This window comes from Nitrosovibrio sp. Nv6 (genome assembly GCF_900110495.1).
Taxonomy (GTDB): domain Bacteria; phylum Pseudomonadota; class Gammaproteobacteria; order Burkholderiales; family Nitrosomonadaceae; genus Nitrosospira.
The window spans coordinates 115,344-173,014 of record NZ_FODX01000005.1; the positions used below are offsets into that span (position 1 = coordinate 115,344).

At 53.3% G+C, this 57,671-nt stretch carries 47 protein-coding genes (2 of these 47 cut by a window edge); 18 read left to right on the top strand and 29 right to left on the bottom strand.

Features of this window, described 5'->3' with window-relative positions; all coding sequences use genetic code 11:
* From BMX66_RS11485 to BMX66_RS11500, 4 genes are all read left to right on the top strand, one after another.
* A protein-coding gene (locus BMX66_RS11485; protein ID WP_090882294.1) for an efflux RND transporter permease subunit crosses the window boundary here: on the top strand, positions 1-1,792 show its 3' portion. Its footprint begins 1,325 nt before the window's first position; only the last 1,792 of its 3,117 coding nucleotides appear in the window; its start codon lies off the left edge, out of view; its stop codon occupies positions 1,790-1,792.
* Positions 1,789-3,207, top strand: coding sequence for an efflux transporter outer membrane subunit (locus BMX66_RS11490; protein WP_255398927.1), 1,419 nt, complete (start codon positions 1,789-1,791; stop codon positions 3,205-3,207). Before BMX66_RS11485 ends, BMX66_RS11490 begins: the two co-directional genes overlap by 4 nt.
* 116 nt (positions 3,208-3,323) lie before the next feature.
* Positions 3,324-4,565 carry an efflux RND transporter periplasmic adaptor subunit gene (locus tag BMX66_RS11495; RefSeq protein WP_090882296.1) on the top strand — a complete coding sequence of 414 codons (1,242 nt, stop codon included), beginning with the start codon at positions 3,324-3,326 and terminating at the stop codon, positions 4,563-4,565.
* Positions 4,562-7,744: a multidrug efflux RND transporter permease subunit gene (locus tag BMX66_RS11500; protein ID WP_090882298.1), complete on the top strand. Its 3,183-nt coding sequence runs from the start codon at positions 4,562-4,564 to the stop codon at positions 7,742-7,744. Before BMX66_RS11495 ends, BMX66_RS11500 begins: the two co-directional genes overlap by 4 nt.
* A gap of 203 nt (positions 7,745-7,947) precedes the next feature.
* Here BMX66_RS11500 and BMX66_RS11505 read toward each other — a convergent pair whose 3' ends face one another.
* Positions 7,948-8,880, bottom strand: coding sequence for a LysR family transcriptional regulator (locus tag BMX66_RS11505; RefSeq protein ID WP_090882300.1), 933 nt, complete (start codon positions 8,878-8,880; stop codon positions 7,948-7,950).
* Between the two features lie 158 nt (positions 8,881-9,038).
* Between BMX66_RS11505 and BMX66_RS11510 the strand changes: the two genes are divergently transcribed.
* The 5 genes from BMX66_RS11510 (at position 9,039) to asd (ending at position 15,261) form a co-directional block, all read left to right on the top strand.
* On the top strand, positions 9,039-10,508 hold the full coding sequence (locus BMX66_RS11510; RefSeq protein WP_177168781.1) for a ribulose-bisphosphate carboxylase large subunit: 1,470 nt from the start codon (positions 9,039-9,041) through the stop codon (positions 10,506-10,508).
* A 23-nt stretch (positions 10,509-10,531) separates the two neighbouring features.
* Positions 10,532-10,966 (top strand): ribulose bisphosphate carboxylase small subunit, encoded by a 435-nt coding sequence (locus tag BMX66_RS11515; protein WP_090882304.1) that lies wholly within the window; start codon positions 10,532-10,534, stop codon positions 10,964-10,966.
* Between the two features lie 182 nt (positions 10,967-11,148).
* Positions 11,149-12,105, top strand: coding sequence for a CbbX protein (cbbX, locus tag BMX66_RS11520; protein ID WP_177168782.1), 957 nt, complete (start codon positions 11,149-11,151; stop codon positions 12,103-12,105).
* Positions 12,106-12,361: 256 nt separating this feature from the next.
* Positions 12,362-14,200 (top strand): ABCB family ABC transporter ATP-binding protein/permease, encoded by a 1,839-nt coding sequence (locus BMX66_RS11525; protein ID WP_090882308.1) that lies wholly within the window; start codon positions 12,362-12,364, stop codon positions 14,198-14,200.
* A gap of 242 nt (positions 14,201-14,442) precedes the next feature.
* Positions 14,443-15,261 carry an archaetidylserine decarboxylase gene (gene asd, locus BMX66_RS11530; protein WP_090882310.1) on the top strand — a complete coding sequence of 273 codons (819 nt, stop codon included), beginning with the start codon at positions 14,443-14,445 and terminating at the stop codon, positions 15,259-15,261.
* A gap of 171 nt (positions 15,262-15,432) precedes the next feature.
* Here the strand turns inward: asd and galU (BMX66_RS11535) are convergent, their stop codons facing one another.
* The 8 genes from galU (BMX66_RS11535) to BMX66_RS11575 all read right to left on the bottom strand — a co-directional run bounded on the left by galU (BMX66_RS11535) (position 15,433) and on the right by BMX66_RS11575 (position 24,086).
* A complete protein-coding gene (gene galU, locus BMX66_RS11535; protein ID WP_090882312.1) occupies positions 15,433-16,479 on the bottom strand; it encodes a UTP--glucose-1-phosphate uridylyltransferase GalU in 1,047 nt (348 codons plus the stop codon).
* A gap of 119 nt (positions 16,480-16,598) precedes the next feature.
* Entirely contained in the window at positions 16,599-18,158 is a 1,560-nt protein-coding gene (locus tag BMX66_RS11540; RefSeq protein ID WP_090882314.1) for a cytochrome B6, read from the bottom strand.
* Between the two features lie 316 nt (positions 18,159-18,474).
* Positions 18,475-19,254: a Crp/Fnr family transcriptional regulator gene (locus BMX66_RS11550; protein ID WP_090882318.1), complete on the bottom strand. Its 780-nt coding sequence runs from the start codon at positions 19,252-19,254 to the stop codon at positions 18,475-18,477.
* A gap of 366 nt (positions 19,255-19,620) precedes the next feature.
* A complete protein-coding gene (locus BMX66_RS11555) occupies positions 19,621-20,028 on the bottom strand; it encodes a DUF4870 family protein (protein WP_090882320.1) in 408 nt (135 codons plus the stop codon).
* A gap of 111 nt (positions 20,029-20,139) precedes the next feature.
* Positions 20,140-20,841, bottom strand: a complete 702-nt coding sequence (locus BMX66_RS11560) for an MlaA family lipoprotein (protein ID WP_090882323.1) — start codon at positions 20,839-20,841, stop codon at positions 20,140-20,142.
* A 550-nt stretch (positions 20,842-21,391) separates the two neighbouring features.
* Positions 21,392-22,549, bottom strand: a complete 1,158-nt coding sequence (locus BMX66_RS11565) for a cysteine desulfurase family protein (RefSeq protein WP_090882324.1) — start codon at positions 22,547-22,549, stop codon at positions 21,392-21,394.
* Positions 22,550-22,626: 77 nt separating this feature from the next.
* A complete protein-coding gene (gene iscR, locus BMX66_RS11570; RefSeq protein WP_090882326.1) occupies positions 22,627-23,100 on the bottom strand; it encodes a Fe-S cluster assembly transcriptional regulator IscR in 474 nt (157 codons plus the stop codon).
* Positions 23,101-23,282: 182 nt separating this feature from the next.
* Positions 23,283-24,086: an RNA methyltransferase gene (locus BMX66_RS11575; protein WP_090882327.1), complete on the bottom strand. Its 804-nt coding sequence runs from the start codon at positions 24,084-24,086 to the stop codon at positions 23,283-23,285.
* A gap of 38 nt (positions 24,087-24,124) precedes the next feature.
* On the opposite strand from BMX66_RS11575, the gene BMX66_RS11580 reads away from it, so the two are divergent.
* From BMX66_RS11580 to mutS, 4 genes are all read left to right on the top strand, one after another.
* On the top strand, positions 24,125-24,934 hold the full coding sequence (locus BMX66_RS11580) for an inositol monophosphatase family protein (RefSeq protein ID WP_090882329.1): 810 nt from the start codon (positions 24,125-24,127) through the stop codon (positions 24,932-24,934).
* A gap of 46 nt (positions 24,935-24,980) precedes the next feature.
* Entirely contained in the window at positions 24,981-27,095 is a 2,115-nt protein-coding gene (locus BMX66_RS11585) for an amylo-alpha-1,6-glucosidase (protein ID WP_090882331.1), read from the top strand.
* Positions 27,092-29,794 (top strand): MGH1-like glycoside hydrolase domain-containing protein, encoded by a 2,703-nt coding sequence (locus tag BMX66_RS11590; protein WP_090882333.1) that lies wholly within the window; start codon positions 27,092-27,094, stop codon positions 29,792-29,794. The genes BMX66_RS11585 and BMX66_RS11590 overlap by 4 nt, the downstream gene beginning before the upstream one ends.
* Positions 29,795-30,379: 585 nt before the next feature.
* Positions 30,380-32,977, top strand: coding sequence for a DNA mismatch repair protein MutS (mutS, locus tag BMX66_RS11595; RefSeq protein ID WP_090882335.1), 2,598 nt, complete (start codon positions 30,380-30,382; stop codon positions 32,975-32,977).
* 92 nt (positions 32,978-33,069) lie between these two features.
* On the opposite strand, the gene BMX66_RS11600 is transcribed toward mutS, so the two are convergent.
* The 13 genes from BMX66_RS11600 to rpsB all read right to left on the bottom strand — a co-directional run bounded on the left by BMX66_RS11600 (position 33,070) and on the right by rpsB (position 45,782).
* Complete coding sequence (locus tag BMX66_RS11600) at positions 33,070-33,549, bottom strand: FKBP-type peptidyl-prolyl cis-trans isomerase (RefSeq protein ID WP_090882337.1); 480 nt, start codon at positions 33,547-33,549, stop codon at positions 33,070-33,072.
* A 217-nt stretch (positions 33,550-33,766) separates the two neighbouring features.
* Positions 33,767-34,384, bottom strand: coding sequence for a ribonuclease HII (rnhB, locus tag BMX66_RS11605; RefSeq protein WP_090882339.1), 618 nt, complete (start codon positions 34,382-34,384; stop codon positions 33,767-33,769).
* A 36-nt stretch (positions 34,385-34,420) separates the two neighbouring features.
* Positions 34,421-34,858, bottom strand: a complete 438-nt coding sequence (gene fabZ / locus BMX66_RS11610; protein ID WP_090882341.1) for a 3-hydroxyacyl-ACP dehydratase FabZ — start codon at positions 34,856-34,858, stop codon at positions 34,421-34,423.
* Positions 34,859-34,943: 85 nt separating this feature from the next.
* Positions 34,944-35,480, bottom strand: coding sequence for an OmpH/Skp family outer membrane protein (locus BMX66_RS11615; protein ID WP_177168783.1), 537 nt, complete (start codon positions 35,478-35,480; stop codon positions 34,944-34,946).
* A 5-nt stretch (positions 35,481-35,485) separates the two neighbouring features.
* Positions 35,486-37,768: an outer membrane protein assembly factor BamA gene (gene bamA / locus BMX66_RS11620; RefSeq protein ID WP_090882343.1), complete on the bottom strand. Its 2,283-nt coding sequence runs from the start codon at positions 37,766-37,768 to the stop codon at positions 35,486-35,488.
* 3 nt (positions 37,769-37,771) lie between these two features.
* Entirely contained in the window at positions 37,772-39,139 is a 1,368-nt protein-coding gene (gene rseP / locus BMX66_RS11625) for an RIP metalloprotease RseP (RefSeq protein ID WP_090882345.1), read from the bottom strand.
* Positions 39,140-39,615: 476 nt separating this feature from the next.
* Positions 39,616-40,803, bottom strand: coding sequence for a 1-deoxy-D-xylulose-5-phosphate reductoisomerase (gene ispC, locus BMX66_RS11630; protein ID WP_090882346.1), 1,188 nt, complete (start codon positions 40,801-40,803; stop codon positions 39,616-39,618).
* On the bottom strand, positions 40,800-41,621 hold the full coding sequence (locus tag BMX66_RS11635) for a phosphatidate cytidylyltransferase (protein ID WP_090882348.1): 822 nt from the start codon (positions 41,619-41,621) through the stop codon (positions 40,800-40,802). Before BMX66_RS11635 ends, ispC begins: the two co-directional genes overlap by 4 nt.
* Positions 41,622-41,669: 48 nt before the next feature.
* The gene (gene uppS, locus BMX66_RS11640) at positions 41,670-42,467 is read right to left on the bottom strand and encodes a polyprenyl diphosphate synthase (RefSeq protein ID WP_090882350.1); all 798 of its coding nucleotides are present in this window, start codon (positions 42,465-42,467) and stop codon (positions 41,670-41,672) included.
* Between the two features lie 126 nt (positions 42,468-42,593).
* Positions 42,594-43,151 (bottom strand): ribosome recycling factor, encoded by a 558-nt coding sequence (gene frr / locus BMX66_RS11645; RefSeq protein ID WP_090882352.1) that lies wholly within the window; start codon positions 43,149-43,151, stop codon positions 42,594-42,596.
* Between the two features lie 150 nt (positions 43,152-43,301).
* Positions 43,302-44,018: a UMP kinase gene (gene pyrH / locus BMX66_RS11650; protein ID WP_090882354.1), complete on the bottom strand. Its 717-nt coding sequence runs from the start codon at positions 44,016-44,018 to the stop codon at positions 43,302-43,304.
* Between the two features lie 9 nt (positions 44,019-44,027).
* Positions 44,028-44,936 (bottom strand): translation elongation factor Ts, encoded by a 909-nt coding sequence (tsf, locus tag BMX66_RS11655; RefSeq protein ID WP_090882356.1) that lies wholly within the window; start codon positions 44,934-44,936, stop codon positions 44,028-44,030.
* Positions 44,937-45,041: 105 nt separating this feature from the next.
* The gene (gene rpsB, locus BMX66_RS11660; RefSeq protein ID WP_090882358.1) at positions 45,042-45,782 is read right to left on the bottom strand and encodes a 30S ribosomal protein S2; all 741 of its coding nucleotides are present in this window, start codon (positions 45,780-45,782) and stop codon (positions 45,042-45,044) included.
* A 474-nt stretch (positions 45,783-46,256) separates the two neighbouring features.
* On the opposite strand from rpsB, the gene BMX66_RS11665 reads away from it, so the two are divergent.
* From BMX66_RS11665 to BMX66_RS11685, 5 genes are all read left to right on the top strand, one after another.
* Positions 46,257-46,670, top strand: coding sequence for an ElaB/YgaM/YqjD family protein (locus BMX66_RS11665; RefSeq protein WP_090882360.1), 414 nt, complete (start codon positions 46,257-46,259; stop codon positions 46,668-46,670).
* Positions 46,671-46,709: 39 nt separating this feature from the next.
* Positions 46,710-47,078 (top strand): phage holin family protein, encoded by a 369-nt coding sequence (locus BMX66_RS11670; RefSeq protein WP_090882362.1) that lies wholly within the window; start codon positions 46,710-46,712, stop codon positions 47,076-47,078.
* Positions 47,075-47,425, top strand: a complete 351-nt coding sequence (locus tag BMX66_RS11675) for a hypothetical protein (protein ID WP_090882364.1) — start codon at positions 47,075-47,077, stop codon at positions 47,423-47,425. The genes BMX66_RS11670 and BMX66_RS11675 overlap by 4 nt, the downstream gene beginning before the upstream one ends.
* 274 nt (positions 47,426-47,699) lie before the next feature.
* The gene (locus BMX66_RS11680; RefSeq protein WP_090882366.1) at positions 47,700-47,987 is read left to right on the top strand and encodes an EF-hand domain-containing protein; all 288 of its coding nucleotides are present in this window, start codon (positions 47,700-47,702) and stop codon (positions 47,985-47,987) included.
* A gap of 322 nt (positions 47,988-48,309) precedes the next feature.
* Positions 48,310-48,816 (top strand): shikimate kinase, encoded by a 507-nt coding sequence (locus BMX66_RS11685; RefSeq protein ID WP_255398937.1) that lies wholly within the window; start codon positions 48,310-48,312, stop codon positions 48,814-48,816.
* Between the two features lie 180 nt (positions 48,817-48,996).
* Here the strand turns inward: BMX66_RS11685 and def are convergent, their stop codons facing one another.
* The 7 genes from def to smc form a co-directional block, all read right to left on the bottom strand.
* On the bottom strand, positions 48,997-49,530 hold the full coding sequence (gene def / locus BMX66_RS11690) for a peptide deformylase (protein ID WP_090882370.1): 534 nt from the start codon (positions 49,528-49,530) through the stop codon (positions 48,997-48,999).
* Entirely contained in the window at positions 49,520-50,266 is a 747-nt protein-coding gene (locus BMX66_RS11695; RefSeq protein WP_090882372.1) for an S-methyl-5'-thioinosine phosphorylase, read from the bottom strand. The genes def and BMX66_RS11695 overlap by 11 nt, the downstream gene beginning before the upstream one ends.
* A 139-nt stretch (positions 50,267-50,405) precedes the next feature.
* Complete coding sequence (locus BMX66_RS11700; RefSeq protein ID WP_090882376.1) at positions 50,406-50,951, bottom strand: hypoxanthine-guanine phosphoribosyltransferase; 546 nt, start codon at positions 50,949-50,951, stop codon at positions 50,406-50,408.
* A 48-nt stretch (positions 50,952-50,999) separates the two neighbouring features.
* Positions 51,000-51,884, bottom strand: a complete 885-nt coding sequence (gene galU, locus BMX66_RS11705; RefSeq protein ID WP_090882379.1) for a UTP--glucose-1-phosphate uridylyltransferase GalU — start codon at positions 51,882-51,884, stop codon at positions 51,000-51,002.
* A gap of 20 nt (positions 51,885-51,904) precedes the next feature.
* A complete protein-coding gene (gene ligA, locus BMX66_RS11710) occupies positions 51,905-53,980 on the bottom strand; it encodes an NAD-dependent DNA ligase LigA (protein WP_090882381.1) in 2,076 nt (691 codons plus the stop codon).
* Positions 53,977-55,167, bottom strand: coding sequence for a cell division protein ZipA C-terminal FtsZ-binding domain-containing protein (locus BMX66_RS11715; RefSeq protein WP_090882383.1), 1,191 nt, complete (start codon positions 55,165-55,167; stop codon positions 53,977-53,979). The genes ligA and BMX66_RS11715 overlap by 4 nt, the downstream gene beginning before the upstream one ends.
* A gap of 2 nt (positions 55,168-55,169) precedes the next feature.
* Positions 55,170-57,671 carry the 3' portion of a chromosome segregation protein SMC gene (gene smc / locus BMX66_RS11720; protein ID WP_090882385.1) on the bottom strand. Its footprint extends 1,077 nt past the window's final position, so the window shows 2,502 of its 3,579 coding nt (coding positions 1,078-3,579); its start codon lies off the right edge, out of view; the stop codon is at positions 55,170-55,172.

The window sequence follows — 57,671 nt, forward strand, 5'->3', positions numbered from 1 at the left end:
CGCCGTCGTTGCCATTGTATTGGTGCTATGTGCAGTGTTCGTGCCCGTAGCCTTCATGGGAGGGATTGCCGGAGAACTGTACCGGCAATTTGCGGTAACGGTAGCCGTAGCCGTCACGATCTCGGGCATCGTGGCGCTAACCCTGACGCCGGCGTTATGCGCCATCCTGCTGAAACACACGCATGGCGAATCTGCCTTCTTCCGCGCATTCAACGGTGGATTCAGGCGCCTGACCAACTTCTATATCTCAATGGTCGACGCTACCCTGCGCCACAAAATAATCGGTATCTTCGTATTCGCAGGTATCATCGCCGTGGCAATCTATCTGATCAAGACTGTTCCAGACAGCTTTGTGCCGCCGGAAGATCAGGGGTATGTAGTGACTGCTACGATTCTGCCCGATGGCGCCACATTGGCTCGAACAACGAAAACCACTGAAGCAGTACGGGCGGCCATTGCGGAAGATCCGGCAGTAGCCCATCAGTTTGTAGTTAATGGTTATGATCTGATTGGAGGTGGTAACAAGACCAGCGCGGCAACGATGTTTGTTGCTTTCAAGGACTGGTCGGAACGTACCGCCACCGCGGAAGATATTGTCAACAAATTAATGGGTATCGGCATGCAACAGTCCGACGGCATAGCCATAGCGTTCAATCCCCCTGCCATTCGCGGTCTCGGCACTGCCGGAGGATTCGAGGTTTACGTGCAAACCCGTGCGGGCGCAGACCCTTTGCAGCTATCAGGGGTAGTGAATAATTTTATTGACGCCCTCAATCAGGAACCACGTCTCGCCGGTATCAACACGTTCTTCCGCCCGACAGTGCCGCAGTTCCTCATTGAAGTGGATGAGGCAAAGGCAATTTCGCAGGAGGTACGGATTGCCGATATATATGCGACCTTGCAAAGCACTATGGGATCACTCTATATCAATGACTTTAACAAATCCGGCCGCACCTATCGGGTGCAATTGCAAGCGGAACCCCAATATCGCATGCAACCGGAAGATCTCGGCAGAGTGTACGTGCGTTCACAATCCGGTGCGATGGTGCCGCTATCGGCACTCAGCAAGATCAGCACTATTGTGGGGGCTGAGCAGCTGGAGCGCTACAATGGCCTCCTTTCCGCAAAAATTCTGGGAGGGGGCGCACCGGGCGTGAGCTCAGGCGACGCCATCAAGCTTGTAGAAGAGATTGCGGCAAAGAATTTGCCCCATAATTACCAGATTGCCTGGACGGGACAGGCCTTTCAGGAAAAAAGCACGGGTTCAGCGGCGATTTTTGCGTTCAGCTTCGCCATCATTATGGTGTTTCTCATTCTGGCGGCCCAATTTGAAACCTGGGCGCTGCCGCTCGCTGTCATCATGGCTGTGCCCTTTGCGCTGGTCGGTGCGCTGCTTGCCATTTTAATACGTGGAATGCCCAACGATATTTATTTCCAGGTGGGCTTGATCACGCTGATAGGTCTGGCGGCCAAGAATGCGATTCTGATCGTGGAATTCGCCAGCCAGAAAATGAGGGAAGGGATGCCGGTCAGGCAAGCTGCAATCGAGGCAGCGCGCCTACGTTTTCGTCCTATTGTCATGACATCGATGGCTTTTGTGCTTGGTATCGTGCCGCTAGTAATTGCGACCGGGGCAGGAGCAGCCGCACGGCAATCGATGGGTACCGGCGTTTTTGGCGGCATGCTGCTTGCCACTTTTGTCGCCACTATTTTTATTCCCCTGTTTTTTACATGGCTTAGCCGCAAGCGCGCACATAAACCGTCCGAGAATATGCAAGAGGAAGCGACATGATGGCCTCGCCTTTATGGAAGAGAGATTGTAGCTCGTGGGTATCGGCTTTACTGCTTTTTTCGACCCTGTTGCTGGCGTCCTGCGCCATGGGACCCGATTATTCGCGGCCCCATATCGACACCTCCGATAGCTTCCGGATGGCGGAAACGGAAGGGCAGTCCATTGCCAATCTTCCATGGTGGGAACTCCTGCACGACGACGAACTTCAGCGGCTTATCCGGCAGGCTTTGGCGGAAAACAAGGATCTCAAGCAGGCTGTGGCAAGTGTCGAGGAACTGCAGGCTCGCCTGGGCATTGCGGGTATGGACTTCTTTCCCAAATTGGACGCAAATATCAATGCGCCGGCATTCGGGACCATTGGCGGGTTCCTTATCCGCGGATTTCCGACGCCTTACAGCTATTTTGGTCAGGGCACGCTGAATTGGGAACTGGATATCTGGGGCAGGATTCGCCGCTCCAATGAGGCTGCTCGTGCCGATCTGATGGCGCGTGAGGAGAATCGCCGGGCTATAGTGCTGACATTGGTGAGCTCGGTGGCGCAGTCCTATTTCGATCTGCTGCAATTTGACATGCAACTGGATATTGCCCGGCATGCCCTTTCCTCCTGGGAAGAATCGGTCGCCATTGCCCGGGCGCAACTGCGAGGCGGATTGATTTCCAGACTCGATCTGGATCAGTTTGATGCAGAAAGAGCTAACGCGGCGACCAGAGTAGCGGAACTCGAACGGCAGATGGTGCAAAAGGAAAATGAGCTGAGCGTACTGCTGGGGAAAAACCCGGTGCCGATCGTACGAGGCAATTCATTGACGGAACAGCTGATGCCACCCGCAGTGCCTGCTGGCCTTCCTTCCGAACTTTTGCAGCGCCGCCCCGACATTTTGCAGGCGGAACAAACGCTGGCGGCGGCAACCGCCAGAATCGGAATGGCCAAAGCAGCGCGGTTTCCCAGGCTCACAATCACGGGTTTCCTGGGGGTCGCGAGCCCCGCGCTGTCCAAGCTGCTGCTCTCGGGCAGTGAGTTTGGCGTCGGGGGACTCGGATTGGCGGGTCCGTTGCTGAATGCGCAAAGCCTCGGGTTTGACCAGCGGGCCGCGGAAGCTCAGGCAAGGCAGGTACTGGCACAGTACGAGCAAACTGTCCTGGTAGCGTTCAAGGAGGTTGAAGATGCGCTTGTAGCTGTCCGCACCGTCGATGAGCAACGCAAGGCCCAACAGGATCAGGTTGCGGCGCTACGCTCGGCTCTGCATGTGGCCGATCTTCGTTACAAAGGGGGCATTACCAGCTATGTGGATGTGCTCCTTGCCAAACGCACTCTGTTCGATGCCGAGTTTGCGCTTACGGCAACACGTCGCCTGCATCTCGTGTCAGTCGTGCAGCTCTACAAGGCCTTGGGCGGCGGGTGGTCGCCGGCATGATCGCTGCTCACATTCATCTAACTGTCTGAACGCGGAATTTACGACGTACCCTGATTGCCGTATTCGCTATGCCGGATACTCCTTCCTTTTTATGGAATAGCCCAAGAGCCAAGCATATGAACCCGACTGCCCAATGGTTAATAACGTTAGCCATTCGAAATGGAACCGCCATTACTCGCATGAGTGCCGGGCTATCCCTGATTCTGCTTGCTGGCTGTTCAGAGAAAGCACCTGCTCCTCCTCCACCTGTCCCTCAGGTGGAAGTCATTACTGTGACTGCTCAAACGGTCCCGGACGAACCGGAGTTTATCGGGCAGACGGAGGCCTTTCGCCCTGTGGAGATTCGCCCGCAGGTTACCGGAATTATCAAGGAAGTCTATTTTACGGAAGGCCGGAACGTCAAAAAAAACGACCGGTTGTACCTCATCGACCCTGTGCCATTCAAAGCCGTCTATCTCAGCGGTAAAGCGAGAGTGGCCCAGGCTCAGGCCCGGCTTGTCCAGGCAGAGCAGGAACTCGCTCGTGTGAAGCCACTTCTTGAGGAACAAGCCGTCAGCCAGAAAAACGTTGATGACGCCGTCGCTGAAATGCTGGGAGCCAAAGCCACGCTTGAAGCTGCCCAAAGCGAACTGATCAAGGCGAAATTTGATCTGGACAACACCCTGATCACCGCTCCAGTGAATGGCCGGATCGGTCGCAGCCATTTCTACGAGGGGCGCCTGGTCTCGGCTCAGACAACCCTCTTGACCACCATCGATCAACTGGATCCCATGTATGTAAACGTGAATGTTCCCGAAAGCTACCTCCTCCGGCGGCGCCGGGAACTCGCCGAGCATAGAGTGCAGAGGCCGGATATTTTTCAACTACATGGGGTGATGACCTTCTCCGATGGGACTGTATATCCAGAGGAAGGGATACTGGATTTTGCCGATGTCACCTTGCGGTCCGAGACAGGCATGTTACAGGCAAGGTTTACCTTTCCCAATCCGGAAGGGGGCTTTTCTCCCGGGAAATCCTATTTTTATCCGGGACAGTTCGTCAAGGTTCGTCTAAAGGGCTACATCCGGACTGACGCTATCCTCATCCCTCAACGGGCCGTTCAACAGGGACCCAAGGGATCATTTGTCTATGTGATCGACAAGGAGGACAAAGCGGAGCTTCGCCCGATTCGGGCCAGCACATGGCATGAGAAGGAGTGGTTGATCGAAGATGGCCTTCGTCCAGGAGAACGGGTAGTCGTGGAAGGCTTTCACCGAATTCAGCCAGGCGTTCAAGTGAATGCTATTCCATATCAGAATGGGGATGCTACTGCCCCGGATAGTCCTGCGGGGGAAAAAATCACGCAGAAGGCGCCATGAATTCCCATTTTTTTATCGATCGTCCAATTTTCGCATCAGTCCTGTCGATCGTTATTGTGGTGGTCGGTCTGGTCTCTTTAAAGAACCTGCCGATCGCGCAATTTCCGCAAATCACGCCACCAATGGTGCAGATTGAAGCGGACTATCCCGGCGCCAGCGCAGAAGTTGTCGCGGAAGCCGTCGCACGTCCGATAGAGGTTCAGCTTCCCGGTATCGATAACCTTCTTTACTACGACTCCACGAGCACAAACGATGGGCACATGACGATGAGGCTCACATTTGAAATCGGCACCGATGTGGATATCGCGCAGGTCCAGGCACAGAACCGGCAACGTCTTGCCGAACCTCAATTGCCTGACGAAGTTATTCGCCAGGGTATAACTGTGAAAAAAATGTCGCCGGATATGCTGTCGGTCATTGCGCTGAGCTCTACCGATCCCCGGCATGATACCGTTTTTCTCTCCAACTACGCCCTGCTCCGAATTCTTGATAGCGTCAAGCGTCTTCCTGGTGTTGGAGACGCCATCATCTTTGGCGCTCAGAACTACTCCATGCGGCTGATCCTCGATCCTGTCCGTATGGCACAGCTCGACCTTACGCCGACGGAAATTGCGGCCGTGGTTCGCGAGCAGAATAGGGATTTTCCAGCCGGCAGGGTAGGCCGCGAACCCACGCCTCACGGTACGGAACTCACTATTCCAGTAATTACACGCGGCCGGATGAGCGAGGTCCACGAATTTGAGGACATGATCGTTCGAGCTTATCCGGATGGGTCCATGGTGCGCATGCGGGATGTCGCGCGGGTGGAATTGGGCGCCCAATCCTACGATCTTGAAGGACGATGGAATGGAAAGCCCAATACGTTTCTATTGACCTTTCTTTCGCCCGGAGCCAACGCGCTCGATACGGTCCAACGGGTCCGCCAGGAAATGGACAAACTGGCCAAAAGTTTTCCAACCGGCGTTTCCTACGATATCCCCTACGACACCACCACTTTTATTGATGTCTCCATCAAGGAGGTCATAAAGACGCTTGTTGAAGCAACACTCCTGGTCATTCTGGTCGTCTTTGTTTTTCTGCAGAGTTGGCGCGCGACGCTTATTCCGGCAGTCGCTGTTCCCATTTCGCTCATTGGAACCCTGGCGGGCATGGAAGCGCTGGGATTTTCAATCAACACACTAACGCTGTTCGGCATGGTCCTGGCCATCGGCATCGTAGTGGATGATGCGATTGTTGTCGTGGAGAATGTTGAGCGGCATATGACCAAGGGAGGGCTTTCGCCGAGGGACGCAGCTAAAAAGGCCATGGACGAAGTAGCCGGGCCGGTGATAGCGATCGTCCTTGTTCTGGCTGCTGTGTTTGTGCCGGTCGCATTCTTGGGTGGAATTACCGGCGAGCTGTATAAACAATTTGCGATTACCATTGCCCTGTCTGTCGCCATTTCAGGGTTCGTGGCACTCACCCTCAGCCCTGCTCTCTGCGCCCTGGTTCTCAAGCCAGGCCACGGCGAACCAATAGGGTTCTGGAAAATGTTCAACCGGTCGTTTGACTGGATGCAGGCCCGTTATGCCGGAGCTGTCGGAACCATTCTGAAACGATCGGCGATTGCTCTGGTCATCTTCGGAATGCTGATATTCGTCATCCTTGGTCTGTTCAAAACCATTCCGGGCAGTTTCCTTCCAGAAGAAGATCAGGGCTATTTTATTACCGTTGTCCAGCTGCCGGACGGCGCTTCCAAAGCGCGCACAATAGAGGTTCTGCGTAAAATAGAAAGTTACTTCAAATCAATTTCCGCAGTCCATTCGACTGATGCCCTGGCTGGGCAAAACTTCGTATTTGGCACCCGGGGCGCGAATCAGGCGACCATGTTCGTGCCGTTGCAACATTGGGATACGCGACAGAACACCGGTGAACAAGTTCAGGGGCTTATTGCGGCGGCCTTTCAGGAATTTGCCAAAATCCCCGAGGCCTTGATCCTGGCCTTCAATGCCCCTTCCATCAGGGGTCTGGGCTCCACGGGTGGTTTTTCCCTGCAATTGCAAGACCCCAGCGGTGGTGATTTCGCGGAGTTCGCCGCTGCGGCTGAGGAATTCGTAACCAAGGCTATGGAACACCCCGCAATCGCGGCTGCCGGTACCAATTTCCGTGTGAGCGCCCCCCGTCTATATGCGACGGTGGACCGCGAGCGCGCCAAAGCGCTGGGTGTGCCAATTTCTGAAGTCTTTGACACCATGCAGGCTTATTTCGGGAATCTGTATGTGAACGATTTTGTAAAATTCGGACGTATCTATCGCGTTCAAACAGAGGCCTTGCCGGAATACCGATCCAGTCCGAGCGATATCAGCAAGATATATGTGCGGGCTCGGAGCGGCACAGAACATACCATGATTCCACTGGATTCGGTCGTCACCACGGAATTTACCAGCGGACCCGACCCCGTCACGCATTTCAACGGATTCAATACTGCGCTCGTGCTGGGGGGCGCCGCACCAGGGTATAGCTCAGGACAAGCGCTTGAAGCGCTGGAGCAGATAGCCAATGAGGTCCTGACTCCTCGGGGTTATGAGATCGATTGGAGCGGAATATCGTTTCAGGAAAGCAAGGCTGGAGGCCAGTCCGTTCTAGTATTTGCCTTTGCCATACTCATGGTCTTTCTGGTGCTGGCCGCCCTTTACGAAAGCTGGTCCATTCCGTTCGCTGTCATTCTCGCGATACCCTTCGGGATTTTAGGCGCATTGCTGGCGATCTGGACGCGGGGGCTGAGCAATGATATCTACTTTCAAATCGGGCTGGTGACGCTGATCGGACTGGCCGCCAAAAATGCGATCCTGATCGTCGAGTTTGCCAATCAACGATACGCCGCGGGTGAGCCCTTAACCGACGCTGCGCTCGAAGCGGCGCGTCTTCGATTCCGGCCCATCATCATGACCTCCATGGCCTTTATCCTCGGCGTATTTCCCCTTGTGGTGGCTTCCGGAGCGGGTGCGGCCAGCCGGAATTCCATCGGGACCGGAGTGTTCGGGGGAATGCTCGCGGCCACATTTCTAGCTATCTTCTTTGTACCGCTTTTTTTTGTTGTGATCGGAAAGATCGGACGACGGTTCAAAGAAAAGAAGAGTTCAGTGGCTGAAACTCGGCAGATTATGGAAAGCGAGCCGTCTTCAACCACAGAAGAATAATCGAAAGCAGTATCCGTAAATTACTGTTATTCCCAAGCCCTTCCTTCAATTGCCGGCTGAACCGCGGTTCGACCACCACGGGCATCCGCGCGGATAGCTGTCCTTCATCGCTGAGAGTTCAGGTGGGAAATAATCTTCGATGTATGATAGAGGCGTTATGTGCCATGTGTTCGAAGAACATGGGGAAGGGGAAAATTTAAAAATTATACTTCTTCGATCTTTCGCTCCTTTATTCCTGGCATCAGTCCGGGAGCCTCTTTCAGCAGGAACTCCCTGAACGCCTGTGCCACGCTGGAAAGACGCTTGTTTTTCCGATGCACGATGTGCCAATGGCGTATGATCGGAAAATCCTGCACGTCGAGAATCTTGAGCCGCTTGGTCTCCAGCTCCAGCTCAGCGGTGTGCAGTGACATGATCCCGAGCCCCATTCCCGCCTGCACTGCTTGTTTGATGGCTTCATTGGTATCGGTTTCCATGCCCTTGTTAATGTGGATATGATGCGCGGAAAAAAAACGTTCCATTGCACTGCGAGTGCCCGAACCGGGTTCACGTACCAGAAAGGTTTCCTGTTCCAGTCTTTTCACGGGGATCCGGCGAGCCGAGCATAATGGGTGATCTGGCGGAGCAATCACCACCAGCGGGTTTTCCATGAATGATTCAGTGGCGATATCCAGGCCATCCGGTGGCTGGCCCATGATGGCAAGGTCTGTCACGTTATCGGCCAGATGCTTTAGCACGGTTTCCCGGTTGGATACATTAAGGCTTACGGTAACTCCGCTATAGCGCTGGCAAAACTTGGCTAATAAATGTGGGGCGAAATAGTTGGCGGTACTGACCACCGAGATATTGAGTTTGCCTCGTTCCAGACCTTTCAACTCGTCAAGCGCCAGTTCCATATCTGCCAATTGCTGGGAGATTGCCCGGCTATAATGGTAAAGTTCATGCCCGGCATCGGTCAGATAGATTTTCTTGCCTATTTGTTCGAAGAGGGGCAAATCAATGTTGTCTTCTAATTGCTTGATTTGCATCGACACCGCGGGCTGGGTCAGATAGAGTTCTTCCGCAGCGCGCGAGAAACTCAGGTTGCGAGCAACTGATTCGAAAACTTTTAGCTGTCTCAGGGTGACATGCAGCATGGCCGTTCCTGCCCGGATTCGATTCCGGATTTCCACTTTTGAGTCATCTATAAGCAAAATACTATCATAACAATCAAAACACGTGACTGTTATTTATGGTAATTCTCGCTACAATCTTTTGCGTAGTACCTTTATCTACCCCTATGAGGAGAACTGTCATGAGTCAAGAAATCAAAGGCAAGGAACGCTATAAATCCGGCGTAATTCCGTACAAGAAAATGGGCTACTGGGATTCCGATTATGTGCCCAAGGATACCGATGTCATCGCCTTGTTCCGCATCACACCCCAGCCAGGGGTAGATCATGAGGAGGCCGCCGCCGCTGTCGCAGGCGAATCTTCCACCGCAACCTGGACCGTGGTATGGACAGACCGGCTGACTGCCTGCGAACTTTATCGCGCCAAGGCCTATCGTTCTGAACTGGTGCCCAATACCGGGCCCGGCACCAAGACCGAAGCCCAGTATTTCGCCTACATTGCCTATGATCTGGATCTGTTCGAAGCGGGTTCCATCGCCAACCTGACCGCCTCAATCATTGGCAATGTATTCGGTTTCAAAGCCGTTAAAGCGCTGCGTCTGGAAGACATGCGCATCCCGGTAGCTTACCTAAAAACTTTCCAGGGTCCCGCAACCGGCGTCGTTGTGGAGCGTGAGCGCCTCGACAAATTCGGCAGACCGCTGCTGGGCGCGACGACGAAACCGAAATTGGGTCTCTCCGGCCGCAACTATGGCCGCGTGGTATATGAAGGACTCAAGGGCGGTCTCGACTTCATGAAAGACGACGAGAACATCAATTCGCAACCCTTCATGCACTGGCGCGACCGGTTCCTGTACTGTATGGAGGCAGTTAACAAGGCTTCCGCCGCTACCGGCGAAGTCAAGGGTCACTATCTGAATGTAACCGCGGGCACCATGGAAGACATGTACGAGCGGGCGGAATTCGCCAAGTCGCTTGGCTCCGTCATCATCATGATTGACTTGGTGATCGGCTACACCGCAATTCAGTCGATGGCAAAATGGGCGCGCAAGAACGACATGATTCTGCACTTGCACCGCGCTGGCAACTCGACCTACTCCCGCCAGAAAAACCATGGAATGAACTTCCGCGTGATCTGCAAATGGATGCGGATGGCAGGCGTGGATCACATTCACGCGGGCACGGTCGTAGGCAAACTGGAAGGCGATCCGCTTATGATCAAGGGCTTCTACGATACTCTGCGCGAACCGCACACTCCGGTAAGTCTCGAAACCGGCCTGTTCTTTGATCAGGACTGGGCTTCGCTGAACAAGGTTATGCCGGTTGCTTCGGGCGGCATTCATGCCGGCCAGATGCACCAATTGCTGGATTATCTCGGCGAAGACGTGATATTGCAATTTGGCGGCGGCACCATCGGCCACCCGATGGGCATACAAGCCGGCGCGGTTGCCAATCGTGTCGCGCTGGAAGCGATGGTAATGGCACGTAATGAAGGCCGCGACTACGTGAAAGAAGGCCCCCAGATTCTGGAGGATGCCGCCAAGTGGTGCACACCGCTCAAACAGGCGCTGGAAACATGGAAGGATATAACCTTCAATTACGAATCCACTGACACTGCTGATTTCGTGCCATCGACCACGGCCAGCGTCTAACACACACCAAGGAGAAAATAATTATGATGACCAATATAGGAAACCGCCTCACGCAGGGGCAGTTCTCTTTTCTGCCTCCGCTGACGGATAAGCAAATCTCGGCGCAAATCAAGTATGCGTTGAAGAATGGCTGGGCGATAGGTATCGAATACACTGACGATCCGCATCCACGCAATACTTATTGGGAAATGTTCGGCAATCCGATGTTCGATCTGAAAGATCCTGCCGGCATCCTGGCGGAGATCAATGACTGCCGCAAAACGTACCCGAGCCATTATATCCGGGTAACCGCGTTTAACTCGACGCGCGGCGTGGAAAGTCCGACGATGTCTTATATCGTCAATCGTCCGAAGACAGAACCGGGCTTTGGATTGGTACGCCAGGAAGTGGAAGGCCGTAGCATTCGTTACACCATTCATTCCTACGCAACGGACAAACCCGAAGCCGAAAGGTATTAATCGGGCCTTCCCCATCCCTTCTAGGGACGGGGAGCGATCCGGGGCGCAGGTGAACGATGATTGAATGCTGCTTGCATTCACCTGCGCCCCATCCTGAACTTGCGGGACAACCCTCGTGTCCTGTTAAATCAAAATAAAGTAATGCATGTTTAATACAATGTGCTTAATTGTGTGGATCAAACGTGAAAAAACATCCAAACGAACCTGTCCCATCCGATAGCAGTTCAATTGATCTGGACGCGGAATTTCGCGCTTCCAATATCAAGGAAGTACTGGATAAGCTTGATCTTGAATTGATCGGCTTGAAACCTGTAAAAACTCGCATTCGCGAGACCGCAGCGCTATTGCTGGTCGACCGCGTGCGCAAGAAACTGGATCTGACCGCCGGAGCGCCAAGCCTGCACATGAGTTTTACCGGCAACCCGGGCACCGGAAAGACCACAGTGGCGCTACGCATGTCCGAGATCCTGCACCGCCTGGGTTACGTGCGTGAAGGACATCTTGTTTCCGTTACGCGCGACGATCTGGTGGGTCAATATATCGGCCATACTGCACCAAAGACCAAGGAGGTGCTGAAGAAAGCGATGGGTGGAGTGCTTTTCATCGATGAGGCCTATTACCTCTACAAGCCCGAGAACGAGCGCGATTATGGCGCGGAATCGATAGAAATCTTGTTGCAGACAATGGAAAACAATCGGGAAGATCTGGTTGTAATTCTTGCAGGCTACAAAGACCGTATGGAAAAGTTCTTCCGCAGTAATCCTGGCATGCGTTCACGTATCGCCCATCATATCGACTTTCCCGACTACAGTGCCGATGAATTGGTTGCTATAGCCAAACTCATGCTGGCTGCCCAGAATTACCGCTTCAGCCCTGAGGGTGAAAAAGCTTTTGGCGAATATATCCGGCTAAGAATGAAAATGGAACATTTCGCCAATGCCCGGTCGGTCCGCAATGCCCTTGATCGGGCGCGGTTGCGGCAGGCCAATCGGTTGTTCGAGGGAGCAAAAAAGAACCTCTCGCGAACCGACCTGATGACCATCGAAGCCGAAGACATCCGCGCGAGCCGCGTATTCAAAGAGGGCGCGGTTGATCTGGATGGCGACGAGGGCGCGAACCATGCATCAGCAGCCGGCTGATCGTGCAATTACTCAAAACCCCAGTTCATAAGAGCATCCAAATATCCCTTCCTGACTCATCTGAACAATCCGGCCCCGGTTTTTCTTGTTAACCCGGATTGTTGTGAGGTTTTCGTCTGATGGGCGCCCGGAACCGGGCGCCCATTTTTATTGCAGACGGTTGGCTCATCGGTAGTTAACAACCTGTAAGGCGCGGTTAAGCGATCGCACGTTATACTGCTTTCAGTACCGATGTATATCGATTGGAAATTAACTGATGCGCCCCACCCGCCTGGAAAAACCTTCGGCTAATCGCAATGACTGGCGAACCATTCGTTCCCTGCTGCCCTATCTATGGGAATTTAAAGGCAGGGTGGTACTCGCACTTGCACTGCTGGTGATGGCCAAGCTCGCGAATGTCACCGTACCACTGATTCTGAAAGAGATTATCGATGCCCTCGATCGTCCGCGTGCCATGATGGTTCTGCCAGTTCTGCTGCTTGCCGGTTACGGCATATTGCGCCTGTGCAGCACGCTGTTCGGCGAGTTGCGGGACGCCGTGTTTGCCAAGGTGACGCAGCGCGCAATCCGGCGAGTGGCCATTAAGGTGTTTGGCCACTTGCACGCGTTATCGCTGCGCTTCCACCTGCAGCGCCAGACCGGCGGCGTATCGCGCGATATCGAGCGCGGGACGCGCGGTATTTCCTTCCTGCTTAATTTCATGCTGTTCAATATCCTGCCGACTTTGCTGGAAATCGGTCTGGTCGCCGCTATTCTGATTTCCCGGTACGACATCTGGTTCTCGGTGATCATCTTTGTCACGCTGGCGGCCTATATTGCGCTCACGCTCATCGTCACAGAATGGCGCATGATTTTCCGCCGAACCATGAACGACATGGACTCGAAAGCCAACACCCAGGCTATTGATAGCTTGCTGAACTATGAGACGGTCAAATATTTCGGAAATGAGTCATGGGAAGCGCGGCGCTACGATGAGCACATGGAGAAATGGGAAATCGCTGCCGTGCGCAACCAGACTTCACTCGCCGCACTTAACTCCGGACAGAGCGCCATTATTGCGATAGGTGTAACGTTACTGCTGTGGCTGGCGGCTGATGGTGTGATCAAAGGCACGATGTCGCTTGGCGATCTGGTGCTGGTCAATACTTTCATGCTGCAACTTTATATGCCTTTGCATTTTCTTGGGTTCGTTTATCGCGAAATCAAGCATTCGTTGGCTGACATGGAAAAAATGTTCAATTTACTGGCGGAGCATGAGGAGATAAGAGATAAACCAGGCGCTCGCGATCTCATCCCGGGCAATGCGGCAGTTCGTTTCGAGGAAGTCAATTTTAGCTACGAGCCTAATCGCCAGATTCTGTTTGATGTAGGATTTGATATCCCGCCGGGTGGCAATATCGCTGTGGTCGGGCATAGTGGATCCGGCAAATCAACGTTGGCGCGCCTGTTGTTTCGCTTCTATGATGTCACCAGCGGCTGTATTCTGATAAACGGACAGGACATCAGAGACGTGACACAGAAGAGCCTGCGCGCAACTATCGGTATCGTTCCCCAGGACTCGGTCCTGTTTAACGACAGCATTTATTACAATATAGCCTACGGACGTCCTGACGCAACCCGCGAGGAGGTAATCGAAGCTGCGAGGTCGGCTCACCTTCACGATTTTATCGTCAGTCTGCCAGATGAGTATGAAACTCCCGTGGGAGAACGCGGGTTAAAGCTCTCCGGGGGAGAAAAACAACGTGTTGCCATCGCCCGCGCAATCCTGAAAAACCCCAAGATCCTTATCTTTGACGAGGCCACTTCAGCATTGGACTCCGAGTCGGAAAAAGCCATTCAAACAGAGCTCAAGCGTGTGGCCGCGAATCGCACGACCCTGACCATTGCCCACCGCCTGTCCACCATAGTCGATGCCGACGAGATTCTGGTTATGGACAAAGGCCGCATTATCGAACGAGGCGCCCACCGGGAACTCCTTGCGGCGAAAGGAGCCTACACTTATATGTGGAAGCTACAACAGCAGGAAGAGCAAACCCGGCTGCAACTATTGGACAACAGCGGGTATAACCTGGAAACTGCAACAGCGAAAGACTAGGGAGAATATGAAATCGGGTTGAACAGATTTGTTTTGCGCTGGATAGCAAGGGTTTCAACAGGATAATGAGGTGTTGCGCCATCGCCGAAATCATTCGGGGCATTGTGCGAAAAATATGCGTGGCTTTATCGAGACTTAATCAGGCCGCCGTAATATAATTTATCTCTTTTTTGCTTCAGGTATTTAATGTGCTAGCTGCTTCTTTTTCCGTTTTCCCTCAATACCTGCTGCCTAAACAGGCCATGACGGTATTTGCGGGACAGGTTGCCAATGCGGAGGCAGGCCCCATCACTACCTTTATCATTCGACGGTTCGTCGCGCATTACGGCGTGAATATGGATGAAGCCGTGAATCCTGATATTCGGAGTTACCGGACTTTTAATGATTTTTTTACCAGGGCGCTGCTTTTGGACAGACGCCCTATCGCTCAAGCAGATTATATTTCTCCTGCGGATGGAACGATAAGCCAACTCGGCATCATTTCAGGCGATCAAATTTTTCAGGCTAAAGGGCACAATTACTCCGCTGTTGCGCTGGTAGGAGGCGACATCAAACTGGCTGAGAAATTCCAGGGCGGCAGTTTTGCGACGGTGTATTTAAGCCCTAAAGACTACCATCGCGTTCATATGCCATGTGATGGCCGCCTCACTCGCATGATTCATGTTCCAGGAGCGTTGTTCTCCGTTAATCCACGAACTGTCCGCGGCGTTCCCGCCCTTTTTGCTCGAAACGAACGCGTGATCTGTGTATTTGAATCGGAAAGTGGCCCGTTTGTATTGGCACTGGTCGGCGCCACGATCGTAGGCAGCGTATCTACGGTATGGCATGGTGTGGTTAATCCCCGGGATTCCGAGGATGCTCGCGAGGTCCGCGAGTGGCGATACGATTCACAAGATCTGGTGTTCAGGAAAGGCGATGAAATGGGACGGTTTCAACTAGGCTCAACGGTTGTAGCGTTATTTCCCAAAAACAGTTTAGTGTTCAACCCGCTTTGGGCGCCCAATCGAAATGTCCGCTTCGGCGAGATGATGGCCATGAAAGCAGACGACCATAATAACTAGAAGTCATATCTACTTTCAGTAGGTCAACTTAAACACGTCGCACTGTCCAACGGTAGCAAATCTCTGAATAAATCAAGTATCCAAGACAATTCGCAGCCGATCGCGAATACCAACAGCCTCCCGGTTACCGCTGTAACTCGTGCAATTCAATACCCGCTGAGCATTTTTTTATCAGGCTAAGGCACTCTTCAATCTAACCGGAGGCGTATCATCGGCTGTATTGTCGGTGAATTCCAACGGACAAGGAGTTTCGTCGGCAAGTTGTCGTCCCACTCGCAATAATATCTCCCGAAATTCCTTGCCCACCTCGGCATGCTGCAGTCCGTACGCTACCGTTGCCTCCAGAAAGCCCACCTTGCTGCCGCAATCATAGTGCCTGCCTTCGTAATGGAAGGCCATCACGGGCTCCAGTTTGAGAAGACGGGATATCGCGTCTGTCAGTTGAATTTCTCCTCCTGTTCCCGGATCCAGGTTTGCGATGCACTCAAAAATGGCGGGTGAAAGAATATAGCGTCCTATGATAGCCATGGTAGAAGGCGCTGCTTCGGGAGAAGGCTTTTCAACCAAACTGCGAATTTTCATGGTGCGGCTCCCGGTATCCCCGCCGACAGCATCCACAATCCCATAACGGCGTGTATCCTCTCGGGATACCTGCCTGACAGCGACGAGACTGGCCGGTGTTTGCTCGTATTGAGAAATCATCTGCGCCAGTACGGAAGGCTGACCGTCAATCAGATCGTCCGGGAGCAGTACGGCGAAAGGTTCGTTGCCAATCAGGTGCCGTGCGCAATAAATAGCATGCCCCAAGCCCTTGGGCTCTTCCTGGCGGACAAAGCTGAAATGGATGCCGCCTGGTGTCAGCTGCCGCAACATTTTCAATGAAGCGTGCTTTCCTTGCGATGCCAGTTCGTTTTCCAGTTCCACCGCTCGATGAAGATGGTCCTCAATGGATCGCTTGCTGCGGTGGGTTATGAAAATGATCTCTTCAATACCTGCGGCGGCTGCTTCATCAACGGCATACTGAATCAGGGGCTTGTCTACAATGGGAAGCATTTCCTTGGCTACCGCCTTGGTCGCAGGCAGGAAACGAGTACCCAGGCCGGCGACGGGGAACACTGCTTTACGCACCGCTCGTGTGGATTTGCGAATTGAGGACGCCCCGCTGAGCGGCCGTACTTCTTTTCGGTTTGCAGTTGCAGATGTGGCGGAAATGCTCATGACTACTCTCCCTGATTATTTCGTTTTACATTGATAATTTGTACCACACCATAGGAACTCTACGGATGGTCCATTCGAATGAGTTTGATTCCACATACAAACTCCAATTTTTCCGTTAACTAAAGTTGCCGCATATAAGCCACAAGATCGGACTTTTCCTCATCCGTAAGCTTGAGCTGTAGTACCAGATTGAAAAATTCGACGGTATCCTCGAGCGTTAGCAAACGGCCGTCGTGCAGATAAGGGGGGCTGTCTTTAATGCCGCGCAGTGTAAACGTCTTCATTGGCCCGTCCCCTGGCTCGTTGAGGAAACGTTCGAGTTTCAGGTCGTGCATTTGGTGGTCAAGGAAAGCGGGCGGCTGATGGCAGCTTGCACACTTGCCTTTTCCGAAAAAAACTTTCTCACCGCGAAGTTCCCTTGGGGTTGCTTTAGCCGTATCAAGCCTGCCCTGCGTATCCAGTTTGGGTGCGGGCGGAAAATCGAACATATTTTGAAGCTGCGCCATATGGCTTACGTGAATTCGATCAAAAATCGTAAAACCCTTCTTCATCGCGTGAATTGGATCGCCGTTGAAATAGGCCGTCCGAAATTCAAACTCGGTGAAATCCTCCACTGAACGCAAGCTGCGCTTTGAACCATGAATCTGCTGGTTATACATTCCGCGCAAGCTGGTTGTATCCAGCCGAAAACGCCGCTCCTCCGGCCTGATATCGGGATTGAGATGGAACTGCCCAGTCGTATGACCATTTACATGGCAATCGAGACAAGTAACACCCAGGCTGGGCTGAGTGCTTTTACGGTCATCCGTAGGATTGAATTCCTCTTGCGGGAAAGGAGTAAGCAGCATTCTGAAGCCATCCAGCTGTACTGGCGTGAGGATGTCCTTGAAGAGACGGTAAAAATTGTTGATCGAGACAACCTCGCCTCGAGAAACATCCCCTAGTTCAGGCCGGTTCTGAAGAAAAATTGCCGGGGGAAACTCCGGCAGGAACGCTTCTGGCAAATCGAATTCGACGTCAAATCGCTCCAACCGGGGAAACATTTTGGTTTGGACTTGAGGAAAAACCTGTCCCCCCGGGGCCTGTTTCGGATGTGGCAGGGAGGGATACGGAAATAGGTTTTTACTGCGTATTTCTGCCGGAGACATATCGGCTAATTTTTGCCAGCTTGTTCCCGACGCCAAACGTGCGGTGGGTCCAACCGCCAACGGTTTACCGCGCGACATTTTCGCTTCCCGATCAAGCCGTGGGGTTAAATCGTAGCGCCGGAGCAGCAACTCATGCTGAGTCTTCATGACCTGGGGACGGTCGGCCACGTCCGCTTTCATGATCTCTTCGAAAGTTTGCATCGGCTTCTTGGCATTCAGGGGGTCACGATAAAAATCAAACCCAAGTATCTTTCCGTCGTCGGGCTGATTTTCAAAAGCAGGTGAAGAAGGCATTGCATTCGGGGCGGCAAAGACGCTGGATCGGTCGTGCTCGGTTTTTTTCTGCTCGGGCCGTGTAATTTCGGTTTGACGGACGGTTTGAGCGTCGGTAATAGCATCCCGCGATTGCCCGCTGGCCGGGTGCATGCTCCTTTCGCTTCCGCTTTGGCCAGTTTGGCCAATGGCACTATTCATTCCCGCGCTTAAGCTGATGCATACCAAACCCAGTATCAGGAAATTCACTTTTTTCATGATAGATCTCCGTTTTTAAGCGCGAACAAGTCGAAGTTCTTATGCTCGCTTTTTTTCAGATCACCCACTGATTCAGCTAATCCCTTTCAGCCCATATCGGCCAGGTTGGTTCCGTTTACTTATGGTATTTGTCATGGTGTTCGTTGACTGAGCGGCGTCTAGTTTTTCATGGAACATAAACCGGGTCTGTTCGAAAGCGCACACTAGACACGAATATTCGTCTCTGGAGATTTGTTTTTGAATAACGGCCTGGTTCTGCGCATTTCCCGAAGGTTCCTCCCAATGCCCCAACGTCATGTCCGGGGAACGCATTTTCTTACCTGCTTGACTGAAAAAATCTCTTGAATTCTTTTGTCGGAGGCTCGCCAGAACCAGCAGCAGCCACTGAACAATAAACATCCAAGCGCTCGTATTCCTTTTTTACGACCGCATAGTTCTCGCCCGCGCTGGCTTCCAGCTGTCGACGGTCCACCACTGCGAGGTGCCCTCGCCTGCAACGAATCGCCCCGGCCGTTTGTAGCTTGTGCGCAGCCACTGTTACGCTTTCCCGGCGCACTCCCAGCATTATTCCGACCTGCTCATGCGTTATGTGAAGTTCATTGCCTGGCAGTCGATCCAGACTCATCAGCAAGAGATAACTCAGCTGCTGGTCCACGGTATGATATCGATTGGAAACGGCTATCTGCTCCGTCTGGATCATCAGCGCATGAGCAAAGCGCAGAAGTAGATGCTGCAACTCCCCGCCCAACTCGAATTCCCTTTTTAACAGATCTGCTTTAATGCGAAATGCACTACCCGAGCTCTGCACCACCATGCGCGCAAGACTGTTCTCGGCGCCAAAAAGAACGGAAATGCCAGCTACGCCCTCATTGCCTATGATTCCAGTCTGCGTGCACGCGCCGCTTTCCGTCTCGTACAAGCGGGCGACAATTGAGGTCGTTGGAAAATACAGATGCCTGATGGGCAGGTCGGGCTCGTAAATCACGTGACCTGCCGGCATAGGCACAAATTCAAGAAGGGGCAACAACCGTGTATAACTTGCAAGAGGGAGTGCTGCAAGTATTCTGTTCAGCTTTGCACTGTGGGGTGGAGGCATGACGAGCTCAATATCGAGTTTGCTTTGAAAAAGATATGCTCATACATCGATGCCTATACGTCACGTCTCGCGATAGATCGATGTTCTTGGGCTCATATCTTCCCAGCCATCATTCCTGCTATTGGAAACCCAAGTTCAACGATTCTAATCAGCAGGGCCGCACTGTTCTGTTCGGCGGCACACATAGGGGCAAAGACAGCTCCGCAACCGGATTAATAAAAAGTCAGGTTTGGATGGCGCGAGGACAGCGAAGGCTTGAATGGCCGATTAGAGCTGAAAGCTGGACAAACAGTCTGTGTGCCTGGATGACTTACGGGAAACGCTGAGAGACGTGCAGAACTATTGCGCTGACAGGAATGTCAGGGTTCAAAGGGGCATAGGGTTGCTGTCGTTGAGCGCCGTCCAGCCGCGCACAATGCGGTAAATCACCCATACACCTGCGCCCACCGCAAGGATATATGCAAATATGATACCAATGACTGTCGCGAAGAGCATTGCCGCAATGACCAGCCAAAACAATGTGTACCAGAATGTGCGTATTTGCCAGCCAAAATGGGAGTCGAGATAAGTGCCGCGCACATCGCTGCGCTTAACGTAGTTAAGGATTACAGCAATGATTGAAGGCCAGCCGGTGAGAAATGTGGTAATGATAAGGGCTGGCCCCAGCATCCCCATCAGGACGCTGAAACCATGTAACAGGTAAATGATATGCGTGAGGCGAACGAGACCGGCGGGAGGAACGACAGACACAACTCGCGAGTCGGGTTCGTTCATATTTGTACCCTTCAATCTTTGGCAGCTATAGCCGCGAGGATTTCAGTTTTATAACGATGGAATAATGGGACGGGTTATGGCCCGTTCTGGCCTCACCCATTCTTTTTACATCTACTGATCCGGTGCTTCTTCCTCCGCGGGATCATCGTAAACCTCCGGTGGAGGACTGCCGTCATAGATCAAATGCTTACGCTGTTGCAAATAAGCGTCGCGCACGAATAGATAAGGCTCCAGCGCGGCCTCATCGCGAATGCGCATGGGCCCGGACAGCCTGGCCCGTTTGTCTACGACACCAAGAATGGAAAGGGGTACCGTAACGGGAGCGCCGATCGCATAAATACCGACATAAAAGAGAACATTGGTGAACACGGTGACAGGAATGCCTGGCACGTCCCGGTTGCTGCTGGGCCCAAGCAAAGGAACAAATACATAAGTGTTTGCATCGACGCCCCACACTCCCAGCGTTTGTCCGAAGTCTTCGTCGTGTTGCGCCAAACCCATGGGCGAGGCCATATCGAAAAGACCAACGCCGCCAATGGTCGAATTGACAACGAAGCGCAGGGTGTCCTGGAATCCCTGGCGCACTTTGCCCTGCAGGAAGTCATTCAGGATTACATTGGGATACTGAAGATTGTCATAAAAGTGTCCGATAGAGCGCTGCATCCGGTCGGGCACATAGTCCATATACCACTCAGCAACCGGCTCCACGATTTTCCGATCGACTACATCGGTGAACGTGTAGAACTTACGATTGATATTCTCATACGGATCGATTGGATCCGTCGAATCTGTGCTCTGCTCATGCGGGCGCATAGTAGCGCAACCCGAAAGCAAAACCGCGCATACCAATAACAGGACGGCCGTTGAATTGTTTTGTCTCACGATTGAATAATAAGTAAAAATGGCACGATGGATTCACTTGAGCTTCAGAATCAGCGACGCGTCGATTCCCAGATGAGAAGTATAAACATAATTGCGAAGATAACGGACAAGATTCTTCTGCGACGGCAGTATTTTCCGGTTTGACGCTTGCATAGATGAGTGAAGCCGCAGTGCAACCGTTAGCCGAATGACTGGTATGCTTTACTCCAGCCGCCTATCTGAAACCGTCAAAAAAATTGCGATACCGATACTATGGCAATCCTCGGAACGATGGCGGGGAACAGGCCTGCACTCGGCCTGCACTCAGGCAATATCCCAAGCCGGGCGGCGCAGAAGTAACTATCTGTCCTGTTTCAAAGAAATTGACTGCGGGAGTACTGGCCACGTGATGTTATATGCGGAGAACATGGGGATCGCTTTACGCCGGTTAATGCTTGAGCCTCAAACCCATCAGGGCGTCCCGACATAAATGCCCTGATTCTCAAATGGCCAGCATGCTTATTCGTTTCAATTCCTGTGCCACACTGCCCACGGCCCTGAGAAAATTCTCCACCTGTGCCGGTGAGTTATCGCTACCCAGGCTTACTCGCACGGCACAGCGCGTCAGCGTCGGGTCTATTCCCATCGCTTCCAGCACGTGGCTTCGGCCGGGATTCACACTGGAGCAAGCGGCGCCGCTTGCTACTGCGAAACCCGCTTTGTCGAGACGAACCACCAGCGTATCGCCTTCAATGCCCGCCAATGCGAAATAGCAGGTATTGGGCAAACGCGGCGCCCCAAGTCCAAAAATAACCGCGCCCATCCCGATCAAACCCTGCTCCAGTTGCGAACGCATCGCCAAAATTCGGGTAGTCCTTTCCGTCAATCGTGCTTTGGCTAATCCGCAGGCTACGCCCAGTCCCACAATGGCGGGAACATTTTCGGTACCCGAGCGCAATCCGTTCTCATGCCCACCACCATAGATAAGGGGTTTGAGCAATAGCCGCTTGTCTATGATCAGCGCCGCCGCCCCCTTGGGTCCGTAGATCTTGTGACCGGATAAGGTCATGGCATGTACGTTGAGAGAGGCAAAATCCGCCGGGATTTTACCAAACGCCTGCACCGCGTCGGTGTGCACCCACGCGCCGTATGCCCGGGCTTTTTGGGCGATCGCCGCCACATCCTGAATGACGCCCGTTTCGTTATTTGCCAGCATTACCGATACCAGCCCGGACTGCTGCTCCAGCATCGCATTATCAAGATCGCCCAGGTCGACCTGACCCTGGTTATCTACCGCCAATCGGCGCAACTTCCAGCTCCCCCGCGAATTGCGCGCCAATTCCTGAGCCGACCGCATTACGCAAGGATGCTCAACCGAGCTCACGGCAATTTGCGCCGGTTTCAGATACCCTGCCGCCCCCTGGATGAACAGATTGTTGGCCTCCGATCCGCCACTGGTAAAAACCACCTGTGCCGGTTGCGCCCCGACCGAATCCGCTACCTGCTCGCGTGCCTGGTTGACCGCACGGCGAGCCGCTATACCAAGTGCATGGCGGCTGGAGGCATTGCCATACTCTTTCTGAAAATACGGCAACATCGCATCCAGCACTGCATCATCGACAGCAGTTGTGGCATTATGGTCAAAATAAGCGTAAGTCATTTTTTCCCCCGGCGAGCGCCATTTTATTCAGGGTGCATCGTGAGGATCATAATTCAGCCGTTGTCATCGGTCAGCACTCAAGTCAGAAAAACCGTTTCCCCCGGCTGTTTGCATGCTCTCATATCCTGCAATATGGCAATATCCTTCACCTTGGGGTTTGACACCAATTGCTCCAGCGTAACCAGCGCCAGATAATCCCGTATCCTGGCATTAAGGTTTGCCCATAAATTATGGGTCATGCAGCGCTGGTCATTGTAGCAATTCTCCTTGCCACCGCATTGTGTTGCATCAATTGGCTCATCCACGGCAAGAATAATGTCAACTACAGACACTTCGCTCATCGGTTTTGTCAAGCGGTAGCCCCCGCCCGGACCGCGCACGCTGCCCACCAGTTTATTACGCCGCAGTTTTCCGAAAAGTTGTTCCAGGTAAGACAGGGAAATTTTCTGCCGTTCGCTGATGCCTGCCAACGTAACCGGCCCCTCCGCGCTATGCAATGCAAGATCAATCATCGCGGTTACCGCAAAACGACCCTTTGTCGTTAATCGCATTTTTCGCTCCCAATGAGAATTCGTATCTGGTTAACATCTGCCGAATATCGGGCCAATACCCGACAACGTTGGTCAAGTATAAGAAATCCCTTCAACTTTGGTCAACTATTTTGTTGAGGTAAAATGAATCGAATTGACCGAACTTGATCGCGAACTTGACTATCGTCAACTTTCCCGGGCTTTTACTCGGATTCAGGCGCGGTCGCACCGCTTGAAGAAATGGCCTTCACGGGGTGATCCAGGCGCATTCGTTTTTCACAAGCGCCAAGAATCCCCCGCAATATATTGACTTCCTCCTTTTCCAGCCGTGCACGGGCAAATAACCGCCGAATCCGCTGCATCAGCCGTTTCGGCTCCCGAGGATCCAGGAAGCCGCTGCTGACCGCGACCCGCTCCAGGTGATGGCAGAGTAATTCAATTTCGTCGAACCCGGCTGCCACGCCAGCGGTGCCAACGCGTGGTGAAAATGCTCCCGCTTCCCCTGCTTCCGGCATCGCCATACGCAGTTCGTAGGACATCAACTGCACTGCACTGGCAAGATTGAGAGAGGAATATGCCGGATTTGCGGGAATATGCACAACGATTTGGCACTTGCTCACTTCCAGGGTGGTGAGACCGGACATTTCCGTGCCAAAAACCAGCGCTACCGGATTCTGGCGCGCCTGCTCGAGCAATTCCATTGCACCCCGGCGGGCATCGAAAACTTCATGCGAAAGATCGCGCGGACGCGCCGTAACCGCTGCCGCCAGGATTGTGCCGCTTAAAGCCTCATCCAGATCCGCGCAGACCCTGGCTTTGTTCAGGACGTCCCACGCACCGGCAGCGCGTCTTTCGGCTTCCTTGTCGGGAAAGAACTTGGGATTTACCAGATAGAGCGACGCCAGGCCCATCGTTTTCATTGCGCGCGCCGCAGCGCCAATGTTGCCAGGATGACTGGTGTGACTTAACACCACGCGGACATTGTCAAGCGGATGGGGAGGATTCATATTAAAATTTGCAGTCCGTCACTTCTGAATCCAAAACAATGCATCCCATGCTTACCATTGCGGTCAAAGCCGCGCGTCGCGCTGGCGGTATTATCAACCGTGCTGCGCAGAACCTAGATTTGCTGCACGTCTCGCGCAAGGCGCACAGTGATTTTGTCAGTGAAGTGGATGGGGCAGCGGAAGACGCTATCATCGAGACGCTGCTGGATGCCTATCCTAATCACTCCATTTTAGCAGAAGAAAGCGGCGCTCAAGGCGATCCGGACAAGTCGGAATACCAATGGATTATCGATCCGCTCGACGGCACGACCAATTTTCTCCATGGCTTCCCGCATTACTCGGTATCCATCGGGCTGATGCACAAAAACGTTCTATCCCAGGCAGTTGTATACGATCCCTCTGCCAACGAATTATTCACCGCCAGCCGTGGCCGAGGCGCTTATATGAATGATCATCGTCTGCGCGTAAGCAAGCGCGCCCAGCTCGCGGACTGCCTGATCGGGACCGGTTTCCCGTTTCGTGAATTCACTCATGCCGAAGCCTACCTAGCCATGTTCAAAGACATCATGCCGCGAACTGCCGGCATCCGCCGTCCCGGCTCTGCCGCACTGGACCTTGCCTATGTAGCGGCTGGGCGCTATGACGGCTTCTGGGAGTTTGGGCTGTCCCCCTGGGACATGGCGGCCGGGTGTCTGCTCATTACAGAAGCGGGTGGACTGGTAGGCGATATGGAAGGCAACGCCACCTATCTGCAGACCGGCAATGTGCTTGCCGGCAACCCTAAAATCTTCGGCCAACTGCTACAGGTCATTGCGCCGCATCTGACGCAGGAATTGAAGACAGATTGATGGCACAGGTGATGACGACTCGCTTCCAATAAGTTGAAATAGCAAAATGGAGCCGCCAGATTTTGTTCGTTTCGGTCGTGCAATCTGCTGTGATCTGGAGCAAGCGAGTCGACGTGAATGGTGGCTGGCAGACGGTCTCGGCGGATATGCCGGCGGTACAATTGCCCAATGTCTGACCCGCCGTTATCACGGCCTCCTGGTTGCTCCCGCAAATCCTCCCCTGGGGCGCGTTCTGGTCTTCGCCAAGGCCGACGCCACGCTGCATGACAATGGGCGCAGCTGGCCGCTATTTACCAATTGCTGGGGCAGCGGTGCGGTCGAGCCACAGGGACTCGTACACATTGAATCGTTCCGGCTGGACGGCAGTATCCCGGTCTGGCGGTTTGCCATCGGTGATCTGATCCTGGAACAATGCGTCTGGATGGAACGGGAGCAGCACACGACCTGTATCGCGTGGCGGCTGGTCCATCCCCTGGAGCGCCCGGTGCATCTCGGCATCGATCTGCTCGTGAACGGCCGCAACCATCACGGCGAAATCTGTACAGGCGAGTTCAATCCCGTAATCGAAGGCGATGTCAATCATATCGGCGTCCGCCGCGCTGGCGGGCCGACACTGCATTTTCATACTCATGATGGCCAGCTCTTCGCCAGACATCATTGGATTGAGGACTTTGACTTGCCCCGGGAGCGCGAGCGTGGACTTCCGGATCGCGACTCACATTTTTGCGCCGCGCATATGCGGTTGCCATTGCGGACCGAATGGAGCGGTCTCGTAGCTATGATGTCGGCCACGCCGGAGGCGCCTGCGACTGACCCCCCGCCACATTGCTCTGAAATGCTGAATCGTCGCCGCGCCCATGATGCCGCGCAGCTGACGACGGCCCTGACGTCAACATCTGAACTCCGTAATGCGCCAAGCTGGGTTCATCAACTGGTGATAGCCGCAAACAGCTTTCCGATTGTGCGGCCCGTGTCGGCAAGGGAAGTAAAGAAGGGACCGAACGGAAAAGAACAGGATCGACAACAAGGACGATGTGGGCAGCGGAAGGAATCGGTTATCGCCGGCTACCCCTGGTTTAGCGATTGGGCGCGCGATACACTGATCGCGTTGCCGGGGCTGACGCTGACCACCGGGCGTTACGCTTCCGCGCGCAATATTCTTACTACCATGGCCGGTTTTGTCGATCGCGGCATGGTGCCGAACATGTTCCCGGACGATGGCGGCCAGCCGCAATACAATACTGTCGATGGAGCCTTATGGTACTTCGAGGCGTGGCGCGCCTATATTGCCGTCAGCCATGATATAGCCGGATTGCAGGAAATTTATCCGATGCTCCAGGAGATGGTGAGCTGGCATGTGCGCGGCACCCGTCACGGTATCGGCATTGATTCCAGTGACGGTCTCTTATGCGCGGGCGACTCCGATATACAGCTGACCTGGATGGATGCCAAGCTGGGCGACTGGGTGGTAACGCCTCGCCATGGCAAACCGGTGGAGGTCAATGCGTTATGGTTCAACGCGCTCATGTGCATGGCAAAGTTCAGCCGTTTGCTGAAAAAAGACCCTGAAATATTTGAAAAACTCGCTAAACGGGCCAAAGCCGGATTTTCCCGTTTCCTGAAACCGGCAGGAGGGCTGTACGACGTGCTGGATGGTCCCACGGGCAATGACGAAAACATACGTCCGAATCAAATTCTCGCGGTAACGCTGCACTATTCAGCCCTGACACCGCAGGCGCAGGCGCGGGTAGTGGCCGAGGCACGGCGGCATCTGCTCACCTCCTACGGGTTACGTTCACTGGCACCGGAACATCCCGGCTATCGGGGGCGCTATGAAGGCGGTGTATGGGAGCGCGATTCAGCGTATCATCAGGGACCGGTGTGGAGTTGGCTGTTGCCCCATTATGCAACGGCCGAGTATCGCGTTACGGGCGATGCCGAGTTGGCGCAATCCCGCCTTGCCCCTATCCATGATCACCTGTTGGATGCGGGGCTGGGCACAATATCGGAAATTTTCGACGGCGAACCCCCTCATGCGCCTCGCGGCGCACCATCACAGGCATGGAGCGTTGCCTGCGTACTGGAGGCTTGGGTCGCACTGGAACGCGCCCGACCGAGGGCGCGAGAAGGCATGGCAAAAGAAGAGGAGTCACGTCAATGACCATCCAACCTCACGCCGAACGGCAGCGACTGGAAAACCAGCGGCAAGGAAAAGAAGACTGGCGCTTGTGGGGGCCGTATTTGTCAGAGCGCGCCTGGGGCACGGTTCGGGAGGACTACAGCCGGGACGGCAACGCATGGGAATACTTTGACCACGATCAATCCCGCTCCCGCGCCTATCGCTGGAATGAGGACGGCCTGGGCGGCATCTCGGACAAGGAGCAGCGCCTCTGTTTCGGGCTGGCGCTATGGAACGGCAAGGATTCCATTCTAAAAGAGCGTGCTTTCGGCCTCACCGGGAACCAGGGCAATCGCGGCGAAGATGTGAAAGAATGCTATTTCTATCTTGATGCCACCCCTTCGCATGCGTGGCTTCATTACCTCTATAAGTATCCCCAGTCCGCATTTCCTTATACACGGCTGATAGAAGAAAACGCGCGTCGTTCTCGCCAGGATCCACCGTTTGGTCTGATCGATAGCGGCGCTTTCGCCAAGGGGCACTACTGGGATGTGGAGGTTCTTTATGCCAAGGCGTCGCCCGAGGAATTGCATATCCGCATCCTCGCCAGCAACCGGAGCCCCGATGAGGCCACATTGTGGCTACTCCCACAACTCTGGTTTCGAAATACATGGTCATGGTCTGAAGAAAACACCGAAAAGCCATGCCTTTATGACATACCCTCGACAAGCGGCGCCGCGTGGGAGGTTGCGGCCGAGCACCCCACGCTGGGAACCTATCATCTCTACGGGCAGCAGCAGGCGGATCTCCTCTATACCGAGAATGAGAGCAACGGTTCGCAGTTGTGGAACATACCCAACAGCAGGCCTTATGTCAAAGATGCATTTCATCGCTACCTGGTGGATGGAGAACTTGCGGCGGTAAATCCGGCCCGGGAGGGAACCAAATTCGGCGCCGCTCACAAACTTACGATTGGACCAGGACAGACCGGTGCAATCGATCTGGTATTGTCGGACACACCCCGATCCCGGCCATTCAGCTGTCAGGATCAGATTCTTGTCCAACGCCGCGCGGAAGCCGATGCTTTTTTCCAGGCGCTGCGGCCGGAAGCCACCGTCCAGGATCACCGCATCCTGAGGCAGGCATTGGCGGGCATGATATGGAACAAACAGTTCTTTCATTATGATGTATCCGCCTGGTTGACAGGGGACGGGATGACGCCGCCCGCGTCGAGGATGCGGGGCCGCAACCACAATTGGCGTCATTTCAAGGCAAGCCATGTAATCTCGATGCCGGATGCCTGGGAATTTCCCTGGTTTGCCGCCTGGGACCTGGCTTTCCATTGTGCGGCGATTGCGCTCATTGACGTGGATTTCGCAAAGGACCAAATCGAACTGCTCCTGAACGAAAAATATCTGCACCCCAACGGTCAGATACCTGCGTATGAGTGGGCATTCGATGACGTAAACCCACCGGTGCAGGCTATGGGCGCTCTCAAGGTGTTTCGCGCGGAGCGCGTGCAACGCGGCAAAGGCGACATCGCTTTTCTGAAACGCGTGCTGCACAAGCTTCTGTTGAATCACACCTGGTGGATTAATCTGCATGATGCCGACGGCATGAATGTTTTCGAAGGCGGTTTTCTCGGACTGGACAATATCTCTGTATATGATCGCTCCCAGTCTCTGCCTCCGGGTTATTCGCTGAAGCAGGCTGATGCTACCGGATGGATGGCGATGTTTTCCCTGGAACTTACGGTGATGGCCCTAGAAATCGCTATTGAAGACCCTGCTTATGAAAGCATTGCCATCCAGTGCTACAGCCAGTTCCTCGCGATTGGCAACGCGATTGCCGGCCACGCCGGTGCGTGCGTGCCGCTTTGGGACAACGTGGATGGCTTTTTCAAGGATCTCATGGTCAATCCGGACGGCAGCGTAAATCGTATTGATGTCTTTTCCTGGGTTGGCATCATTCCACTGTTTGCGTGCGAGGTAGTGGACGCAAGATTGCTCGCAAACCGCACACGTTTCAGGACGCTACTCTGGGAACATAAAGGTGGCATGTTCGATGGAAGCGCCATATGCGCCTGCCCGGTAGATACCAACGAGCGCGGCGAGCATTTGTTGTCGCTGGTAACCGCCTCCATGCTCGTGAAAATGCTGCCGCGTATTTTCAACGAAGAAGAATTCTTTTCGCCATACGGCGTGCGCAGCGTCTCCAAGCGCCATGCTACGGAGCGAAGTGTCGAACATATCCCTGGCATGGGCAAGGCCGTCATCCGTTACGTGCCGGGAGAATCCGACACGGGTCTGTTCGGCGGCAATTCAAACTGGCGCGGACCGGTATGGATGCCAACCAACTACCTGTTGATTCAGGCCATCGAAAAAATGCATCGCTACCTGGGCGATGCGTTTACTTTCCCGGCGCCCTGCCTGAACGGATACGAGATTAATCTCAAATATGCCGCCAACATGCTTGCCGACCGGCTTGCGGATATTTTCCGCCGTGACGAATCCGACCTGATTCCGGCATTTCCTATAGACAGCCCGCACCAGAACGACCCGTACTGGCGCGACCTGCTGCTTTTTCATGAATATTTTCACGGCGAAACGGGCCAGGGCCTGGGCGCATCCCATCAAACCGGCTGGAGCGGGCTGGTGGCAAACCTGGTGATACGGCGGTATCAATCTGATATCCCGGAATTCTGGAGGCAACAGACGAAAATCGAGCCATCGGAATCATAATACAGGCACGAATCATTTCGGCAACCCAGCCGTGCTAGGGCCCAACCGCAGCTATGGAATTAAGCGCCACTCCCGATACCCTTCATCCTTTAGGAATATAGCTGAGCCCAAACTTTTGCCATCTCGGCCTCGTTGAGTATTTAGCCTTTCCAATAAGTAGAAGTTGTTTGTCGCGCGTGACAATGAATATATGCAATGCAATAAGGAAAGTTGACTACTTTGCCCTTGATCCTGTCGAAACGGCGAACGGTTATTCAAGCCAAGCTGCTTCAAATCTCCATTTATATGAAATCCAGCATACTCTCCAATACATCTAATGCATTGGGTACGGTCTTAGCCTCATCGCCGTATACACGCCTAGCGTAACCATAAATTTGCCTGATTGATGAGCGCCACTTGTAGCACAGGCCGTCAAGATAAAGAATCTCATATTCCGCTGCGGCCTTCTCCCATGATAATCTGCCCGGTCAATATACCTCTGATAAGTCCGATATACCAACCGCAAACTGACTGATTTACGACTCCTTGCCAACTTTTTTAGCCATGCAGATAGAAGACATCAAGGCCTTAGAAAAGCACACCCCTATGATGCAGCAATATCTCCGCATCAAGGCGCAGCATCCCGATATGCTTATGTTCTATCGAATGGGGGATTTCTATGAACTGTTCTTTGACGATGCGGAAAAAGCGGCCAAGCTGCTCGATATTACCCTGACGCGGCGCGGGTCATCGGCGGGCGAGCCGATCAAGATGGCGGGGGTGCCTTATCATTCGGCCGAACAGTATCTGGCAAAACTTGTCAGGCTCGGCGAATCGGTAGCGATCTGTGAACAGACCGGTGATCCCGCTACCGCAAAAGGCCCTGTAGAGCGCCAGGTCATGCGTATTGTCACGCCAGGAACGCTGACCGATGCGGCGTTGCTGGAGGAAAAACGCGAGAGTGTTTTGCTTGCCTTGTTCGTGCATGAATCGACGCTGGGACTGGCCTGGCTCAACCTTGCCGCAGGGCAGTTCAGCGTGATGGAGACCTCGGTCGCTAATCTGGGAGCTGAACTTGAACGTCTGAAACCCGCGGAAATTCTTTTGCCTGATTCACCGGATACACCCGCCCCCCTCAAAATTGTCGGTGAATCCAAAAAAATATCCATCAAGCATCTACCCTTGTGGCAGTTCGACGCGGAAGCCGCTGTCTGTAATCTCTCCCGGCAATTTGGAACTCATGATCTTTCCGGTTTTGGCTGCGACGGTCTGCATCCATCGCTAGGCGCGGCAAGTGCACTGCTGGATTACGCCCGCCTCACGCAGGGCACGGGTATCGCTCACATCAAGGCGCTGCGGGTGGAGCGAGAGGGCAGCTATCTGCGAATGGATGCCGCCACACGCCGTAACCTGGAAATTTCTGAAACTATATTGGGTGATGCATCACCGACGCTGCTATCTTTGCTCGATACTTGCTCAACCAACATGGGCAGCCGGTTGCTGCGACAATGGCTGCATCATCCGCTTCGCAATCGCGCACTGGTTCAGGACCGGCTTGATCGCGTGTCTTTCCTTATCGGAGAAGCCGGATCAGGACCGTACCTTTCGGTGCGCGATTGCCTCAGGCACGTAGCCGACATCGAGCGCATTACCGCTCGTATCGCGCTGAAATCGGCACGTCCACGGGACTTATCCGGATTGCGCGACAGCCTGAAACGATTGCCGCAGGCTATTGCCGCCATCACTGCCATTACTACCGTTATGGCACCAAGAAGGCTTTCAAGCGTGTCTATTGCCGCGCTGGCGCAATCGATGACACCTGATGCAGGCCTTGTCACGCTTCTGGAGAATTCGCTGCGGGAAGAGCCGGAGGTTGTGCTTCGTACGGGGGGCGTAATCGCCGATGGCTATGACAACGAACTGGATGAACTGCGCGCTATACAGAACAATTGTGGCGAGTTTCTGCTGCAACTCGAAACAAGGGAAAAAGTCCGCACTGGTATCGCGAACCTCAAAGTGGAATATAACCGGTTGCACGGCTTTTATATTGAAGTGACCCATGCCCATAGCGAGAGGATCCCCGATGATTATCGGAGAAGGCAGACGCTGAAGAATGCCGAACGCTATATCACACCCGAACTCAAGGCTTTCGAGGAGAAGGCGCTCTCTGCTCAGGACCGCGCGCTGGATCGGGAGAAGTTTTTATATAGCCATCTGCTGGACTTGCTTTCGCAGCATATAGGTCATTTACAACAGGTTGCACAGGGTGTCGCCGAACTGGATGTGTTAGCGGCTTTCGCTGAACGCGCGCTCGCACTCGATTACACCTTGCCCATCTTTACCGAGGAGGCCATTATTGACATTGAGGCGGGCCGCCATCCGGTCGTGGAAAAACAGGTGGAGAACTTCATCGCGAATGATGTGCGGCTCGGCGCCTGCGGCAATGTCAGACGCCAGATGCTTGTCATTACCGGTCCCAATATGGGCGGCAAATCCACTTATATGCGTCAAATCGCGCTGATTGCGTTGCTCGCCCATTGCGGCAGTTTCGTTCCCGCAAAAAGCGCGCGTTTTGGGCCGCTCGATCAGATTTTTACCCGTATTGGCGCATCCGACGATCTCGCTGGGGGACGCTCGACTTTCATGATGGAAATGACCGAGGCTGCCAACATCCTGCACAATGCCACCTCACAAAGCCTGGTATTGATGGATGAAGTAGGACGAGGCACTTCCACGTTCGACGGCTTGGCGCTGGCCTTCGCCATTACCCGGTATCTGTTGGAGAAGAATTGCAGCTATACGTTATTCGCGACTCATTATTTCGAGTTGACAAGACTTGCCGAGGAATTCGCGCAAGCGGCGAATGTGCATCTGCGGGCAGTGGAACACAAGCATCATATTGTATTCCTGCACGCCGTCAATGAAGGGCCTGCAAGTCAGAGCTATGGCCTTCAGGTGGCGGCGCTTGCTGGTGTCCCGGAGTCCGTCATCAGAACAGCAAAAAAATATCTCGTGAAACTCGAGCAGGAAACGGTAAGAACGCAACCACAACGGGATCTGTTTTCGGACGAACTCCCTGCCGGGAAATCTCCCGAAGAACATCCTGTCCTCGCGTTGCTGCATACAATCTCGCCAGATGAATTAAGCCCCAGGCAAGCACTGGAAAAACTGTACGCTCTGAAAAATGCGACGGAGAAAGAATAGTCGGGGAAGCGAATCATTCACGCATCCCTGGTTGGGCGCGAATCCGGCTTGAGAAGTAATTTATCTACAGGTTTCGCAGGCCTCAATCAATGTCAATGTTCATGCCCATGAGCGCCATGGACATGGCCGTGAGACAGCTCCTCTGCGGTGGCCGGACGTACATCGGTAACCGTACAATCGAAACGCAGTGTCACACCGGCCAATGGATGGTTGCCGTCCACTACCACCTTGTCTTCGGCAATATCGGTCACGGTATAGATCAGGGCATCATCGGAACCCTCCTCGCCTCCTTCAAACTGCATCCCGACCGTCACATCGTCAGGGAAAAGCGTGCGCGGCTCTACCCGCACCAACTGACTATCGTATTCGCCAAAGGTATTTTCCGGCTCCATCAAAACTGTGCAACTGTAGCCTACCTCCTGGCGATGCAACTGTTCTTCCACCATGGGAAAGATTCCATCGTAACCGCCGTGCAGGTAACTGACCGGCACGTCGGGTTTTTCCATCACCTGACCGGTCAAGTCGGACAGCTCATAGTTGAGTGTTACCACTGTATCTTTTTCAATTCGCATATTATTCAGACTGTAAGTAAAATTGATGCAGTTTAAAGTAGAGTAGCAGGAAATCTCGCGCGATCCTCGGAATAACCCGCAACCCCGATAGCCCGCCGCCGATCTGCTGTAAATCCGGTTAACGGAGAGCATCCATTATTGCATTAGTAATGGTGCAATGGAATAAAGTTCCTCCTCCCGCAACCTTCGTCCATTCGGTCGACTCGACGGATTGGCCTTATGCAGCGGTTCCATCAATTTTACAACCTGCTATCAATTCTCTGACTGGCCCAAAACTGCGCCGGTGCACCACAGAGACTCCATGAATCCGTAGCGCCGCGATGTGTTGCTCGGTGGAATAGCCTTTATGCTGGTCGAAGCCATAATTCGGAAAGCGCCGGTGCAACGCCACCATCGTCGCGTCACGCCCCGTCTTCGCCAGGATGGAAGCAGCAGAGATTTCCGGTACCAGACTATCGCCCCTGATGATGGTGGTCACGGGACAACTCAGACGAGGACCATGAATTCCGTCCACCAACACTCTCCCGGGGATGAATGACAGACTTTTTATCGCACGCTTCATTGCCAGTAAACTCGCTTGCAGAATATTCAGCCGGTCAATTTCCTTGACCGATGCCGAACCGATAGCCCAGGCTATGGAATGTGCTTTAATGGCAAGGGTCAGGCTATCGCGCTTTTCTTCGCTTAGCGTTTTCGAATCTGCGAGACCCTCGATTCGATATTCCGGGTTGAGCACCACACAGGCCGCGAATACAGGGCCAGCCAAGGGCCCTCTGCCAGACTCGTCCACGCCGCACACCCAGTTGAATTCATTCGCCGACACTCGCCGCTCCATTTTTTCAATTCCGGTAGTCGAAATATTATCGCGAGACTATTCTTTGCGCCGAATCGTGCACATCAACTCGGCCTCGGTGACAACACGGCCGTCCACCTCTGCCTGGACGGAATATTTCCAGATTCCGATTCGCTCCCGCAGGATTGTTGCCTTGAGTATCAGTTGATCACCCGGCAGCACTGGCTTCTTGAAGCGGGCACGATCGATACCGACGAAATAGTAAACTGAATTCTCATCGGTTTCGAGATTCGCGGTCTTGAGCGTCAGAAGAGCAGCCGCTTGTGCCAGCGCTTCGATAATCAGAACGCCAGGCATAACGGGATGATGAGGAAAATGACCGGAAAAGAAGGGCTCGTTGATCGTCACGTTCTTGAGTGCCGATATAGTCTTGCCTGGTTCACAGCTTAGAACCCGATCAACCAGTAAAAAAGGGTAGCGATGAGGAAGGTATTTTAAAATTTCATTAATATCCATGCGCAGTCTTTCCGGTTTCTTGATAACGATTGATTTGGATGGCTTGCTGCTCCATATATTACCGACCAGCCGCTGCCTGGGCAGGCTACTTGTCAGCCAGCGCCTTGATTACCTTTTCGGTAATGTCGATGCGGGGACTGCGGTAAACGAGATCGCGCAAAGGCAAAATCAGGTCGTACTTCTCTGCCTCCGCGATTACCTGAATGGCTTTGCTGGCAGTCAACTGAAGGGTGGCGACTTCATCATTCTGTCGCAGGCTCAGGTCTTCGCGCATCTGCCGTTGAGCACGCTGATACTCCCGGTTGAGGGAGGCAAGGTCGCGCTCCTTGTTGCGCCGATCCGCTTCCGACATGGTCTTCCCCTCTTTTTCCAGAAGATCCTGAAGCTCCTTCGCCTGCAAGGCCATCCTCTTGATTTCCTGATCGCGCGGCAAGAATTCCTTTTCTATTTTTTTCAGGGCCCGAACCGCAGGTGCTGATTCAGCCAGAATTCTCTCGGTGTCGACAACTCCGATTTTAATATCATCATCCGCAAGTGCAGATCCCCAGGCGAGGATTACGCAGACTGCCGTGACGATTCGCCATAGCACGTTGTGTTTCAATTCTATCTCCGGGTTGCTCATTTAACTTAGAACTGCTGTCCAAATTGAAACTGAAATCGTTGTATATTATCACCAGGCTGGCTATTTATAGGCTGTGCGACACTGACTTTGAGAGGTCCCATGGGTGAAATCCACATAACAGCGATACCTGCGGAGTAGCGCAAACCTTCCTGTTGGGGTCTCGCACCGTCAGGACCATAAACGGTGCCAGCATCCATGAATGTACTCAGGCGTACTGTTCGATCGGTCCTCATACCGGGCATGGGAAACAGAATTTCCACGTTTCCCACTACACGTGTATTGCCCCCCAATGCTCTGTTGTTTTCATCACGAGGACCTAACGAACTGACACGATAGCCGCGAACCGTGGTATTGCCGCCAGCAAAAAAATTCTTGAAGAAGGGAAGGTCCTTTCCAGCGTAACCGTCCCCGTATCCCACGTCTCCATGCAGCAGCAGCGTAAAAATGTCAGTGACAGGATAATACCATTTGAGGTCATAGTTCACTTTGTAATAAGTGAGATCACCCCCCGGCAGGCCAACCTCGGCAAATACGCGCTGCGTGGTACCTGAGGTCGTCCAGATCGCACTATCGCGGCCATCGCGCCGCCAGCTGACGGTTGCCGGAATGTTGATTGTGGTCTCGCCGAATTTTCGCACGAAATCGATATTACGCTGCGGGCTGTTTGGCCCCAGTTCGATTTTCGTATTTTCCGCCCCCAGGCCAAGCAAGATACTGTCATTTTCGTTAAGCGGAATACCCATGCGTAAACCAGCACCTGTGGTATCCGTATTGAAGTTCATCACTGACAACAGCCTGCTCGTGTTTAGGACGCGCTTGTAAATATCGAATCCGGCTGTTACGCCATCCTTGGTGAAATAAGGGTCGGTATAAGACAATGAATAGGTCTTGTTGGCACGACCGGTATTGATCATGAGATTAACCAGTTTGCCGGTACCGAATATGTTGTCCTGAGCGACGGAACCGCTCAGTATCAACCCTTCCATATTGGAATAGCCTGCTCCGAACATCACTGCGCCAGTAGGCTTTTCCTTGACCTCCACATTCATGTCAACCTGATCGGTGGTGCCAGGAACCGCCGGTGTTTCAACGTTGACAGCATTAAAATAATTCAGTCTGTCCACCCTCGTCTTGGAGCGGTTGATTTTGCTGGTTGAATACCAGCCTCCTTCGAATTGCCGCAATTCCCTGCGTATCACTTCATCGCGGGTGCGGCTATTGCCCGTTATGTTGATACGCCTTACGTAGACCCGGCGTCCAGGATCTATAAAAAAGGTAAACGATACCTGTTGTTTCTCCTTGTCCAGTTGCGGCGAGGCATTGACATTGGCAAACGCATAGCCATCGTCACCCAGCCGGTCGGAAATGAGCTTGACGGACTCGGTCAGCCGCTCGCGCGAAAACACATCGCCGGATGCAAGCTTTATGAGTTGGCGCAACTCCTCTTCCGGCACCAGCAGTTCGCCGGCAAGTTTTATCTCGGAAACCTTGTATTGTGGGCCCTCGGTGATATTTACCGTGATATAAATATCCTGCATGTCCGGGGTGATGGATACCTGAGTGGATTCAATACTGAATTCAAGGTAGCCGCGATTTAGATAATACGATCGCAGCGACTCAAGATCGCCGGAAAGCTTCTGCTTTGAATACTGATCTTCCTTGGTAAACCAGGTAAGCAGGCCAGGCGTCCTCAATACGAATGCGCTCAGCAGGTCCTTTTCCTTGAAAGCCTTGTTTCCGACAATGTTGATCTTGCGAATCTTGGCGGTCTTGCCTTCATCCACGTTAAAATTGATTCCCACGCGATTACGATCGAGCGGTGTCGTAGTGGTGGTAATCTTTACCCCGTATTTACCACGGCTGATATACTGTTGCTTCAGTTCCTGTTCGGCTTTTTCCAGAGTTGAGCGATCGAAGATGCGCGATTCCGCCAGACCCGCCTGTTTCAGGCCTTCTTTCAGTTTGTCCTTCTCGAATTCCTTGGCCCCGATAATGCTGATCTGTGCAATAGCGGGACGCTCTTCCACCACGACAACGAGAACGCCGCCCTCGGACTCCAGCCGTACATCCTTGAAAAAACCAGTGGCATAGAGCACCTTGATAGCAGCCGCGGCCTTCTCATCATCGAGCGTATCCCCCACCTTTACCGGCAAGTAACTGAATACCGTCCCCGCCTCGGTTCGTTGTATGCCTTCCACCCGTATGTCTTTGACCACGAATGGCTCGCGCGCCCACGAAACCGAAGCGCATAAAGCAGAAACAAGCGCGACGAGATAGCGGACTTTCATACTTTAACTGGGGATGAGCCGGGTGATATCGTTGTATATGGCAAAAGCCATCAGGGCAAATAGCATCAACATTCCGACCTGCTGGCCAATTTCGATGGCTTTGGCTGAAAGTGGACGGCCCTGGACGATTTCGATCACATAATACATTAAATGCCCCCCATCCAGTACAGGGATAGGTAACAGGTTCAGCACGCCCAGGCTAATACTGATGAGCGCAAGAAAGGCAAGGTAAGCTGAAAGGCCCATTTGTGCCGACTTGCCTGCGTAGTCGGCGATTGTAATAGGCCCGCTCACATTCTTCCATGACACTTCTCCCGCCACCATTTTCCATAGCATTTTTAATGTAAATACCGATGTTTCCCAGGTTTTGTTTATTGCCCTGATCACGGCTGTGCCGGGAGGATAGCTGACTTCAATCAGAAGTTTTTCCAGTTCATCATGATCGATTTGGGGCGCAATTCCGATTTTGCCGATCTTTTTTCCACTCTCGGTGACAGTATCGGGAACGACTTCTATTTCGATGGTCTTTTCATCACGGCGGATTTCCAGCATTAGCGGCATTCCCGGACTGTTCCGTATCTTTTCGACCAGGTCTTCCCAAAGTGCAATTTCGCTACCGTCGACTGCCAGAATCTCGTCACCCGGCAACAAACCCGCGCGCTTCCCCGAGCTGTCGGGCGTTACCTGAGAAATGACGGGTTTCACGGCCGGCTGATAAGTGCTCAGGCCGATCTTCTTCAGAAACTCCGCATCCAGGTCATCGGCATGAATACCGCTTAAATCCAATTTCCGCAACGCCACCCGGCCTTGCGGGTCAGCAGTTTCTACCACTACCGAGGGTGACCTTTCCATTGCCTGCGACAGCAGCAACCACCGGGCATCCTGCCAGGTAGCAACGGGTTCAGGGCCAATTTTTGTAATGGTATCACCCGGCTCGAATCCTGCGAATGCCGCCGGTGTGGCGGAAGTCACAGGACCCAGAACCGGCTTCATCGCGCTGATGCCCAGCATGAACAGCAGCCAGTAAAGCACAATTGCCAGCAAAAAATTAGCAATCGGTCCTGCCGCGACAATGGCGAACCGGCGTCCAACAGGTTTGCGGTTGAATGATTGCGTCAACTCTTCGGGCGCAACGCTACCCTCACGTTCATCGAGCATCTTGACGTAGCCGCCAAGGGGAAAAGCAGCTATGACCCATTCGGTCTGGTCTTTTCCCCAGCGCTTCCGCAGCAAAGGCTGACCAAAGCCGATAGAAAAGCGCAGCACTTTTACCCCACACCAGCGAGCTACCAGGAAATGGCCGAATTCATGAAATACGATCAGCAATCCCAAGGCGACGACGAAAGCCAGGATGGTGGAAAAAAAAGTCATGCTAATGCGGGCCCGCGGCAAACGCGAGACAAGAAGGGGACGTAAAGTGAAAGAGTTTCAAATGGAGGGGATTCGAACATCTGAAAGAGGTGATTTGCTGTCTTCCGCGAAACGGGAGGGAAGCCGGAAGACCGGGAAAAAATGATCAGATAGGCGGCGAAAATGGCTGCGCAAAATATGCATCTATGCGTATATGATGAAGCGGCTTCCCATCTGCGAGAAATGCCGCACGCGCGCTGCTGCCTCACCTTTCGCACCTGTTGCCGTTATCGATGTTGTGTCGGAGGAGAAACATGGCGCAGTTGCGTGCTGTCTCGGCGCCGGGGTGACACATCGGGATAGAAACTCCAGTTATGAGTTTTTCAACTCTGCGTTCGGCCCAATGTTCTCCTCGCCAAGCGCAGTGGAAAAGATTCGCCTGAACCAACGGGTAATCCGCGCTTGTTTCGCCGCTTCCCGAGGCCAATTGCAACACGTTACGCCAGACACGTCAGCCACTCATGGGCGGCTTCGCGGGCCAGACCGTCTGCCGCCAGCACATCATTAAGTGTGGCGATATCCTTGCGACCTACTGCCTGCATGACTTCTTCAATCATGGCCGGGATAGCGGTAAAAGGCATCTGACACTTGAGAAAAGACTCTACCGCTACCTCGTTGGCGGCATTGAGTATCGCGGGTGCGCTGCCGCCGGTCGCCAACGCTTGATATGCAAGCCTCAAACAGGGAAAACGTTTAAAATCAGGCGCCTCGAAATCCAGCCGTGCTACTTTGAACATGTCCAGGGGCGTTACACCGGTTTCGATCCGCTCGGGAAAACCCAACGCATGGGCAATCGGCGTACGCATGTCGGGATTACCCAGTTGTGCCAATACTGAACCATCCACATATTCAACCATCGAATGAATTATGCTTTGCGGATGAATCACTACCTGGATCTGCTCGGGCGCAGCTTCAAACAGCCAGTGTGCTTCAATGACTTCCAGGCCCTTGTTCATCATGGTAGCGGAGTCGACTGAAATCTTCTGGCCCATTACCCAGTTGGGATGAGCGCAAGCCTGCCCCGGCGTTACGTGCTCCAGCGAGCTCAGCGGTAACTGGCGGAATGGTCCGCCTGATGCGGTCAGCAAAATCCGGCGTACCCCTACTGCACCCAGATCACCCTTGAAATGCTGCGGTAGTGATTGGAAGATAGCATTATGTTCGCTGTCGATCGGTAGCAGAGTAGCGCCGTTTTCCTTGACCACATCCATGAAGATACGGCCAGCCATGACCATGGTCTCCTTGTTTGCCAGCAGCACCTGCTTGCCTGCGCGGGCAGCGGCAAACGTGGGACGTATACCTGCAGCGCCTACAATCGCCGCCATTACCGTATCAACGTCTGCAAGCGATGCGACTTTCTCCAGAGACTCGACACCCGACAGCACTTCAGTCGCGAGCCCCGCTGCACGGACTTCTGTCTTCAGCCATTCAGCGCTGGCTTCGTCCAGTAATACTGCATAACGCGGCTGGAAACGGCGACATTGTTCCAGAATTTTTTTGGCACTCTTGTCCGCCGTAAGTGCAACGACACGAAACCGGTCAGGATGACGTGCAACCACATCCAGCGTGTTTACGCCGATACTCCCGGTAGAGCCAAGAATGGTAAGATGACGAACAGGTATCATAATTCGGTCTGTAACAGTAGAAGTGATAAGGCAGCGATGGGCAGGGCGGAAGTCAGCGCATCAATTCGGTCAAGTATACCACCGTGGCCGGGCAAAATATTTCCACTATCCTTGACTCCGGCATGCCTTTTCATCAGAGACTCAAACAAATCCCCGACAATACCCATCATGGCGAGCAGCAGTAGCAGCGGTATCAGTAACCTGATGCGGGCTTCGTCTCCGGCGCTATAATTCCATGTCAGCGCGTAAATAAAAACTGCCGCCAGTGCTCCAGCTACACCTTCCCAGGTTTTTCCCGGGCTGATACCTGGTGCTAACTTGTGTTTTCCCCATTTACGGCCTGTAAAGTACGCCGCAGTATCGGATATCCAGATTGTGGACATGAACCCCAGCAGGATGAGCGGATCGATGGCTCGCAATTGGTACAGGGCAAAACATGTCGGCAATAGCAGCACCCATCCCGTCAACGCCAGTGCGACCGGATTTCTGATCGGTGTTTTCGACTTCAGGAAAAATGGAACACCCAGCGTCCAGAATACGAACGATGCAGCGTAAAACCCCAGAAATACGGTGGTATGGGGATTGGTGAGGACTACGTCGCTTAACACGAACAGCAGTTCTCCAACCAGTATTATCGTGAATAAAAGATAGGTTATGGAACTGGTCAGAGAAAACTTCGCCAGCCTGCTCCATTCCCATGTGCCTGTCGCTGTCAAGGCAAGCAGTAACACCATCCAGAAAATGGCTGACAGGTAAAACAATGCCGCCAAAAATACGCATAGCATGATGACGGCTGTGAAAATCCGGGCCCTGAGCATGACTTGTAAGGTAAGAAAGAAACGGCGCAGATCGGGAAGGTGTAGAGATTACGCCGTTTTTTTGACGGCACCCTCTCTTCCTCCATGAGCGGATGACCTTGTTTGAAGCTGCTCGCTGGTGCGTCCAAACCGGCGCTCGCGTTGCTGGTAGGACAGAATGGCAAGATCCAGCGCACGAGCATCAAAATCGGGCCACAGCGTATCGGTAAAATACAGTTCAGTGTAAGCGAGTTGCCATAACAGAAAATTGCTGATGCGTTTTTCGCCGCCGGTACGGATAAACAGATCGGGTTCTGGAGCGTAGTTCAAGGCAAAATGCTGCACCAAGTCGTTTTCGTCAAAACACGTTGCCAATTGCGGCTTTTGCTCCAGCATTTTGTGCACAGCCTGCATGATATCCCAGCGCCCGCCATAATTGGCGGCGATGGTAAGTGTGAAGCGCGTATTCGCGGCTGTAAGCGCCTCGCCATTGCGAACAAACTCGACTATTTTTGGATCGAACTTCGACAGGTCGCCAATTACTTTGAAGCAAATGTCGTTCTCATGAAGTTTGGTAACTTCCTGCTCCAGCACGTTTATGAAAAGCTGCATCAGGAACGCGACCTCGTCCGTAGGGCGGCGCCAGTTCTCGCTGCTGAAGGCGAACAAGGTAAGGTACTCGACACCGCGCTCAATGCAAGCCTTGATCGCGGTGCGTACCGTCTCCACTCCGCGTTTATGCCCAGCCATCCGGGGCATGAAGCGGTTTTTCGCCCATCGGCCGTTGCCATCCATGATGATGGCAATATGTCGCGGAATCATGCCGGTTTCAGGTATTTCCCGGGTTGAACTGGTGGTAACGAGCATGGAAACGATTGGGTTAAGGAGTTTTCAAACAAAAAAACCGGTTATTCGTGAGATCCGCTAGCGGATTGCGGATGGCTGCCTGTCTGTCTGCAGGATGCCTTGCTATATCTCCGTGCGTTCGCTCCCTCAGATTGCCATCAACTCGGCTTCTTTAATCTGCAGGAGTTTGTCTATTTCTGCTATGTAACGGTCAGTAAGCTTCTGGATCTCATCCTGTCCACGGCGTTCCTCATCCTCGGCGATCTTTTTTTCCTTGAGTAAATCCTTCAGCTGGGTGTTTGCATCACGGCGAATATTTCGCATCGCGACCCGCGCGTTTTCGCCCTCGTGCTTCACAACCTTGGTAAGATCACGGCGGCGTTCCTCGGTGAGCGGCGGCATGGGGACCCGAATCAGCTCGCCCACTGTGACGGGGTTCAATCCGAGATCGGAGTTGCGGATGGCTTTTTCGACTGCGCTCAGCATCTTCTTTTCCCACGGTGCCACGGTAATAGTGCGCGCATCCGCCAGGTTAACGTTGGCAACCTGATTGATGAGCGTGGGCGCGCCATAATAGTCGACGGTAATGTGATCCAGCAAACCGGTGTGAGCCCGACCGGTCCGTATCTTGCCCAGATCCAGTTTCAGCGCTTCAAGGCTTTTCTGCATTTTTTCTTCAGCGGATTTTTTTATGTCGGCGATCATGATTTGTCAATTCACAGAGGACGAAACAGGATGAAACAAACGCGCTGCTCCACTTACCTGAAGCGCGGGATACCGGCGGTTCGATTATAGTGATTCAATAATTTCAATAATCAATAACTTCAAATTCCATGGTTACAAAACTTGGACGATTCAAATTCGCACCAGCGTACCTTCGTCCTCACCCATCACCACCCGTTTCAACGCGCCAGCCTTGAAGATACTGAACACGTTGAGCACCAGTTTCTGGTCGCGGCATAGCGTCAGAGCGGTAGCATCCATTACCTTGAGGTTCTGGGCAATGGCCGCGTCAAAGGACAGTCCACGGTAGCGTATGGCGTCGGGATTTGTCTTGGGATCGGCGCTATATACTCCATCCACCTTGGTCGCCTTAAGCACAATGTCTACGTTCATTTCCCTGCCACGTAATGCCGCAGCCGTATCGGTTGTAAAAAAAGGATTACCGGTGCCAGCGGCAAAAATCACCACCTTGCCTTCTTCCAGGTAGCGTATCGCTTTTCCACGAATATAGGGTTCCACAACTTGATCAATACGCAGCGCCGATTGTACCCGGCTTATCAATCCGCCGCGGCGCATGGCATCCTGCAGGGCCAGGGCATTCATGACAGTCGCGAGCATACCCATATAATCCCCGGTCGCACGATCCATCCCGTCTTCAGCGGATGTCATGCCGCGGAAAATGTTGCCACCGCCGATCACCACCGCCACCTGAACCCCTAACCGGTGCACTTCAGCGATCTCGGCAACAATACGCTCAATCACGACACGATTGATGCCATAGTTGTCATCACCCATGAGAGCTTCGCCGGAGAGCTTCAGCAGAATACGCTTATAGGCGGCGATAGTCATGAAATAATTCTAATTTGGCTGTGATGTTTTATCTTCTTTCGCCTGGTTCACTTGAGCCATTACTTCGGCTGCAAAATCACCAGTTTTCTTCTCGATGCCCTCTCCAACAACGAACAAGGTAAAATCATTAACTTTCGCTGACTTTGCCGCAAGTAGTTTTTCCACAGTCAGATCCGGATTCTTGACGAATGGTTGACCGAGAAGCGTCACCTCGGCGAGGTATTTGGCGATGCGCCCATCGACCATTCTTGCAACGATATCGGCGGGCTTGCCGCTTTCCGCGGCCTGGGCCGTATAGATCTGCCGTTCGCGCGTCAGCACCTCGGGCGATACCTGTTCGCTTGAAACGCAAATCGGTTTGCTGGCCGCAATATGCATGGCCAGATCCTTGCCAAGCACCTCATCGCCACCCGTGTAGTCGATCATTACACCAATTTTTGCACCGTGCAGGTACGAAGCAAGACGACCCTGCGCCATGTGACGCGCGAAGCGGCGCACGCTGATATTTTCACCCAGCCTCATTACCAGCGCTTTCCGGAACTCATCTACACTTTCGCCGCCGGGCAACCGGACGCTCGGCAACGCTTCGATATCCGCCACGTCTTGTGTCGCCAATAACTGTGCGAGATCACGGCTGAATTTGATAAAATCTTCGTTCCTGGCGACGAAATCGGTTTCGCAGTTGACTTCCACCAGCGCGCCGCTCTTTGCGTCGGGGGCAATGTACGCTGCAACCATCCCTTCAGATGCTACACGCCCTGCGGCCTTGCTTGCTTTGGCGCCGCTCTTGATCCGCAGCAGATCCTCCGCCGCTTTGATGTCCCCGCTGGTTTCGGTTAACGCTTTCTTGCATTCCATCATGCCCAGACCGGTCATGTCGCGCAATTCCTTCACCCTTTGCGCGGTGATATCCGCCATATTCACTCCAGAAATATTTTGTTAAAAAAGCCGCATAATCATCTCGCATGGCACGGTGCTGCCTGGCGGCAGCACCGTGCCATGGTTTGGCGCAATCGGCTTGATCTACTCCGCGGCTACTGTCTCGTCCATCTCCGCAAATTCGTTTTTGACGATTTCCTGAACGGCCTGATTACGTCCTTCCAGAATCGCATCGGCGACACCGCGGGCATATAGACGTACCGCCTGGCTGGAATCGTCATTTCCGGGAATGACGTAGTCCAGCCCTTCAGGACTGTGGTTGGTATCCACCACACCGACGATGGGAATACCCAGTTTCTTGGCTTCGGTAATTGCGCCCTTCTGATAACCCACATCAATCACGAACATGGCATCGGGAAGGCCCTTCATATCCTTGATGCCGCCCAGGCTTCGATTCAGTTTTTCCAGTTCCCGCTGGATGTCCAGCGCTTCTTTCTTGGAAAGCTTGTCTAGGGTTCCATCCTCAACCATCGCTTCCATATCGTGGAGGCGTTTAACGGACAGCTTTATCGTCTTGAAGTTGGTAAGCATTCCACCAAGCCAGCGCTGGTCGACGAAGGGAGCTCCGCAGCGGAGCGCCTCCTCGCGCACGATATCACGCGCCTGACGCTTGGTTCCAACGAATAAAATATTACCTTTGTTGGCAGACAACTGGCGCACGTATTTCATCGCGTCCTGGTACATTGCCAACGTTTTTTCGAGATTGATGATGTGTATCTTGTTGCGATGGCCAAAAATGTACGGCGCCATCTTGGGATTCCAGAAACGGGTCTGATGCCCGAAATGGACGCCCGCCTCGAGCATTTGCCGCATGGTTACTGACATGAATTTCTCCTTTAGGGTTGAGCCTCTACCCGCCATAGTCGCTCTTATCAAGATAAGATTGCTGAGCACCCTTTTGAAACAGGCGGATGTGCGAATTTAAGCCTGCTGATCGCGACTAACCGAAATTTATGTAAATGAGGTAGTCGAAAAAGCCGGCTTAGGGCTGGATTATATCATTTTTGCCGTGACTCGCTCAATTTGAAGCTGTGGAATGCCGGACCCGCCGTCCGCGCATCAGCCCGGTGAGGCCGCAAGACGTTCAAAACCCGGCAATATTCATGTGGCGATGAGGATAGGTATGATAAGGACTTACCAACAGGATTACCAATAATGATGAATGGATTATGTGTGTCAACGTACATACCGGGACTCATCGTTATAGGATACTAAGCATAAAGAGGCAGCCATACCTCATGAAGAGGCACGAATACCGAGTACAGCGTATTTTTCCAACGAATAGATAAAGGAGCTAACATGGAACAGGATACTTCCACCAATAAAACCGACGATATTCAGGCTGCGGCGGAAAACATGGCAAATCGGACGGGCGAGGCAGCTCAGCGGGTTGGAAATACGGCAAAATCGGCAGGGGAGCGAGTGAGCGCCGCTGCGGGCGACGAACTTACCAATCTGAGAGCTGACCTGGACGAATTGATTTCACGCATTCCCAGTTTATCGGATATCGATTTGGAGGAGGCCAAGGAAAAATTGATGGCAAAGGTCGCCTCCACCCGGGAAGCGGCCCAAGGCCTGGCTCATGATGCGCGTGAGCAGTTCGACTATGGTGTCGAATGTTCCAAGGAATGCATAAAAGAACACCCCCTTCAATCGGTCGGTTACGCGGCCGCAGTTGGATTTATAGTCGGCTTGCTACTGACCCGCCGTTAATCCGTTCTCGGGCCGCAGCATAAGTCGAGATAAATCGCCATGTTTGAGACTATCAGAAAAGCCAGACAACTCGGAACGATCGCTTTGGAACGTGTCGGCGAATACCTGGAGCTATTGAAAATATCAGTGGAGATTCAGGGACGAAATCTGAAAAGACAGATAATCAGTTACATGTTGATCACGCTCTTTGCCGCCTTGGGCCTGATCTTCCTGGGGCTGGCTATCATCATTACCTGCTGGGATACCCCTTATCGCGTGATCTCCGCATGGGGTGTGGCTGGTTTTTATGTCCTGGCAGCCTTCTGGGCATACCTGGCAGCGCCAAGCCGGGCAGATTCTGCTTCAGCTTTCGATACCGTGCGTGAGGAATTGCAGCAGGATATAAAGCTGATGAAGGACGTAGTATGAGCATCCCTCTTGAAGATGAAAGAAAAGCGCTATTGGAGCGGATGAGGGAAAGCCGGCGGCACTATCGATCCATGTTCATTCCTGCGGATGAGCATGATGAGCCCGCGGATATCCAAGCATTCCCGCGCAGCCGTACATTCAAATTTATAACACGCCATCCCTACTACACATCGATGGGCCTGCTTGCTGCGTTGTCGATGATGCCGCGGGGCCCGCTGAACAAGGCAGTGAAAGGCGGCATAGCCATCACGGCGGGAGTACTGGCCAGCAGCGCGAGAACATTAATGGTGCACCAGGTTCTGCCCTCGGTGGTGCGTTCGTTCCGGTCGCGTAACCGCCGTCCGTAATGTCAGTAATGACTAATACCAGCAGTGGCGGCAATGTTCACTGAATGAATATGACAGGATAGCTGCAAAATATCATGCACTACGTTTTTTCAAGGAGGGGCTATCATGGGTAAATATTTTATTGCCTGGCTTCTGGGTGTGCCCGCATTTGTTTTAATAATTATTTATTTCCTGATGAATTGAATGATCAGGATCTTTATTCTTGCGCAAGCAACGCCTGTTTGCGCGTAAGGCAGCGGTATATCGCAAAGGAGGTACTGTGAGGTATTTCTCAATGTTGCGACGCGTGAAGATACAATGGCTGATAATCTCGATTTTGGGCATCTCAGGGCTGGCTCATGCGGAAACACCAGCGGAGCAGGAAAATGATGCGCGAGATGTGCCTGAACGAGTGGCGCCGCCGTGGGAATTGTATGACGCCGACGAAGACGGCTATATAACGCCGGAAGAAGCTGCAGCCCAGGGAATGCCTGCCAAGACATATAAAGGCCTGGACATTGATCGGGATGGCAGACTAAACCAAGATGAGTTTTCAAAAGCGCCTCCCATCAGGGTGAATTGAATTACTGCCGGCTACAGCTTGCTGGAGTGTACACGCATGGTTTATTCAGGTCCTCGAACTTGACATGCGTGCCCCGCAATTCGTTATCCATGAAATCGATTTCATACTTCACGGTCTACCAGCGCCATTGTAAAAGCGCGTTCGAATCCGCTCTGAGAAAACCTGAATATTTTTGTATTGACGCCGGTTGTCGCATTTAAGCTACAATTCGTGGATGAACGCAACAAATGCCATAGTGCTGTTGAATAACTCCCCAAACGAAACCGAAGTAGACGAAGCTTTCCTCGAAGACGAGACGACGGGGAATATTTACCTGGTTGGAATGATGGGCGCGGGAAAAACGACTATCGGCAGACTGCTCGCCAGTTTCCTGAAAAAGACATTTTATGATTCGGATCGCGAAATTCAAAAGCGAACCGGAGTCAGCATACCCGTTATTTTTGAAATTGAAGGGGAAGCTGGTTTTCGCAAGCGCGAGGCGGAAATGCTATCCGAACTTGTGAAAATGGGGAATATCGTTCTTGCCACCGGAGGCGGAGCAGTACTGCGAGCAGAGAACCGTCAAATGCTGCGACGCAGCGGCACGGTGATTTATTTGAGAGCGACGATCGATGATTTATGGCGACGGACACGGCAGGACAAGAACCGCCCATTGCTCCAGACTTCCGATCCGCGTACGCGACTGGCCGAACTTTATGCGCAACGTGACCCGCTTTATCGAGAGACAGCGCATATCGTCGTTGAGAGCGGAAAACGAAGTGCACGCCACCTCGCACAATTGCTGGCACAACAACTCGCCTGCTCCGGATTGAGAATGGATGAGGTGTGACCCAAAGCGTCCGCACGAGGGGCCCCGCAAAGCGGGGATCGGGCAGCGTCGGGTCACGGCGCCCGCAGGGCGCCTACCAGCGGATGCACCTTCCTGGAACCACTCTCCCCTGCTAAAACTGCACACTCCACCCCCTGTCAATTGCCGCCTTCCAGTGTGAAACAATAGTGCACTCTCAACTTACTCGGCCATGGGTGCATGATCCGGAAACAACACATCGGTAAAGCCAAATGTACGAAAATCGGTCATACGCATTGGATAGAGAATGCCTTGTAAATGATCGCATTCGTGCTGTACAACGCGGGCGTGGAATCCGTCAACACTTCTATCTATGGTTTTGCCATACTGATCCAAACCCTGATAGCGCACCTTCGCAAAACGTGGAACCACCCCGCGCATGCCTGGAACGCTCAGGCAGCCTTCCCAGCCCTGTTCCATATTTTTCGTAAGAGGCGTCAATACCGGATTCACCAAGACCGTATAAGGCACATCCTCCGCGTCGGGATAGCGCGGATTGCGCTTCACCCCAAAAATTACGACCTGGAGGCCGACTCCAATCTGGGGTGCGGCCAAACCAGCGCCATCCAGAGCTTCCATGGTTTCATGCATATCGCAAATCAGAGCCTCAAGCTCGGGGGTGCGGAATTTCTCCACCTTCCGCGCTACTTCGAGCAATCGCGGATCGCCCATTTTTAAAACAGGTTTAATCGACATCGAATTCCACCACACGTTCGAGAATGTTCCTTACGCCAACCATTGCTTTTTCCAGTACGGCATGAGCATCTTCCAGACTGATGGCATGCGCGCTCGTTTCACGGCCTGCGGCATAATTTGCCACTACGGCAATGGTCGCATAACAAAGACCCAGTTCTTTAGCCAGTGCCGCCTCCGGCATACCGGTCATGCCCACCAGATCGACCCCGTCCCGCTCCATCCGGGTAACTTCAGCGGCAGTTTCCAGACGGGGTCCCTGCGTCGCACCATAGACACCGCCATCAATTACCCGTTCATTCGCACGCTCCGCCGCTTCCAACAGACGTATACGCGCCAACTGGCAATAGGGTTCGGTAAAATCAATATGAGTAACCGGTCTATCTATGACATCGTAATACGTGTTCTTGCGGCCATGAGTATAGTCGATAATCTGATCAGGGATTGCAACCATGCCCGGCTTCAGATCTGCGCGAATCCCTCCTACGGAGGTCACTGATATCACCCGGGACAACTTTAATGAGTGCAATGCCCACAGATTGGCGCGGTAATTTACTTCATGGGGCGGAATGGTATGACCATAGCCGTGGCGGGCCAGGAACACAACCTTGTTGTCATTGATCTCGCCGAAAGTCAGCGGGCCGGAAGGCTCGCCATAGGGAGTTGTCATGACCTTGCGGTGCGATATTTCAAGACAGGCAAGTTGGGTCATACCGGTGCCGCCAATGATTGCGAGCATGTCTTTCAGGAATCAAAACGAGATATTGAAAAATGCCAGGCTTGGCCGCTGCTAAAAAATTACGAGGACGGTACACCCGCTTGCCGTGGCTCGCGCACGTTTCCGCAATAGTTATTGGACTCTATATTGGGGTTTCCGTTTACTCTTTCAAGGCATAAATGGCCGGCAAATTTCGCCACACACCATGTATATCCATGCCAAAGCCAAACACATAGCGATTCGGCACTACGATACCCACAAAGTCAGCGCTGATCGGCTTGGATCTGCCAATATCCTTATCCGCAAAAACGGCGCTGTAGAATGCTGTTGCGCCCTGGCTCATGACCCGTTCGCGGATCGCCGCAAGCGTGATTCCTTCGTCAAGGATGTCGTCCAGCACCAGAACCACCCTGTTCTGCACGTTTTCGCGGGGCGACACTTTCCAATTGATCTTACCACCACTGGTCTTATTATCGTAGCGGCTGACATGGAGATAATCAAAATTGAGCGGAAACTCCAGCAACGGGAGCACTTGGCCGGTAAACACTACCGCGCCCCCCATTATGCTGAGCACCAGCGGGTATCGATGTGATAGCGCCCTTGTGATATCGGCGGCCATGCGTTCGACAGTCCCTGATACCTCGTCAGCAGAAAATATCTGCTCTGCTGTATCCAAAATGTTCTTTGCTTCTTCGCAAGAGTGCATCTGTATCGGTATCGGTATTGGTATCGACTGAACGATCAATAAAACAGGTCAAGCGAAAGGAGTACGGTAGCCTTTGGCGTTCAGATAATTGGCAAACTCCTCGCCCACTTCCGGGTGTTCAAGCGCCAGCGCGATAGTAGCCTTGAGGTAACCTATCTTGCTTCCACAATCGTAACGGGTGCCGGAAAACTCGTACGCCAGGGCCCGCTCTTCCAGCAACAGTGAGGCTATGCCGTCCGTAAGCTGGATTTCTCCCCCCGCGCCTGCCTTGACCTTTTCCAGATGTTCAAAAATTTTGGGAGTCAGGATGTAGCGGCCAACCACGCCTAACGTAGAGGGCGCATTCTCCGGTTCAGGTTTTTCTACAATACCGGTAATGGGATGCAGGCCACTCATTCCCGGCCCGCATTTTACGATTCCATAATTTACCGTATCTTTCGGCTCGACATTTTGTACGGCTAGAATCGAACAGCCGTTTTGTTCATATACCCGGCACAACTGTCCCATAATCGGCTCATCCCCAGCCAGCAAGTCATCTGCCAGCAGCACCGCAAACGGCTCATTGCCAACGGCGGGACGCGCGCACAATATTGCGTGGCCCAAGCCCAGCGCTTCCGATTGTCGGATATAGATGCAAGAGATGTTTTTCGGCAGAATACTTCGCAGCATTTCCAGCGTCTCGCTTTTGCCGCGCGCTTCCAGCTCTGCTTCAATTTCATAGGCTTTATCGAAATGGTCTTCAATGGCGCGCTTGTGACGGCCAGTTATGAAAATCATCTCCGTTATACCCGCCGCAATGGCTTCTTCAACGGCATACTGGATCAATGGCTTGTCTACCACGGGCATCATTTCCTTGGGACTCGCCTTGGTAGCAGGCAGAAAACGGGTTCCCATACCTGCCACGGGGAAAACTGCTTTGGTTATTTTTGGCATAAAATGAATTTATTTAAGGATCAGGATTTCCCGGAAACCGAGTCAGACCGGGAATCTTTCAACAATTGTAACAGCCCTTCCTCGTCGAGGATGCGTATCCCCAATTCAACCGCCATGTCATATTTACTGCCCGGGTCCGAACCAGCCACGACATAATCCGTTTTTTTCGAAACGCTTCCCGTTACTTTTCCCCCCAGGGCTTCAATTTTCTCCCTGGCGTCCTCGCGAGACAAATGCGGCAAGGTTCCCGTCAACACAAAAATCTTGCCAGCTCCTGCAGGAAAACCGGAATCGGCCTTTGCCTGCGTTCCCGCATCTTCTTTCCATTGTATTCCGCCTGCCCGCAATTGCTCGATAACTTCGAGATTGTGTCTTTCAGCAAAAAAATCGCGGATACTCTCGGCCACAACAGGTCCTATGTCCGGCACTTGGCACAGGCTTTCCATATCCGCTTCCATCAACCGGTCGAGACTGCCGAAGTACCGGGCCAACTCTCTTGCGGTGGTCTCGCCCACATTGCGAATACCCAGCGAATAAATAAAGCGAGCCAATGTAGTGTGTTTGCTTTTTTCAATGGCGGCGATGATATTACCTGCGGATTTTTCCGCCATGCGCTGCAGGTGGGCAAGCGCAGCCACACCCAGTTTATATAGGTCCGCCGGTGTCCTGATAATGGCACTGTCCACCAGTTGATCCACCAGTCTGTCTCCGAGACCGTTGATATCCATGGCGCGGCGTGAGGCAAAATGCAGAATCGCCTGTTTTCGCTGTGCGGGACAGAACAATCCGCCGGTACAGCGTGTCAGCGCCTCGCCCGGCAGGCGCACCGCTTTGGACCCGCAAACGGGGCAGTGATCCGGCATGACGAAGGGCATTACCTGCGGGGGGCGGTTCTCTTTCTGGACCGCCACCACTTCGGGAATCACGTCGCCTGCCCGCCGTACCGTTACCCAATCGCCGATCATGACGTCCTTGCGCCGGATTTCATCCTCATTATGCAGCGTCGCATTGGTAACGGTGGCGCCGCCCACGAATACAGGCTTCAGCCGGGCAACCGGCGTCATGGCACCGGTTCTGCCTACCTGTATATCGATTCCCACCAATTCAGTTATTGCCTCCTGCGCCGGGAATTTATGCGCGAGGGCGTATCGGGGGGCGCGTGAAACGAACCCGAGCTTTTGCTGCTGCGCCAGATCATTGACTTTATACACCGTGCCATCAATGTCATAGGGCAGATTCTCGCGCATCGCACGTACTTCGCGGTGATATTCCAGCAATTCTGCCACACCAGTCACCGTATTGCGTTCGCGCGCAACCGGAAAACGCAGCGATTCAAGATAGTCCAGTAGGTGATTTTGCTTGTCACGGGGCACATTTCCCCCTTCACAAACCCCTATGCCATAAGCGAAGAACTTGAGCCTGCGCCTGGCCGTAATGCCGGGATCGAGCTGGCGCAATGAACCCGCTGCGGCATTGCGAGGGTTTATAAACTCTCTTTCTTTTTTTTCGCGCTGCCGCCGGTTAAGTTTCTCGAAGTCCGCCTTCAACATCAGCACCTCGCCTCGCACCTCAAGAAACGAGGGACCTTGTGCGGCATGAGAATCAAGTTTCAGTTGTAGCGGAATAGACTGGACTGTGCGCAGGTTCAGGGTAACGTCCTCCCCAACGTAGCCGTCGCCCCGGGTAGCGCCGGTCCTGAATATACCATTCTCATAACAGAGGCTGACAGCGAGTCCGTCGAATTTGGGCTCCACCGCATATTCCACGCTGTCCACTCCCAAACCCTGACGCACTCGCCGATCGAAGGCTTTCACCTCCTCAGCTTCAAATGCATTGCCCAGGGAGAGCATGGGTGTCCGGTGGACAATGTGAGCAAATTCCTTGATCGGAACAGCGCCTATGCGCTGAGTAGGGGAATCAGCTGTGACGAGGTGAGGATAGCGCTGTTCAAGTTCCTGCAGTTCCCGGAACAGCTTATCGTACTCAGCGTCCGGAATAGTCGGGGTATCTCGTGCGTAATAGTGGTAATTATGCAGTTCTATCGTTTCGCGCAGTTCCTGTATGCGACGCGATACGTGCTCCGGGTGCTCGCTCACGCAAAGAGCCTCAGTGCGGTTTCGCCACCGGGGGAAATATTGCGCGCCAGCATCAGGGATTGAATCGCGCCCAGTTGCTGCCTGATTTTCCGGATACCGCTATCGCTCAAGGGCAGACGATTATCATCCACCATTATGCCGTCGAGTTCGTCCGTAAAAACCTCGGCGAGGTGCACCATCTGCCCGAAAACGTTTTCACCGTTTGCCACTCGGGGCACGTCAAGGAGAAAGGTGATGCCATGAGTGATAAGCATTCGCATGCTGGTGGGAAGAAAAGGAGAAGGCTCATAGTTGCCGAGGGAGAACAGGATAGCGTTGTTTTCGTCGCGGTAATGAAAAACACCCTCTGCTCCAAGTTTGAAACCTGATGCTTCTGCCAGGACACGGATTTTGGCACCCGTGAACGCACCGGTATCCTTGCTTATAATGTTGATACCGATCATTACATCTACTTGCGTGCAGAATTCGTCGAGTAATACAGCTCGCGCATATGCCTGCTGTATATCAGGACAATTTGCGGTTGCTTTCACATGCGCGGCGAAGTTTTCAGTCATATCGCGAAACTCGGACAAGCTGACTTCGCTTACCGGGCCGGCGCGATCCGCGAGTTGCAGACGCCCAAGCAAATTGCGGTAGCCGCTCTTGTTGTTTGTCTCTATCGTGATTTCTTCCCAGAACGCTTCCGGGCTTCTCCGCCCCATCCATCGCACCGGCTTGCCGAAATCAAATTTCCGCTGCAGTAACTTCGTCAGGTTCGAATCCGCAATCAGCGTTCCGCTTTCGATGCCGACCACATAATCCACCGCATCGGTAATGTTATCAACGCTAGTGCTAACCCGATTGACGAACGATGGCTGCTGTTCTATCCGCGTAATTGGGGTATCCAAAACAGGCGGGCTGGAGGGTTTCGTCTCTGGCTCGGCAAGTTCTGCTACGCGGGGCGATTCTGTATCCGGTTCCATCGCGAACTCGTCCAATAGCTCCCTGCCGAGCTGGGGTTCGACCCGCTCATCCTTTTCTACGGATGCGGCGGTTCTCAATAATACATCTTCATGCTCCCGGCCAAATGCTTCTTCCGCCCCCCGCCGGTAGCGGCGTTGCTGCATCCAGTTAAAAAGAACAACGCCCATAACCACCACCATGCCAATGGCGATCAGGCTGATCTGCAATTCACTTAAATTCCCCATACTCACGTCACCATGGCGGCATCGCTCAGTCCGACAGCTTCTTCGATTTCTACCGCGACCACTCGAGAGACGCCCTTTTCCTGCATGGTGACGCCTATCAACTGCTGTGCCATTTCCATGGTGATTTTATTGTGACTGATAAAGACAAATTGAGTCTGACGCGACATTTTCCGCACCAAGTTGCAGAAGCGTTCGGTATTGGTGTCGTCCAGGGGTGCATCCACCTCATCCAACAGGCAAAAAGGTGCTGGATTGAGCTGAAACAGCGAGAAAACCAACGCCAGCGCAGTTAGCGCTTTCTCACCGCCAGACAGCAAATGGATGGAACTATTTTTCTTGCCCGGCGGCTGGGCAAAAATTTGTATGCCTGCGTCCAGTATCTCCTCTCCCCTCAATATCAACTTCGCTTGCCCACCGGCGAACATCGTGGGAAAAATTTCATCGAGATGGCTATTGACCTTATCGACCGTCTCCAGCAGGCGTTCACGGGTTTCCCGGTCTATCCGGCGAATCGCGTTTTTAAGCGTCTCGGAGGCTTCTTCCAGGTCCTGGGATTGTGAGTCCAGATAGGTCTTCCGCGCCTGGCAGGATTGCAATTCGTCGAGGGCGGCAGGATTGACCGCACCCAGGGCGGCTATTTCCGCATTCAGATGATTGATCTCGGTCTGCAAAGCCGAGGGCCGCGTTTTTCCAAGAGATTGTATCAACTCCTCTTCTAAGCCCCCTGATTCCCGTAATTGCTCGCCGAACCGGTCCTCGGTAATGCGCGCCTCTTGTTCCTTGAGTCGCACCTGGCTGATAGCTTCGCGCAAGGGCGACAATTTTTGTTCGGAAGTCATGCGCGCCTGCTCTATCTCGCGCAATTCCCGTGTCACATCTTCGAGAGCATTGCGGACCGCCGCCAATACGTGTTCGCGTTGTTCGCGCAGCGTCAACCGCTCCTGAAGCAGACTATTCAGTTGCATTTCATCAAATTCACCTTGCTCGGCTTGCAGTTTTTCCAGATGCGCCTTGAGCTCAAAGACACTCTCGTCGATGATGCGAATGGAATTCTCCGTCTCCACGATTTTATCCTGGCAGTTTTTTTCATGAAATGCCGCTTCCTGCATTTCCCTTGCGGCTTTCTGCGCCAGTTGACGTTGTGCGTTGAGGAACTGTTCCGCTGCCTGCTGCGCCAGTTTTTGTTTTTGCACCTGATCCTGCAGAATCCCGATCTGAACTTGATATCCGGTGAGCTTTGTTTCAGCATCCTGCTTCCGGGAACCTTCTGCAGCCCCCTGCTGCTCGATTTCCGCCAGTTCGCCATCAATCTGCTTGCGGCGCTGACCAGTGCGCTCAGCCAGTTGAGTAAGTTTCAGCGTCTGCATTTGTGCGTCGTGATGCTGTTGCTGGAGTTGGATGCTGTCGTAGCGCAAGCCGGATACGGAGGATTCAAGCGCTTGACACGCTTCTTCCGCCGTTTCCATTGCGGATCTCTCGACCGAGAGGCTTCCCCTCAGCGCATCCACTTCAACTTTAATCTGGGCAATCTCGCGTTGCCGCGCAAGTACTCCATGCAACTGGGAATCGGGAGCATAATAGGTAAGGCTGTGACACGTAATAATATGTCCTTCCCGAGTCACCAGCATTTCACTGGACGAAAGTCCTGTTCGCTGCGAAAGACCGGCCTGCACGCTCTCAGCCACAAAAACATCGCTCAACCATTCATCCAGCACAGATTTTGTTCCTGCATTATGACAGACCAGATAAGAGTGCAGCGTTTTCCAGCTTTCCCTGACCTGCGGCTTGTCTCCGGCCGGCTTGCCTTCCGCTCCTTCTATCTCCTGGATACCTTGCGTCCCCTGAGCTTCCGGCCTGGCCGACTCGAACAGGGCGCACTTTCCGGGAGGCGGATCATCAGCCCACTCGTGCGCAACTTCCAATTGCTCAAGCTGTGCGCTATTCAGGCGCTCGCGCAGAACTGCTTCAAGCGCGTCTTCCCATCCCTTCTCAATCTGAATGCCTTGCCACAAACGCGGTGAAACGTCCAGTTGACGCTTGACCAGCCACGCATTCAATCCTTCACTGTCTTCGAGCCGAGCCTGCAAGCGCTGCAGTGCATTGAGCCGCGCTTCCGCCTGGATAACCTGTTGCTCCAGCATTCGTACTTTACGCCCAACCTCTCCCTTCACTTCCTCAGCGTTCAGCAACAGGTCTTCAGTTTCCGCGAGCATTTCCTTTTTGTGTTTCAGGTCGGCCGCCGTAATTTCCGTCTGCCGGTTTAACCGCGACAACTCTTCGATTTCCGGCTGCCGCAACGCATCGCGCTCGGTCAGCAACCGTATGCGGCGAGATTCGAGCTGTTGAAGGTTTTTTTTCGCGTGGGCGCGGTGGCTTTCTTCCAGTTGTCCGGCCTGCTCAACCAGCAGCAGGCTGCGCTGTGTTTCAGTCAGTTTTTCCTGGCACGAGCGAAAAGCGGAGTCTGCCAGGGGCAGTTTCTCATTCTCCGCAGCAGCCTTTTCTTT

Bases quoted from the DNA above. Each gene is read 5' to 3' on its own strand.
- BMX66_RS11490 (WP_255398927.1), top strand. From the start codon at position 1,789: ATGATGGCCTCGCCTTTATGGAAGAGAGATTGTAGCTCGTGGGTATCG.
- BMX66_RS11495 (WP_090882296.1), top strand. From the start codon at position 3,324: ATGAACCCGACTGCCCAATGGTTAATAACGTTAGCCATTCGAAATGGA.
- BMX66_RS11500 (WP_090882298.1), top strand. From the start codon at position 4,562: ATGAATTCCCATTTTTTTATCGATCGTCCAATTTTCGCATCAGTCCTG.
- BMX66_RS11505 (WP_090882300.1), bottom strand. From the start codon at position 8,880: ATGCTGCATGTCACCCTGAGACAGCTAAAAGTTTTCGAATCAGTTGCT.
- BMX66_RS11510 (WP_177168781.1), top strand. From the start codon at position 9,039: ATGAGTCAAGAAATCAAAGGCAAGGAACGCTATAAATCCGGCGTAATT.
- BMX66_RS11515 (WP_090882304.1), top strand. From the start codon at position 10,532: ATGATGACCAATATAGGAAACCGCCTCACGCAGGGGCAGTTCTCTTTT.
- BMX66_RS11525 (WP_090882308.1), top strand. From the start codon at position 12,362: ATGCGCCCCACCCGCCTGGAAAAACCTTCGGCTAATCGCAATGACTGG.
- asd (WP_090882310.1), top strand. From the start codon at position 14,443: ATGACGGTATTTGCGGGACAGGTTGCCAATGCGGAGGCAGGCCCCATC.
- galU (WP_090882312.1), bottom strand. From the start codon at position 16,479: ATGAGCATTTCCGCCACATCTGCAACTGCAAACCGAAAAGAAGTACGG.
- BMX66_RS11540 (WP_090882314.1), bottom strand. From the start codon at position 18,158: ATGAAAAAAGTGAATTTCCTGATACTGGGTTTGGTATGCATCAGCTTA.
- BMX66_RS11550 (WP_090882318.1), bottom strand. From the start codon at position 19,254: ATGCCTCCACCCCACAGTGCAAAGCTGAACAGAATACTTGCAGCACTC.
- BMX66_RS11555 (WP_090882320.1), bottom strand. From the start codon at position 20,028: ATGAACGAACCCGACTCGCGAGTTGTGTCTGTCGTTCCTCCCGCCGGT.
- BMX66_RS11560 (WP_090882323.1), bottom strand. From the start codon at position 20,841: ATGCGCCCGCATGAGCAGAGCACAGATTCGACGGATCCAATCGATCCG.
- BMX66_RS11565 (WP_090882324.1), bottom strand. From the start codon at position 22,549: ATGACTTACGCTTATTTTGACCATAATGCCACAACTGCTGTCGATGAT.
- iscR (WP_090882326.1), bottom strand. From the start codon at position 23,100: ATGCGATTAACGACAAAGGGTCGTTTTGCGGTAACCGCGATGATTGAT.
- BMX66_RS11575 (WP_090882327.1), bottom strand. From the start codon at position 24,086: ATGAATCCTCCCCATCCGCTTGACAATGTCCGCGTGGTGTTAAGTCAC.
- BMX66_RS11580 (WP_090882329.1), top strand. From the start codon at position 24,125: ATGCATCCCATGCTTACCATTGCGGTCAAAGCCGCGCGTCGCGCTGGC.
- BMX66_RS11585 (WP_090882331.1), top strand. From the start codon at position 24,981: ATGGAGCCGCCAGATTTTGTTCGTTTCGGTCGTGCAATCTGCTGTGAT.
- BMX66_RS11590 (WP_090882333.1), top strand. From the start codon at position 27,092: ATGACCATCCAACCTCACGCCGAACGGCAGCGACTGGAAAACCAGCGG.
- mutS (WP_090882335.1), top strand. From the start codon at position 30,380: ATGATGCAGCAATATCTCCGCATCAAGGCGCAGCATCCCGATATGCTT.
- BMX66_RS11600 (WP_090882337.1), bottom strand. From the start codon at position 33,549: ATGCGAATTGAAAAAGATACAGTGGTAACACTCAACTATGAGCTGTCC.
- rnhB (WP_090882339.1), bottom strand. From the start codon at position 34,384: ATGGAGCGGCGAGTGTCGGCGAATGAATTCAACTGGGTGTGCGGCGTG.
- fabZ (WP_090882341.1), bottom strand. From the start codon at position 34,858: ATGGATATTAATGAAATTTTAAAATACCTTCCTCATCGCTACCCTTTT.
- BMX66_RS11615 (WP_177168783.1), bottom strand. From the start codon at position 35,480: ATGAGCAACCCGGAGATAGAATTGAAACACAACGTGCTATGGCGAATC.
- bamA (WP_090882343.1), bottom strand. From the start codon at position 37,768: ATGAAAGTCCGCTATCTCGTCGCGCTTGTTTCTGCTTTATGCGCTTCG.
- rseP (WP_090882345.1), bottom strand. From the start codon at position 39,139: ATGACTTTTTTTTCCACCATCCTGGCTTTCGTCGTCGCCTTGGGATTG.
- ispC (WP_090882346.1), bottom strand. From the start codon at position 40,803: ATGATACCTGTTCGTCATCTTACCATTCTTGGCTCTACCGGGAGTATC.
- BMX66_RS11635 (WP_090882348.1), bottom strand. From the start codon at position 41,621: ATGCTCAGGGCCCGGATTTTCACAGCCGTCATCATGCTATGCGTATTT.
- uppS (WP_090882350.1), bottom strand. From the start codon at position 42,467: ATGCTCGTTACCACCAGTTCAACCCGGGAAATACCTGAAACCGGCATG.
- frr (WP_090882352.1), bottom strand. From the start codon at position 43,151: ATGATCGCCGACATAAAAAAATCCGCTGAAGAAAAAATGCAGAAAAGC.
- pyrH (WP_090882354.1), bottom strand. From the start codon at position 44,018: ATGACTATCGCCGCCTATAAGCGTATTCTGCTGAAGCTCTCCGGCGAA.
- tsf (WP_090882356.1), bottom strand. From the start codon at position 44,936: ATGGCGGATATCACCGCGCAAAGGGTGAAGGAATTGCGCGACATGACC.
- rpsB (WP_090882358.1), bottom strand. From the start codon at position 45,782: ATGTCAGTAACCATGCGGCAAATGCTCGAGGCGGGCGTCCATTTCGGG.
- BMX66_RS11665 (WP_090882360.1), top strand. From the start codon at position 46,257: ATGGAACAGGATACTTCCACCAATAAAACCGACGATATTCAGGCTGCG.
- BMX66_RS11670 (WP_090882362.1), top strand. From the start codon at position 46,710: ATGTTTGAGACTATCAGAAAAGCCAGACAACTCGGAACGATCGCTTTG.
- BMX66_RS11675 (WP_090882364.1), top strand. From the start codon at position 47,075: ATGAGCATCCCTCTTGAAGATGAAAGAAAAGCGCTATTGGAGCGGATG.
- BMX66_RS11680 (WP_090882366.1), top strand. From the start codon at position 47,700: ATGTTGCGACGCGTGAAGATACAATGGCTGATAATCTCGATTTTGGGC.
- BMX66_RS11685 (WP_255398937.1), top strand. From the start codon at position 48,310: ATGATGGGCGCGGGAAAAACGACTATCGGCAGACTGCTCGCCAGTTTC.
- def (WP_090882370.1), bottom strand. From the start codon at position 49,530: ATGTCGATTAAACCTGTTTTAAAAATGGGCGATCCGCGATTGCTCGAA.
- BMX66_RS11695 (WP_090882372.1), bottom strand. From the start codon at position 50,266: ATGCTCGCAATCATTGGCGGCACCGGTATGACCCAACTTGCCTGTCTT.
- BMX66_RS11700 (WP_090882376.1), bottom strand. From the start codon at position 50,951: ATGCACTCTTGCGAAGAAGCAAAGAACATTTTGGATACAGCAGAGCAG.
- galU (WP_090882379.1), bottom strand. From the start codon at position 51,884: ATGCCAAAAATAACCAAAGCAGTTTTCCCCGTGGCAGGTATGGGAACC.
- BMX66_RS11715 (WP_090882383.1), bottom strand. From the start codon at position 55,167: ATGGGGAATTTAAGTGAATTGCAGATCAGCCTGATCGCCATTGGCATG.